General features: G+C 37.1%; 44 protein-coding genes and 1 pseudogene (2 of these 45 cut by a window edge). 30 read left to right on the plus strand and 15 right to left on the minus strand.

The genetic code is table 11. The features are described from left to right. A protein-coding gene (locus tag BUC21_RS02290; RefSeq protein WP_083547562.1) for a SagB/ThcOx family dehydrogenase crosses the window boundary here: on the minus strand, positions 1-140 show its 5' end (the start). It extends 541 nt beyond the left edge of the window; 140 of the gene's 681 nt are visible here — the first part of the coding sequence; it begins with the start codon at positions 138-140; its stop codon lies beyond the left edge, outside the window. 250 nt (positions 141-390) lie between these two features. Between BUC21_RS02290 and BUC21_RS02295 the strand changes: the two genes are divergently transcribed. The 3 genes from BUC21_RS02295 to BUC21_RS02305 all read left to right on the plus strand — a co-directional run bounded on the left by BUC21_RS02295 (position 391) and on the right by BUC21_RS02305 (position 5342). Next, on the plus strand, positions 391-705 hold the full coding sequence (locus BUC21_RS02295) for a hypothetical protein (protein ID WP_073398908.1): 315 nt from the start codon (positions 391-393) through the stop codon (positions 703-705). A gap of 321 nt (positions 706-1026) precedes the next feature. After that, positions 1027-3696, plus strand: a complete 2670-nt coding sequence (locus BUC21_RS02300; protein WP_394332746.1) for a SusC/RagA family TonB-linked outer membrane protein — start codon at positions 1027-1029, stop codon at positions 3694-3696. A gap of 14 nt (positions 3697-3710) precedes the next feature. After that, the gene (locus BUC21_RS02305) at positions 3711-5342 is read left to right on the plus strand and encodes a RagB/SusD family nutrient uptake outer membrane protein (protein ID WP_073399183.1); all 1632 of its coding nucleotides are present in this window, start codon (positions 3711-3713) and stop codon (positions 5340-5342) included. A gap of 864 nt (positions 5343-6206) precedes the next feature. Here BUC21_RS02305 and BUC21_RS02310 read toward each other — a convergent pair. From BUC21_RS02310 to BUC21_RS02320, 3 genes are all read right to left on the minus strand, one after another. Beyond that, complete coding sequence (locus BUC21_RS02310; RefSeq protein WP_083547563.1) at positions 6207-7019, minus strand: leucine-rich repeat domain-containing protein; 813 nt, start codon at positions 7017-7019, stop codon at positions 6207-6209. Between the two features lie 503 nt (positions 7020-7522). Then, entirely contained in the window at positions 7523-8533 is a 1011-nt protein-coding gene (locus tag BUC21_RS02315; RefSeq protein WP_073398911.1) for a GGGtGRT protein, read from the minus strand. A gap of 20 nt (positions 8534-8553) precedes the next feature. Further along, a complete protein-coding gene (locus BUC21_RS02320) occupies positions 8554-9255 on the minus strand; it encodes an iron-sulfur cluster assembly scaffold protein (RefSeq protein WP_073398912.1) in 702 nt (233 codons plus the stop codon). 346 nt (positions 9256-9601) lie between these two features. Between BUC21_RS02320 and BUC21_RS02325 the strand changes: the two genes are divergently transcribed. The 8 genes from BUC21_RS02325 to BUC21_RS02360 all read left to right on the plus strand — a co-directional run bounded on the left by BUC21_RS02325 (position 9602) and on the right by BUC21_RS02360 (position 17583). Then, entirely contained in the window at positions 9602-10108 is a 507-nt protein-coding gene (locus BUC21_RS02325; RefSeq protein ID WP_073398913.1) for a DMP19 family protein, read from the plus strand. 81 nt (positions 10109-10189) lie between these two features. Next, a complete protein-coding gene (locus BUC21_RS02330) occupies positions 10190-10990 on the plus strand; it encodes a hypothetical protein (RefSeq protein WP_073398914.1) in 801 nt (266 codons plus the stop codon). Between the two features lie 17 nt (positions 10991-11007). Beyond that, complete coding sequence (locus BUC21_RS02335; protein WP_073398915.1) at positions 11008-11595, plus strand: YIP1 family protein; 588 nt, start codon at positions 11008-11010, stop codon at positions 11593-11595. 4 nt (positions 11596-11599) lie between these two features. After that, positions 11600-12052, plus strand: coding sequence for an SsrA-binding protein (smpB, locus tag BUC21_RS02340; protein WP_073398916.1), 453 nt, complete (start codon positions 11600-11602; stop codon positions 12050-12052). A 2-nt stretch (positions 12053-12054) separates the two neighbouring features. After that, a complete protein-coding gene (locus tag BUC21_RS02345) occupies positions 12055-13002 on the plus strand; it encodes a nucleoside recognition domain-containing protein (RefSeq protein ID WP_073398917.1) in 948 nt (315 codons plus the stop codon). Positions 13003-13038: 36 nt separating this feature from the next. Then, positions 13039-15780: a methionine synthase gene (gene metH, locus BUC21_RS02350; RefSeq protein WP_073398918.1), complete on the plus strand. Its 2742-nt coding sequence runs from the start codon at positions 13039-13041 to the stop codon at positions 15778-15780. Between the two features lie 20 nt (positions 15781-15800). After that, positions 15801-16262, plus strand: coding sequence for a methylated-DNA--[protein]-cysteine S-methyltransferase (locus tag BUC21_RS02355; protein ID WP_073398919.1), 462 nt, complete (start codon positions 15801-15803; stop codon positions 16260-16262). A gap of 238 nt (positions 16263-16500) precedes the next feature. After that, positions 16501-17583: a phosphotransferase enzyme family protein gene (locus tag BUC21_RS02360; RefSeq protein ID WP_073398920.1), complete on the plus strand. Its 1083-nt coding sequence runs from the start codon at positions 16501-16503 to the stop codon at positions 17581-17583. A gap of 102 nt (positions 17584-17685) precedes the next feature. Here BUC21_RS02360 and BUC21_RS02365 read toward each other — a convergent pair whose 3' ends face one another. Continuing rightward, positions 17686-19032, minus strand: coding sequence for an MltF family protein (locus BUC21_RS02365; protein ID WP_245797053.1), 1347 nt, complete (start codon positions 19030-19032; stop codon positions 17686-17688). 45 nt (positions 19033-19077) lie between these two features. Then, entirely contained in the window at positions 19078-19695 is a 618-nt protein-coding gene (gene udk / locus BUC21_RS02370; RefSeq protein WP_073398922.1) for a uridine kinase, read from the minus strand. A gap of 103 nt (positions 19696-19798) precedes the next feature. Here udk and BUC21_RS02375 point away from each other — a divergent pair, with 103 nt between their 5' ends. From BUC21_RS02375 to BUC21_RS02420, 10 genes are all read left to right on the plus strand, one after another. Next, entirely contained in the window at positions 19799-20098 is a 300-nt protein-coding gene (locus BUC21_RS02375; RefSeq protein ID WP_073398923.1) for a Dabb family protein, read from the plus strand. 21 nt (positions 20099-20119) lie between these two features. Continuing rightward, positions 20120-22147 carry a protein-disulfide reductase DsbD family protein gene (locus BUC21_RS02380; protein WP_073398924.1) on the plus strand — a complete coding sequence of 676 codons (2028 nt, stop codon included), beginning with the start codon at positions 20120-20122 and terminating at the stop codon, positions 22145-22147. An 18-nt stretch (positions 22148-22165) separates the two neighbouring features. Then, positions 22166-22660, plus strand: a complete 495-nt coding sequence (locus BUC21_RS02385; protein ID WP_073398925.1) for a PaaI family thioesterase — start codon at positions 22166-22168, stop codon at positions 22658-22660. Positions 22661-22889: 229 nt separating this feature from the next. Next, positions 22890-23741 (plus strand): ATP phosphoribosyltransferase, encoded by an 852-nt coding sequence (gene hisG, locus BUC21_RS02390; RefSeq protein ID WP_073398926.1) that lies wholly within the window; start codon positions 22890-22892, stop codon positions 23739-23741. Positions 23742-23748: 7 nt separating this feature from the next. Beyond that, positions 23749-25032 carry a histidinol dehydrogenase gene (gene hisD, locus BUC21_RS02395; protein ID WP_073398927.1) on the plus strand — a complete coding sequence of 428 codons (1284 nt, stop codon included), beginning with the start codon at positions 23749-23751 and terminating at the stop codon, positions 25030-25032. 6 nt (positions 25033-25038) lie between these two features. After that, positions 25039-26076: a histidinol-phosphate transaminase gene (hisC, locus tag BUC21_RS02400; RefSeq protein ID WP_073398928.1), complete on the plus strand. Its 1038-nt coding sequence runs from the start codon at positions 25039-25041 to the stop codon at positions 26074-26076. 8 nt (positions 26077-26084) lie between these two features. Continuing rightward, complete coding sequence (hisB, locus tag BUC21_RS02405; protein WP_073398929.1) at positions 26085-27206, plus strand: bifunctional histidinol-phosphatase/imidazoleglycerol-phosphate dehydratase HisB; 1122 nt, start codon at positions 26085-26087, stop codon at positions 27204-27206. 126 nt (positions 27207-27332) lie between these two features. Continuing rightward, positions 27333-27746 carry a Fur family transcriptional regulator gene (locus BUC21_RS02410; RefSeq protein WP_073398930.1) on the plus strand — a complete coding sequence of 138 codons (414 nt, stop codon included), beginning with the start codon at positions 27333-27335 and terminating at the stop codon, positions 27744-27746. A gap of 99 nt (positions 27747-27845) precedes the next feature. Next, entirely contained in the window at positions 27846-28475 is a 630-nt protein-coding gene (locus tag BUC21_RS02415) for a cation efflux transmembrane domain-containing protein (protein ID WP_073398931.1), read from the plus strand. Positions 28476-28680: 205 nt separating this feature from the next. Further along, positions 28681-30516 carry a carbon starvation CstA family protein gene (locus BUC21_RS02420; RefSeq protein ID WP_073398932.1) on the plus strand — a complete coding sequence of 612 codons (1836 nt, stop codon included), beginning with the start codon at positions 28681-28683 and terminating at the stop codon, positions 30514-30516. 139 nt (positions 30517-30655) lie between these two features. Here BUC21_RS02420 and BUC21_RS02425 read toward each other — a convergent pair whose 3' ends face one another. From BUC21_RS02425 to BUC21_RS02440, 5 genes and pseudogenes are all read right to left on the minus strand, one after another. Further along, entirely contained in the window at positions 30656-30928 is a 273-nt protein-coding gene (locus BUC21_RS02425) for a hypothetical protein (RefSeq protein WP_139261205.1), read from the minus strand. A gap of 241 nt (positions 30929-31169) precedes the next feature. Then, positions 31170-31814 carry a GIY-YIG nuclease family protein gene (locus BUC21_RS02430; protein WP_073399186.1) on the minus strand — a complete coding sequence of 215 codons (645 nt, stop codon included), beginning with the start codon at positions 31812-31814 and terminating at the stop codon, positions 31170-31172. 22 nt (positions 31815-31836) lie between these two features. Next, the gene (locus BUC21_RS02435; RefSeq protein WP_073398934.1) at positions 31837-33462 is read right to left on the minus strand and encodes a Fic family protein; all 1626 of its coding nucleotides are present in this window, start codon (positions 33460-33462) and stop codon (positions 31837-31839) included. Positions 33463-33501: 39 nt separating this feature from the next. Then, positions 33502-33588: pseudogene (locus BUC21_RS16265) on the minus strand (transcriptional regulator); the annotation flags it as partial. A gap of 885 nt (positions 33589-34473) precedes the next feature. Continuing rightward, positions 34474-35643 carry an ATP-binding protein gene (locus tag BUC21_RS02440; RefSeq protein WP_073398935.1) on the minus strand — a complete coding sequence of 390 codons (1170 nt, stop codon included), beginning with the start codon at positions 35641-35643 and terminating at the stop codon, positions 34474-34476. A gap of 699 nt (positions 35644-36342) precedes the next feature. Between BUC21_RS02440 and ftcD the strand changes: the two genes are divergently transcribed. The 4 genes from ftcD to hutI are packed head-to-tail and all read left to right on the plus strand — an operon-like array spanning position 36343 to position 42811. Further along, positions 36343-38037 carry a glutamate formimidoyltransferase gene (ftcD, locus tag BUC21_RS02445; RefSeq protein WP_073398936.1) on the plus strand — a complete coding sequence of 565 codons (1695 nt, stop codon included), beginning with the start codon at positions 36343-36345 and terminating at the stop codon, positions 38035-38037. Positions 38038-38052: 15 nt separating this feature from the next. Beyond that, positions 38053-40068 (plus strand): urocanate hydratase, encoded by a 2016-nt coding sequence (locus BUC21_RS02450; RefSeq protein ID WP_073399189.1) that lies wholly within the window; start codon positions 38053-38055, stop codon positions 40066-40068. Positions 40069-40070: 2 nt separating this feature from the next. Beyond that, positions 40071-41570, plus strand: coding sequence for a histidine ammonia-lyase (gene hutH, locus BUC21_RS02455; RefSeq protein ID WP_073398937.1), 1500 nt, complete (start codon positions 40071-40073; stop codon positions 41568-41570). Next, a complete protein-coding gene (gene hutI, locus BUC21_RS02460) occupies positions 41567-42811 on the plus strand; it encodes an imidazolonepropionase (protein WP_073398938.1) in 1245 nt (414 codons plus the stop codon). Before hutH ends, hutI begins: the two co-directional genes overlap by 4 nt. Here the strand turns inward: hutI and BUC21_RS02465 are convergent. After that, positions 42808-43131: a hypothetical protein gene (locus BUC21_RS02465; protein ID WP_073398939.1), complete on the minus strand. Its 324-nt coding sequence runs from the start codon at positions 43129-43131 to the stop codon at positions 42808-42810. The genes hutI and BUC21_RS02465 overlap by 4 nt on opposite strands. 491 nt (positions 43132-43622) lie before the next feature. Between BUC21_RS02465 and BUC21_RS02470 the strand changes: the two genes are divergently transcribed. The 5 genes from BUC21_RS02470 (at position 43623) to BUC21_RS02490 (ending at position 53560) form a co-directional block, all read left to right on the plus strand. Further along, positions 43623-44732, plus strand: a complete 1110-nt coding sequence (locus tag BUC21_RS02470) for a FecR family protein (protein ID WP_175550462.1) — start codon at positions 43623-43625, stop codon at positions 44730-44732. Between the two features lie 118 nt (positions 44733-44850). After that, positions 44851-48159, plus strand: coding sequence for a TonB-dependent receptor (locus BUC21_RS02475; RefSeq protein ID WP_073398941.1), 3309 nt, complete (start codon positions 44851-44853; stop codon positions 48157-48159). 20 nt (positions 48160-48179) lie between these two features. Beyond that, on the plus strand, positions 48180-49745 hold the full coding sequence (locus tag BUC21_RS02480; RefSeq protein WP_073398942.1) for a RagB/SusD family nutrient uptake outer membrane protein: 1566 nt from the start codon (positions 48180-48182) through the stop codon (positions 49743-49745). A gap of 85 nt (positions 49746-49830) precedes the next feature. Next, the gene (locus BUC21_RS02485) at positions 49831-51522 is read left to right on the plus strand and encodes an alpha-amylase family glycosyl hydrolase (protein ID WP_073398943.1); all 1692 of its coding nucleotides are present in this window, start codon (positions 49831-49833) and stop codon (positions 51520-51522) included. Positions 51523-51529: 7 nt separating this feature from the next. Then, the gene (locus BUC21_RS02490) at positions 51530-53560 is read left to right on the plus strand and encodes a kojibiose hydrolase (RefSeq protein WP_073399191.1); all 2031 of its coding nucleotides are present in this window, start codon (positions 51530-51532) and stop codon (positions 53558-53560) included. Positions 53561-53703: 143 nt separating this feature from the next. On the opposite strand, the gene BUC21_RS02495 is transcribed toward BUC21_RS02490, so the two are convergent. The 3 genes from BUC21_RS02495 to BUC21_RS02505 form a co-directional block, all read right to left on the minus strand. Then, a complete protein-coding gene (locus BUC21_RS02495; protein ID WP_073398944.1) occupies positions 53704-54297 on the minus strand; it encodes an RNA polymerase sigma factor in 594 nt (197 codons plus the stop codon). Between the two features lie 219 nt (positions 54298-54516). Continuing rightward, the gene (locus tag BUC21_RS02500) at positions 54517-56442 is read right to left on the minus strand and encodes an NAD(+) synthase (protein WP_073398945.1); all 1926 of its coding nucleotides are present in this window, start codon (positions 56440-56442) and stop codon (positions 54517-54519) included. Between the two features lie 127 nt (positions 56443-56569). Then, positions 56570-57671, minus strand: the 3' portion of a protein-coding gene (locus tag BUC21_RS02505) for a rhamnogalacturonidase (protein WP_073398946.1). The gene runs 326 nt beyond the window's last position; the window shows 1102 of its 1428 coding nt (coding positions 327-1428); its start codon lies off the right edge, out of view; the stop codon is at positions 56570-56572.

Here is a 57671-nt window from a genome sequence, read left to right on the forward strand (position 1 = left end):
TCCTGAAAATCTCTACGTGATCTTCTATTGTATAGAGCTTCCTCGACTGAAATATTCCCCTTGTTATCAGGAGGTGATAAAATATAGGATAATGTTGTGTCGTCAGTTTTTGTCAGGACACGTTCTTTGCTTGATTTCATTTCGCTTTTGGAGCACCCCGCCGGGAATATTATTGTGAAGACAAATAAAATGCACTTAATTCCAGAAATATAATGTTTCATATCACTTTGTATTAAATTAAAAGCACTTTAATACTATTATCAACAATTTAATAAATAACGCTTTTATATGCAAAATAGTTTTAAACAAGTTCTATTCTTTATATAATGATTAGTTGTTTGTTCACTATATTTGCAGTCTGATATTAAATGATTCTATAATTTATATTTTATGAAAAGAGTTTTATTTTTTTGTATGCTATTCGCAGTTGTTAGTTTGGCAGATACATTTGCTCAGAATGCTCAGACCGCTCAGGCTAAATCAAATGTTACAGTAAGAAAAAGAGGATGTTTTACTGATAACAACCAGAATGGTGTTTGTGATAATTGCGAGCAAAAAACTTGTAAGAGAGCTAGCTTTAATGAATCTGATCCTGCAAAGAAAGCTAATAAGTGTGATGGCTCCGGATATTCTTTGAATCAGAAAAAGAAGATGAGTGATTCTAAAAGCAAAGTGAATACTAAAGATCGCGTTGCTAAGAAATAGTATTTCGAAATTATTCGCCAATGATTTTATTTATTTATCAAGGGGCTTAGTTGTTTAACCGATAAAAAAATAAAAGATTTAGTGTTTAACTTATAAACAAGCGCTTGACTTTCTCCAAAAAAAGTCGAGCGCTTGTTTTTTGTTATAAATCAATGTTTTAAATATTGGTATTAGACTGTTAGACTTTATTTATCCTCAACCTAATTTCCACTTTTTTGTTATATGTACATATTGTACTCCTTAAAATCGAGACTTATGACACACTACAAAAAAGTCTATATTCTCAGCTTGTGCTTCCTGATTATTTCTCCTGTTATATTGATGGCGCAGAAGCTTAACATTCCTTTGCCCGATTCTTTGATTACTGTTGGGTATGCTACCGGAAAACTAAGAAATGTTTCTGGCTCTGTGGAAAAAATTACGGAGATACAGATGAATAGGGAACAAATAACCACCCCTTTGGATGCTATACGTGGAAGAGTACCCGGATTAACTATTCAGCGCAGTACTAATAGTCCCGCTGCTTTGGATGCTGTGCGGTTACGCGGTACAACTTCGTTAAGTAGTGGCAATGATCCGTTGATTATTATAGACGGCGTTTTTGGTGACTTAAGTATGCTTGCTTCTATTTACCCCACTGATATAGAAAGCTTCACCATATTAAAGGATGCTTCAGAAACTGCACAGTATGGTTCGCGTGGTGCTTCTGGAGTTATAGAAGTGACAACAAAGAAAGGTATTAGTGGTAAGACTAGGGTGAGTTATAATAGTAGTTTTGGTATTGCTTCTGTTTATAAGAATTTGAAAATGCTTTCTGCTGATGATTTCCGTAAACTATCTGCAGATCGGAATATTTCTATTCTTGATAAAGGATACAATACAAACTTTGAAAAAGAAATAGAGCAGACCGGATTGCAGCAAAACCAGAATGTTGCTTTCTATGGAGGAACTGAGGCTTCCAGCTATAGGGTTTCTGTGGGATTTATGAATCGTCAGGGAGTTATTCAAAATGAAGACTTGAAAATTCTGACTTCTAATATGAATATGGCTCAGGAGGTTTTTGATGGTTTTGTAAAATGCGAATTGGGTATGTTTGGCTCTGTTCAGAAGAATAGGAATTTGTTCGATTATCAAAAGACATTCTATTCAGCAGCGACTTTTAATCCAACTTTTCCCAATCATAAGAATCCTGAGACAGATTCCTGGGATATGATTACGAATGCCAGTCAGATTACTAATCCGTTAGCATGGATGGAGGTGAAAGATAATGAAGCTATTTCACACATCAGTGGTCATGCCCGATTGACATTTCATCTGTCTGATAACTGGAAGCTAGCTGTGTTTGGTGCATATACTAATAATATTGTGGAAAATTCTCAATATCTTCCTACTTCAGTCTGGGCACACGGCCAAGCCTATAAAGGTACACGAAAAAAGGAATCGTTACTGGGCAATATGATGCTGACATACAAAAAGAACTGGAAGAAACATTTTTTTGATGCTTTGGCTTTAGCTGAATTGCAGAAAGAGACGTACACTGGGTTCTATACCACCGTAACCAATTTCAGTACGGACAATTTCGGGTATGATAACTTGCAGGCTGGAGCAATCCGTTTGTGGGAAGGGACCAATTCCTATTATGAAGAGCCTCGTTTGGTTTCGTTTTTAGGGCGTTTTAATTATACATTTGCTGATCGCTATATCTTTACGGTTAATACTCGTACGGATGCCTCTTCTAAATTTGGGGATAATCATAAATGGGGATTCTTTCCTTCTTTATCAGCAGCCTGGGTAGTGAGTGAAGAGAAGTTTATGAAGCGTTTTTCCTGGATCAATAATCTGAAGTTCCGTGCCGGATATGGTTTGGCAGGAAATCAGAGCGGGATAGATTCGTACACAACAATGAATTTGGTAAAGCCTAATGGAGTTATACCTATAGGAGCTTCTTCTGTAGTATCATTGGGAGATATACGAAATACAAATCCGAATCTGAAATGGGAGGTGAAACTTACTTTCAACGCAGGCATTGATGTAGCTTTGTTAGATAATCGTTTGTTGCTATCGGCTAATTATTATACATCGAAGACAAAGGATATGCTCTATCTTTATAATGTAAGTGTACCTCCTTTTACTTACAATACATTACTGGCAAATATTGGTTCTATGCGAAACAGTGGTACCGAAATTGCAATTGGAGTTACGCCTTTAAAAGCTAAAGATATGGAACTAAATATCAATGCTAATATTACTTTCCAGCAAAACAAATTACTGACTTTGAACGGTTATTATAATGGTGAAACTATATCCGGTCCAAAGTATAAGAGTCTGGCAAGTTTGAATGGAGCCGGTTTTCATGGAGGGTATAATCACATAGTGTATCAGGTAGTGGGTCAACCCTTGGGTGTGTTTTATCTGCCCCATACAACAGGACTTATTACAAATAGCAGTGGCGAATCAGTGTACCAGATTGCAGACTTAAATGGAGGAGGAGTTAGTCTGGAAGATGGAGAAGATCGGTTTGTGGCAGGGCAGGCTGTGCCAAAGGCGCTATTAGGATCTAACATTAGTTTCCGTTACAAGCGTTGGGATATCTCAATGCAGATTAACGGAGCTTTTGGACACAAGATTTATAACGGAACTTCATTGACTTATATGAATATGAATATTTTCCCAGATTATAATGTAATGAAAGAAGCTCCGCAACGTAATATCAAAGATCAGACAGCAACTGATTATTGGTTGGAACGGGGCGATTATATAAATTTTGATTATGTAACGGTTGCATGGAATGTGCCTGTTCAGAAATTGAAGAAGTATATTCAGTCGCTTCGTTTGGCATTTACAGTCAATAATCTGGCAACTATTAGCGGATATTCAGGACTATCGCCTATTATTAACAGTTCTACAGTGAATGCTACACTTGGTTTGGACGACAAACGTGGATATCCGTTGGCGCGGACTTATACTATTGGGTTGAATCTTAATTTTTAATGGAGGATATTTCAATGAAACGACAGTATATTTACAGATTCCTATGCGTTATCTTGTTAATGCTACCTGCTTCGTGTAGTGAATTTCTGAAAGAAGATCCGCGTGACAGACTTTCTGAAGAAGAAGCTTATAAAACATTGGCAGATGTTTATCTCAATAGTGTGGCTTCATTGTATACGTATGTAGGCGGATATAGTGACAGTCAAGGGTTGCAAGGTACAGGACGAGGCGTTTATGACCTGAATACATTTACTACAGATGAGGCTATTATGCCCACTCGTGGTGGTGACTGGTATGACGGAGGTTTTTGGCAAGGCTTGTTCTTGCATAAATGGGGAACGGATAATGACGCAATTCAGGCAACGTGGGAGTATCTCTATAAAGTGGTGAATCTTTGTAATAAGTCTTTGGAGAAAATAGATTCTTTTGCTGAAACACATTCGAATGCAGAGCTACCGGTCTACAGAGCTGAAGTACGCGCTATGCGTGCTATGTATTATTATTATCTGATGGATTTGTTTGGAAGAGTTCCATTGGTACTGTCTTCTTCAACTCCTATGAAAGAAGTCGTTCAAAAAGAGCGGAAAGAAATATTCGAATTTGTGGTGAAGGAATTGCAGACGGTTGAGTCTCTATTGGCTGAAGAACGGAGTAATCAGCCAGGAGATTATTATGGACGTCTCACTCGTCCGGTGATTTATTTCTTACTGGCAAAGCTAGCCTTAAATGCTGAAATTTATACGGATAATAACTGGACTGATGGTATACATCCTAACGGAAAATCTATTTATTTTGAGGTGGATGGTAATCGTTTAAATTCCTGGCAAACTACAATAGCTTATTGTAACAAGATTACTGTAGCGGGGTATCAGCTCGAACCACAATACGAACGTAACTTTGCTGTTTTTAATGAATCATCAGAGGAGAATATATTCACTATTCCAATGAACAAAACAATGTACACCAATCAGATGCAATATCTTTTTCGTTCACGTCATTACAATCATGCAAAAGCTTATGGGCTGGGAGGTGAGAATGGCTCGAGTGCTACAATAGAAATACTTAATACATTTGGTTATGGTACAAATGATGTAGACCCTCGCTTTGATAAATGTTATTTTGCTGGAATTGTGTATGATTTAAAAGGGAATGTTGTAGCATTGGATAATGGAATAGTTTTAGAGTACTTTCCCTGGAAAGTGCTATTGGATGTTTCAAATACTCCTTATGAAAAGACAGCGGGAGCACGTATGAAGAAGTATGAAGTTGATGTTACAGCTACGAAAGACGGTAAGTTAATGGAAAATGATATTGTGCTGTTTCGCTATGCCGATGTATTACTAATGAAGAGCGAAGCTAAAGTTCGTAACGGTGAAAATGGTGATGCAGAATTGAATGAAGTTCGTTACCGCGTTGGCGCATCTGCCAGGGAAGCAACATTAGAAAATCTGTTAGCCGAAAGACAACTTGAACTAGCTTGGGAAGGATGGAGGCGACAAGACCTGATACGTTTTGGACAGTTTACCCGTGCATATAGTAGTCGTCCGCAACTCCCAAACGAACAAAATGGATATACTACTGTATTTCCTATACCTGAGAAAATAATAGGGATGAATCCGCTACTGATTCAGAATGCCGGGTATTGAAAGAAAATGCTCAATTCTAAAAATGCTTTCAAAAAAGTGTCTGGTCATTTCTGCTAAACAGACTTGAGACTTTACCCAAAACCTCAAGTCTGTTTTTTTATATTCAAAGAATTAGTGATAGGAGTGATAGCAATTATCACTATTTTGAACACTCTATAGGGGGGCAGGGGCATCCTATAGAGTGCCACTACCCCCTCTAATAAAGTTCAAAATATGTATTTTCCCTATCACTCCTATCACTAATTCTTTGAATAGGGGGTCATCTTTTTCTGTAATATTGAAAAAATAGTTTCATCCCTCACTTCCTCACTTTTTTATCCAATAGACTAAAAAACAACTAATTACGCGGTGATGGATTGATTTCTACCCTCACCAAACCATCACCAAAAGGCATGAACCCTCACCTTTTTGAGTACAATCTGCAAATTTCAGACTTAATACGTCTTGAGCAATAATATAGGTTGAGTTTGATCATTTTTTGAATAAAAATAGCTCGAAATAATATACTGTATTTAAATATTTTACAGAAAAAAGTGATGGAGTGATGGTTGATTTTCGTTTTTCTGTAAGATAGTGTAAAAGTGCAATGCAAAAAACATCCCGCCTGTCTTTTTAAAAACGTAACCGGATGTTGAACAAAGTCCCGCCAGCTTTTTCAAAAACCTGGCGGGATGTTTTCAATTATTCGCCAATGGATGTCCTTTCCTGGATTGAGTTTACAGTTTCTGTGGTTATTACTAGAACTGATTTACAATATTTTTCTTATTCCTAAGCCGGCTTGGCATTAAATATTTTATTTCAAAATTCGGTTTACATTATTTCAATGGGTAATGTAGACCGGAAGTATTGTTGAGTTATAAGAACCTATTCTTCTATGATGTTTGTGAACTCTTTCCAACCTTCTGCGTTTTTGTATGCTTTGGAAGAGCCTTTAGGAACATATAATTTTAACCTGTTTTTATACTTATCAAAGACTGAAGAATTTATTATTGGTGGATTCTGCGCTTTGCAATGTACTTCTGATAACCTTTCACAATCTTTCAAAGCTCGTTCACCAATAGAAATGACTCTATTGGGTATCGTTATTGAAGTTAAACTGGAGCAATGCCAAAATGCACTTTCTCCAATAGATGTAACGCTTTCAGGTATTGTTACGGTAGTTAATTCTGGGCAATATGAAAATGCATCTCTACAAATAGTAGACACGTTATTGCCTATATTTACTGATTTTAATCCAGTGCAAAGATTGAAAGTTCCCACACCTATTGCTATTGTATTTCGTGGAAGAATTATTGAATTCAATTGTTCTAAATCATAGAACATATAATCTGAAACACAATTATTTTCTGTCCCATCGTACTTTTGCCAAATGTAAGGAATTCCACCAGCTACAATGTTAACATCCTCCAAGTTAAGTTTAATAAGTTTCCCATTTGTCATGTCGCAGTATTCTCCTCCTCCAGTCATTTCACGAATGTATTTAATATCAGTACCATTTATATTACCTGATAATATCAGTTCTTCAATTAAGTATTTATCTTTAGATGGTATTAATGTAGACAATGTTCCTGCTTTCTCAATATGAATTGTTCTAGAAACAATCTGGGCTTGTGAACTGAAACTCAAAAACTGCCACATTAGTAATTGTAAAAGTATTATAATGTAAAATCGTTTCATATAATTATTTATTTCATTTTAAACTAAGCCTCAGTTTATTCTTCTATGATTCTAGCAAATTCATTCCATTCTTCTGTGTACTTATAATTAGATAAGCATCGATAGTGTTATATATAGGTTTTTGCGACTTAATATAAATAACAAAGGATAGCTACAAATATGATTCCCTGTAATGCATCATAAAATGTATTTTGTCATTTATCTATGTCCTTCTTTTATAATTGACACAAATATAGAAAATAAGGTTTGTTTAAAAGAATAAATCCCAACAAATCTCAAAATGTTTCTTTATTTATGGAAGATGAAGATAGCTTTATGCTATTAGGTAACCTAGTAATTTATAAACATAATTTTACAGCTGTAAATAGATAAGGAAAGCGGCAGTCTTAATTGTCTAAACTAATGCAAATGAAAATAGGCAATCATTTGATGAATAGCATAGATATAATAAATCCCCATAAATCAATGATTTACGGGGATTTTAATATAGTTGATAGCTTAAATTACTTAGCCAAAGCAGTAGCGATATCTACAGCTACAGCAACTGTACAACCTACCATTGGGTTGTTACCAATTCCTAAGAATCCCATCATTTCTACGTGAGCAGGAACTGATGAAGAACCAGCGAACTGAGCGTCAGAGTGCATACGACCCATAGTATCTGTCATACCATAAGAAGCAGGACCTGCAGCCATGTTGTCTGGGTGAAGTGTACGACCTGTACCACCACCAGAAGCTACTGAGAAATAGGGTTTACCAGCTAATACACGTTCTTTCTTGTATGTACCTGCAACTGGGTGTTGGAAACGAGTTGGGTTAGTAGAGTTACCAGTGATTGATACATCTACGCCTTCTTTCCACATAATAGCTACACCTTCGCGAACATCATCAGCACCGTAGCATTTTACTTTAGCACGAGGACCGTCAGAGTAAGCGATTTCGCGAACTACATTCAATTCACCTGTATAGTAGTCAAACTGAGTTTGAACATATGTAAATCCATTGATACGTGAAATGATCTGAGCGGCGTCTTTTCCAAGACCGTTCAAGATACAACGTAATGGTTCTTTACGTACTTTGTCTGCTTTAGCAGCAATTTTGATTGCACCTTCAGCAGCTGCGAATGATTCGTGTCCAGCAAGGAATGCGAAACATTTAGTTTCTTCACGAAGCAACATAGCAGCAAGGTTACCGTGACCGATACCAACCAAACGGTCGTCAGCTACAGAACCTGGGATACAGAAAGCTTGCAAACCGATACCGATAGCTTCGGCAGCTTCAGCAGCATTTTTACAACCTTTTTTGATAGCGATAGCAGCACCTACAACGTAAGCCCATTTTGCATTTTCAAAACAGATAGGTTGAGTTTCTTCACAAGTCATATAAGGATCAATCCCCGCAGCATCGCAAATTGCGTTAGCTTCTTCAATGTCTTTGATGCCGTTAGCGTTCAAAGCTTCAATGATGCCTTTGATACGACGGTCTTGACTTTCAAATTTTACTTCTCTAATCATAGTTTCTTTTCCTCCTTATATTATTCGTGACGTGGATCAATGTGTTTAACAGCTCCCTGTTCAGCAGTAAAGCGTCCGTATGTTCCGGTTACTTTCTTCAAAGCATCGTTAGCATCAGTTCCCTTTTTGATTTCGTCCATGAATTTACCCATGTGAACGAATTCGTATCCGCAAATCTCATCGTTCTTATCAAGAGCGATAGTCTTGATGTAACCTTCTGCCATTTCAAGGTAACGAGGACCTTTAGCTAAAGTTCCGTAAAGAGTACCTACCTGACTGCGAAGACCTTTACCTAAATCTTCAAGACCTGCACCAATAATCAAACCACCTTCAGAGAAAGCTGATTGTGTACGTCCATAAACAATTTGAAGGAAAAGTTCACGCATTGCTGTGTTGATAGCATCACATACAAGGTCTGTGTTCAAAGCTTCAAGGATAGTTTTTCCTGGAAGAATTTCTGCTGCCATAGCTGCTGAGTGAGTCATACCAGAACAACCAATAGTTTCAACTAAAGCTTCCTGAATAACACCTTGCTTAACGTTAAGGGTTAACTTACAAGCACCTTGTTGTGGAGCACACCAACCAACACCATGTGTTAAACCTGAGATGTCTACAATTTCTTTTGATTTTACCCATTTGCCTTCTTCTGGTATGGGAGCTGGTCCGTGATTTGGACCTTTTTGTACAACACACATGTGTTCTACTTCGTGTGAATAAGTCATATTAGCTCTTTTTTACGTATTAAATAAAAAACTCGTAACCTCGATTTTTTCAAATCGACCGCAAAGTTAGTTTTTTTATTCTTTTTAGCAAGGTCTGAATAATTACTTTTTTGTGAATTTAGAATAAATAGATTAGATTCTTTAAGCTTTTGTAATGTGGAGGTTACATTTATATCAATGGAGAGTATAATGATAAAATCAGACTATATTTTATAGCACAATTTTTATGAATTCTGAGGTGATAATTCTGTGAACCAGATGTCGATGAAAAATATATTTTAATCTATTTTCTTGGATTATTTTCTTAATAATATGTATCTTTGACAACTGTTATAAACTTAAATATATGCCTACAACAATTGAAATTTCAGATTCTGCTCTAAAAGAAGCTGCATCACTTGGAATGGATGAATTTATCAAAGTGTTTACCGATAAGTATTTAGATATTCTTGGAGGAAATCTAAATGCTGAAAAAATGGGGCTGCTCAATGGGGCTCAGCACTCGGTATTAGCTTATCATTTTTTTAGAGAAGAAGTGATGGAAGGGGGATTTGTGCAACTTATTCAAAATGGATATGGAGGATATATATTTGATAATCCGTTTGCCAAATCTATGAGATTGTTTGGCGCTGAAGATTTTTCTAAGTTGATTTATAAAGCTAAGAAAATATACGATGCTCATAAAGAAGATCTTGAAAAGGAGAGAAGTGAAGACGATTTTATGGCTATGTATGAACAATATGAAGAGTTTGATGATCTTGAAGAGGAATTCCTTGAAAATGAGGAAGAAATAACTTCTATTATAGCAGGGTATATTGATGAGCATTTAGAAGAATTTGCGAATATAAAATAATACGATGCAGTATTTGGGTAAAAGTCTGCGTTTTCTTATAAATCTTAATATATTTTATATTCAAATTAAAAAACACGAGAAATGAAAAAATTAAAATTATTTGTTTTAAGCTTTACATTATTGATGATACCTTTCTTGTCATCATGTATTGACAGTGGTAGTGATGATACATCTTCTAAACCTTATTATGTCTTTGCCCGGGTAGTAAATTCTATGGGGACATATCTGATAGCTGATAGCGGAGAAACACTTATTCCTACTTCGGCATCTCTTTCATCATTAGCTTCAAAAGGACTTAAAATTGATGCAATAGATAAGGCGTATATTGCGTATACTCTGGTTGATCCGAGTCAAGTGACAGCACAAGCGTCAAAAGATCCAAGTGATAGGACATATAATATTGAATTGACTTATATTGCATCTATTGACCGTAAAGTGGCATTTGTAACAAAAGGATCTGCTAATGATTCTATTTCCACTGATCCTATATTGCAACTCGATTTAATGACACAAACTAGTCAGTTATATATAAATAAAGGGTATTTAATAATTGCTCCAAGTTACTATTTCTATAGTAAAACTCATTATTTCACCATGTTTAATTATACAGATCAATCATTCCAGGCAGTAAGCGATCCTACTAAACCGGATGTGTTGAATCTGTATCTAAGTCATAATGATAATTCAGATAATAAACTCAATGGATACCTTTCATCTAATGTAGCTGGTAGTTATCCATTTTTGTATTTTATGTCATTTAATATAAACAGTATTCTGAATAGTTTGCCAACAACCAAAAGTAAGATTACTATAAATGTGAATATCGTTAAGGACGAGGGTACCACATTTAATAAAGTGTATTCTACGGAATATGATATATAATAATTTATAATATAGAATTGAATTACAATAATTTGTTTAAAAAAGTTATGTTATTGATTTCCTCCCCTGCCAAGGCATGGGAGGAAATTAGTTTAGAAGAGGATAAACGAAAGGGCTTGGCTACCTTTGTTTATCCTATGATTGGTTTATGTGGTATGGCTGTTTTTGCTAGTGTGTTTTTGTATAACATAGGAAGTGAAGACCTTACCAAAAATCAACTTTTTCAATTAGCCATGACTAAGTGTTGTGGAGTTTTTGTTGCCTTGTTTATTGGGTATTTTCTTGCAGCTAAGACTGTTAGCAAAATGGCACGTAGCATGTTTGGTGTAGATTGTGATTTAGCAAAAGCAGAACAAATTGTGGGATACGCAATGGTTGTTCCCTTTGTCTTGAAGATTATAGTAGAGATTGTTCCTGCTTTTTTAATTCTAAAATTGATTTTTCAGTTTTATATTATTTATATAATTTGGGAAGGTGCAAGGGTGCTGCTAAAGATGAATGAGAACAAAAGTACATGGTTTTCTATTTTTTCTTCTTTAGTGATAATTTTTTGCCCTATTATTATAGAACTAATTTTTAATAAACTAACTGTTGTACTAAACTGATTATATGAAACAAGCTCCCGTAAATATAAAAAATAAGCGTGCCACTTTCGATTATGAGATAACAGATACGTTTACTGCCGGTATAGTACTTACTGGTACCGAAATTAAATCTATCCGTCTGGGTAAAGCCAGTCTGGTAGATACTTTTTGTTTTTTTGCCCGCGAGGAACTTTGGGTAAAGAATATGCATATTGCTGAATATTTTTATGGTTCCTATAATAATCATGTCGCCCGACGTGATCGTAAATTATTACTAAATAGCAAAGAATTAAGGAAACTGGAGAGAGCAACAAAAGAAACTGGGTTTACGATTGTTCCTCTTCGGATGTTTATAAATGAAAAAGGATTGGCTAAAGTTGTGATAGCTTTGGCAAAAGGAAAGAAACAATATGATAAGCGTCAGTCACTAAGAGAAAAAGATGATAAGCGCGATATGGACAGAATGTTTAAAAAGTAAGAATGAGAGACTTCCCTAAACGTTTGCTGAAATGCGTTAAAGATGCACTGCCAAAAGCTGGTAAAATAAGTCTGTGGTTATTGAAGATAATACTCCCAGTATCGCTTTTTGTCCGCTTTTTGCAATATTCCGGAGCTTTAAGCTATTTTGCTGAGTTCCTTAACCCATTATTCAATCTGATAGGGCTGCCGGGTGAAACTGCTATTGTTTTCCTGACTAGCATTTTCTTGCCGTTGTATGCTTCAATAGCTGTAATGACATCTCTGACTATTACATTGAGAGAGGCTACAATTCTTACGCTGATGTGTCTTCTCTCACATAATTTGCTAGTGGAAAGTGCTGTTCAGAAGAAAACCGGTTCTTCTTTTTGGTGGATGACAACTCTTCGTATTCTGATGTCTATTGTGGTGGCTTTTGTTTTGAATAAGATAATGCCTGCTTCGACTGTCCATTTTGAGGTTGTTACTCAACCAGAAGTATTTTCTTCTGTAGGTGAAGTATTCAGTGCATGGTTTAATACATCTGTTACGTTGATTATCACAATATTGCTTATTGTCTCTGTATTAATGATATTGCAAAAGTTATTAGAGGAGTATAAGTTATTTGATACCATATCACGTCCATTACGCCCGTTTATGAAATTCTTCGGAATGCCGGAGAAGGCTTCTTTTTTATGGATTGTGGGGAATGTTGTAGGTCTGGCTTATGGTGGCGCAATAATGATAGATCAAATAGATAATGGTATGCTTTCCAGAAATGACGTAAATGTGCTTAATCATCACTTAGCCATATCTCACTCTTTGTTGGAGGATACACTCTTATTTGTAGCATTAGGCATCGGTTTTTGGTGGATAGTACTAACCCGTATGGGATTTGCTTTTGTGGTAGTGTGGTGTTTCCGATTGAAAAATTATGTGTTTATAAACAAGTTGCATTCTAATGCTGTTTAAATAAAACCTGAACAGCTTAAAAATAAATTATATATAATGAAACCAACCATTCAACAGTTAGTTTCCGAGCGCATCCTTATATTGGATGGAGCTATGGGTACAATGATTCAGCAGTATAATTTGAGAGAAGAGGATTTTCGTAATGAACGCTTTGCGAATATCCCTGGTCAGATGAAGGGGAATAATGATTTGTTATGCCTTACTCGTCCGGATGTTATCCGTGATATACATCGTAAGTACCTGGAAGCTGGTGCTGATATCATTGAAACAAATACATTCAGTTCTACAACTGTTTCTATGGCCGATTATCATGTGCAGGATTATGTGCGTGAGATAAACCTTGCTGCTGTAAAAATTGCCCGTGAAGTAGCAGATGAATATACCCGGATGAATCCTGATAAGCCCAGATTTGTAGCAGGATCTGTTGGTCCTACTAATAAGACTTGCTCGATGTCTCCTGATGTAAATAATCCGGCTTTTCGTGCTTTGTCGTATGATGAACTGGCTACTGCATATCAGGAACAGATGGAGGCGCTGATAGATGGAGGTGTAGATGCGATTCTTATCGAGACTATCTTTGATACACTGAATGCTAAAGCTGCAATTTTTGCAGCTGAAACTGCGATGGAAGTTAAAGGAGTACAACTACCAATAATGCTTTCTGTTACAGTAGCAGATATTAGTGGACGAACTCTTTCCGGACAGACTTTGGATGCTTTCCTGGCTTCTGTTCAACATGCACCTATTTTCTCTGTAGGTTTGAACTGCTCTTTCGGAGCTAAACAACTAAAACCTTTTCTTGAAGGCTTAGCATCTCGTGCTCCTTATTATATAAGTGCATATCCTAATGCCGGTCTTCCTAATAGCTTGGGTAAATATGATCAGACTCCGGCCGAAATGGCTGCTCAGGTTAAAGAGTATATTGATGAAAAATTGATCAATATTATTGGTGGATGTTGCGGAACAACCAATGAATATATTGCTGAATATGTTGCTTTAGTTCAAGGTCAAACTCCTCATAAACCGCAATCAAATCCAGATTGTATGTGGCTTTCAGGATTGGAATTGCTGGAAGTGAAACCAGAAATTAATTTTGTGAATGTAGGTGAAAGATGTAATGTGGCTGGTTCACGTAAATTCCTTCGACTCATTCAAGAAAAAAAATATGATGAAGCTCTTACTATTGCTCGCGGGCAAGTGGAAGATGGTGCTTTAATTATTGACGTAAACATGGATGAAGGGTTACTGGAGGCAAAAGAGGAAATGACTACATTCCTTAACCTGATAGCTTCTGAACCTGAGATATCTCGTGTACCTGTAATGATAGATTCTTCAAAATGGGAAGTTATTATTGCCGGACTTAAATGTTTGCAAGGAAAATCTATTGTGAATTCTATTTCACTGAAAGAAGGCGAAGAAGTCTTTCTTGAACATGCACGAACTGTAAAGAAATATGGTGCGGCTGTTGTAGTAATGGCTTTTGATGAGAAAGGACAGGCTGATACATGTGCCCGTAAAATTGAAGTTTGCGAACGCGCATATAGACTGTTGGTGGACAAAGTTAAGTTTAATCCTCATGATATAATTTTCGACCCCAATGTTTTGGCAATTGCTACCGGTATGGAAGAACATAACAATTATGCTGTAGATTTTATTAATGCTACAGCATGGATAAAGAAGAATCTTCCAGGTGCACATATTAGTGGAGGGGTAAGTAATCTTTCTTTCTCTTTCAGAGGAAATAACTATATACGTGAAGCTATGCATGCCGTTTTTCTTTATCATGCTATTCAGCAAGGTATGGATATGGGTATTGTTAACCCTGCAACAGCAGTTATGTATACTGATATAGAACCAGATTTACTTGTGAAGATTGAAGATGTGGTTCTTAACCGACGTCCGGATGCAGCAGAAATTCTAATTGAAACGGCTGAAAGTTTAAAAGCTTCAAAGGAAGATACTCAAACAGCTGTTAAGCGTGATGCATGGCGAGATGAGAATGTAACCGAAAGATTAAAATATGCTTTGGTAAAAGGAATAGGCGAATATCTGGAAGAAGATCTCGCTGAGATTATTCCACTCTACAATAAGGCTGTTGATATTATTGAGGGACCTTTAATGGAAGGTATGAATATAGTAGGTGATCTTTTTGGTGCCGGTAAAATGTTCTTGCCTCAGGTAGTGAAAACTGCACGTACAATGAAAAAGGCAGTTGCTATACTTCAACCATTAATTGAAGCTGAAAAAACAGAAGGATCTTCTTCTGCTGGCAAGATGCTTATTGCTACAGTAAAAGGTGATGTTCACGATATTGGAAAGAATATTGTATCTGTAGTAATGGCATGTAATAACTTTGAAGTTATTGATCTGGGTGTAATGGTTCCTACTGAAACGATAGTACAGCGTGCAATAGAAGAAAAACCTGATTTTATAGGATTGAGTGGATTGATTACTCCTTCATTGGAAGAAATGGTTCATGTGGCTTCTGAACTACAGAAAGCTGGCTTGGATATTCCTTTGATGATTGGTGGAGCAACGACATCTAAATTGCATACGGCATTAAAAATAGCTCCTGTTTACAGTGGTATTGTGGCTCATATGAAAGATGCTGCTCAAAATGCAACAGTGGCTTCACGTTTGCTTAATCCTGAAGCAAAAGAAAAATTTGCAGCAGAACTCAATAAAGAATATGAATCTCTTCGTCTGAAAAATGCAGATAAGAAGGTTGATACTGTTTCTATTGAGGAAGCACAAACTAATAAACTGAATTTGTTTTAATTTAGAAACAAAGTATAGTTATGAGCATTTTTTATTATTCGTCTCCAGTAGGTATTCTTGAGATTAAATCTACAGAAAGCCACATTACTCAGTTATTATTTAAAGAATCTGCAAAGACTTCTTCAGAGAATATACCAGCAGTGATGAAAGAGTGTATTCGTCAGCTTGATGAATATTTTTCAGGGAACCGGAAAGATTTTACTTTGCCTTTAGCTCCTGAAGGTACAACTTTTCAGTGCTCTGTATGGAAAGCTTTGCAAACCATTCCTTATGGACAAACTATCAGTTATAAAGAGCTTGCGGAACGAGTAGAACATCCTAAGGCTTGTCGGGCTGTTGGAACTGCAAATGGACGAAATCCAATTGTAATAATTATTCCATGTCATAGAGTGATTGCAGCCAATGGTACTTTGGGAGGGTATGCTGGAGGATTAGATATAAAAACTATATTGCTTAAACTCGAAGGTATTGACCGGTTTTAGATAATTATTTATATATTTGGTCGTAAAGATTGCCTTTATTATATAAAATATTGATTTTCAAGTAAATCATATCTTTTTAATATTATTTAGAGGGATATAATTCTATTTTATTTTTATAAATAGAATTATATCCCTCTTTTATTTATTAAATATAATTAGAAATATAGCATAAGATACTTATATTAATAAAATAATATATATATTTGCGCTAAGTTTATATAATATATTTAATAATACAATGAACAACCTGTTTGAGATAGCTACTCATTTTAAAATTGATGGAGATATGCATCAAATACTTCCACTAGGAAACGGCCTGATAAATGATTCATATAAAATAGAAACAACCGAAAAAAAGCATCCAGATTATGTTCTTCAAAGAATTAATCATGCAATATTTCAGGATGTTGAAATGTTGCAGAGGAATATATTTATAGTAACATCATATATCCGAAAAAAACTGGAACAGGCAAATGAAACAGATTTGGATCGTAAGGTTATTACACTTGTTCCTGCCAAAGATGATAAGCTTTATTACTTTGATGGTAATAGCTATTGGAGGGTAATGATTTTTATTGCCAATGCTATAACTCGTGAAACAGTTGATGCTGCAAATTCGTATACAGCTGGTATTGCTTTCGGTAATTTTCAGTCAATGCTTGCTGATATTCCAGATAAACTTGGTGAAACTATTCCAGATTTTCATAATATGGAATTTCGTTTGAGGCAACTTCATGAGGCTATTGAAAAGAATGCAGCTGGTCGTTTGTTGAAAGTTCAATGTTTGATTGACGAAATAGAAAAACGTGCCAATGAGATGTGTAAAGCTGAACGTTGGTATAGAGAAGGTAAACTACCTAAAAGGGTTTGCCATTGCGATACCAAAGTAAACAACATGATGTTTGATCAGGATGGAAATGTACTTTGTGTTATTGATTTGGATACGGTTATGCCAAGCTTTATATTTTCTGATTATGGCGATTTTCTTCGTTCTGCTGCAAACACTGGTGACGAAGACGATAAGAATCTTGAGAATGTGAACTTTAATATGGAAATTTTTAAAGCATTTACAAAAGGATATTTAGAATCTGCTCGTTCATTCCTTCTTCCTGTTGAAATAGAGAATCTTCCATATGCGGCAGCTTTATTTCCTTATATGCAATTAGTTCGTTTTCTTGCAGATTATATTAATGGTGATACTTATTATAAAATTCAATATCCGGAACATAATTTAGTACGCTCAAATGCACAGTTTAAATTACTTCAAAGCATTGAAAGTCAATTCCCGGAAATGCAGCAATTTATATCTGACTGCTTATAAACATGAAACTTAACTCTCTTACATAAACAATTCTAACAGATCTAACAAATTTAAACAAACGAAAAGGGATAATCTGAGATAGATTATCCTTTTTTTATGAGATCAATGTTTTATTTTTTTCTTATATACCTGATAGCGGGAGTTTATGTCACGAACAAAATTAAATGTTTCTCTTCCACGAAAATAGCCATTCTTACATACAGGATCTGTGAAATACTCTTCGTTACTTTTTAAAAGAATAAAGTGCTCCACATTGTTATACCACACCAACTTGTTTTTTCCATATTTGTCAGCCAGAGCCATAGCGTCATAAATATGTCCTAATCCTGCATTATAAGCAGCTAGAATAAAATTTCGCCGTTCTTTTTTATCGGCTATCATGCTAAAGCTTTTGTTAATAGAAGCAATATATTTAACCGCAGCCTTTACGCTTAATTCTGGATTTTCTTCTTCTCCAGATGATAATCCCATGGCTCTCGCAGTGACAGGCATCAGTTGCATTAATCCTTTTGCTCCCGCCCATGACACAGCTTTTGGGTCAAAATTCGATTCATTATAAGCAAGTGAAGCAAGGAGTCGCCAATCCCAGTCTATTTCTTTCGAGTATTTCTTGAAAAAATTGTCATAAAGAGAAATTTTACCGTGTTTTAAGGATAAAATAGGAGAGTGGACTGTTGTTTTCAGTAATTCGAAATATCGTTTTGTACTGGCTGTATAATCTGGAGAGGTAATATTGTTTTTATACCATTCGTTTGCAGCTTTAGCAAGTTGCGTACATTCTTGTCTTACAGCCCATGATGCCCGTTGGTCAAAACTAACAGATAGTTTAATATTGATATTGGGATAGTAAGTTGCATTTAATTTGGCAAGGTCATCATCACATACCGTATATTGAATCTTACCTTCAGCAACCTGGGTTATCAAGTCTTCTACAGAAACGCTGTCGCTTTCTACCTTATGAATCTTGATTCCACCACCTAATTCTTTGTCTAGGTTAACTAAACGGTCGTAGTATTTTCCTGGTTTTACATAAACATCTTTTCCAATCAGTTGAGTAACATCTGTAAGAAGCTCCGATTTAGATTTATTTTGTTGAACAACTACCTGGTGAGTGATAACTTCTAGTCCGCAATAAGTCAGACTGTCTTTCATTTTTTTTGTTACTGGTAAATTGTAGGCAATCATATCTCCTTCGCCCTTTTTCAATTTATGTACCAGTTCGGGAATATTTTTAGCTACCTCAACTCGTAACTTTAATCCAAGCGAGCGCGCAAATTGTTCACTTAGTTCGTATTGATATCCCATCTCCTGTCCTCGGTAAATAAAGTAAGATGTAGAACTGTAAAGAGTTAGAACTACCAGTTCACCACTATCTTTTATTTGAGGAAGATCGTAAACGCTCTTCTCTTTCTGGCCTGTTTGTGTATTCTTACAGGCAAGTAACGACATGGTTATCAGGAAGAAAAGTAGTATTTTACGCATATGTTTTATTCTCTATTTTTCCAGATCGAGATTTTTTTCGATAAACATGGTCAATATATCAATAGCAACCTGATTGTTTCCACCTTGAGGAATAATTAAGTCGGCATATCTTTTTGTTGGTTCAATAAATTGCTGATGCATAGGTTTTAATACACGAGTATATCTTTCCATTACCATTTCAGCTGTACGTCCACGTTCTACAATATCGCGGTTTATTACACGTATCAGTCGCTCATCGGGATCAGCATCAACAAACACTTTCAGGTCCATTAAATCTCGTAACTTCTTGTCGCTTAAGGCTAAAATACCTTCTACAATAATAACATCCCGAGGTTCAATGTGAATTGTTTCCGGCTGACGGGTGCAAGTCAGGTAAGAGTAAGTTGGCTGTTCTATACTTTCTCCTTTTTTTAGTAACTGGATATGCTTTGATAGCAAATCCCATTCAAAAGAATCCGGATGATCGAAGTTGATAAATTGTCTTTTTTCAACAGGGACATTGCTACTGTCTTTGTAGTAAGAGTCCTGAGGTAGTAAGACTACTTCATCTTTTGGAAGACTATCAAAAATTTTACGAACAACGGTTGTTTTGCCGGAACCTGTTCCACCAGCTATACCTATTATTAACATGGTTTAATATTGATTTTTAAAACAAATAACTTACTTTTGCTAAGAATTCATTATAATTGAATTTATATACAAAAATAGAATAAATTAATTAATAAAACAAAGTATGGTACGACACATTGTATTATTCCAATTAAAAAAGATGGAATCAGAGAGTGCAAAACTTGAAGTAATGAATGCATTTAAAAACGCTATAGAAGCTTTACCTAAAGATATTGATGTAATCCGTAAAATTGAAGTAAAATTTAATATGAATCCAGCTGAAACTTACGATATTGCTTTGAATAGTGAATTTGATTCATTGGAGGATGTAAGTTACTATGCAAAACATCCTTTACACGTTGCAGCTGGAAAGATATTGGCTGACGTTAAAGAAAGCCGTGCATGTGTTGACTATGAGTTTTAGTCGTGAACAAAGGTTATTAGAATGAAGAAAATACAATTAATATTTTTCTTGCTATTATTATTGGCAAGCAATATTTCTGCTCAGATTCAAGATCCGGTTAGCTTTAAAACAGAGCTAAAAACGATCAATGATACTGAAGCTGAAATCCGATTTACGGCATCTATTGATAAAGGGTGGCATGTTTACTCAGTAAATCTTCCTTCTGGAGGACCTATATCGGCAACGTTTAATGTAGAAAAAATAGAAGGAGCAAAGCTGATAGGAAAACTTACTCCTCTTAGCAAAGAAATAGAGAAGTTTGATAAAGTTTTTGAGATGAAATTGCGCTATTTTGAACATAGTGCTACTTTCTCACAAAAAATAAAAATAACGGGCAGTAGTTATAAAATTAAGGGCTATCTGGAGTATGGTGCATGCGATGATGAAAGTTGCTTGCCACCTACCGAAGTTCCTTTTAATTTTCAGGGTAAGGGTAGTACAAAAGCTGTGGCTGAAGCTGCAAAGGATGAAGAAACATCTTCAAAGACTTTAAAAGAAGAACCTGTTACAGCCTTGGCTGTTGATACTTTGGCTATTGCAAAGACAGATTCTGTTGCATCTACTGACACTGTTGCTAAATCTGATTACTGGAAACCGGTAATTAGTGAACTGCAAAGTTTCGGAGGATCTACAGATCACAAGAACCTCTCCTGGATTTATATTTTTGTGACCGGATTTTTGGGTGGTTTGCTTGCTCTGTTTACGCCGTGTGTGTGGCCAATTATTCCTATGACAGTAAGTTTTTTCCTAAAACGAGCTAAAGACAAGAAAAAAGGAATAAGGGATGCTATATTGTATGGAGTTTCCATCGTGGTAATCTATCTGACTTTGGGGATTGCTGTTACGTTGATTTTTGGAGCAAGTGCATTGAATGCTTTGTCTACAAATGCTATATTTAATATATTGTTCTTCTTGATGCTTGTTGTCTTTGCTGCTTCGTTCTTTGGAGCGTTCGAGATTACACTTCCATCTTCATGGAGTACAAAAGTGGATAGTAAAGCCGAGAGTACAAGTGGACTGCTTAGTATCTTTTTAATGGCATTTACATTGACACTTGTTTCTTTCTCCTGTACAGGACCTATTATAGGATTTTTATTGGTACAAGTCTCTACATCCGGTAGTATTGTTGCCCCTGCAATTGGAATGCTTGGTTTTGCTATAGCATTGGCATTGCCTTTCACTCTTTTTGCATTGTTCCCATCATGGTTGAAGTCAATGCCTCGTTCGGGTGGCTGGATGAATCAGGTTAAAGTTGTTCTTGGATTCCTTGAACTAGCTTTTGCTCTGAAATTCTTCTCTGTAGCCGATCTGGCCTATGGTTGGAGATTGCTTGATCGCGAAACGTTCCTTGCTTTGTGGATTGTAATTTTTGCATTACTGGGATTATATTTATTAGGTAAAATTCGTTTTCCACATGATGATGAAGATACAAAAACATCTGTACCTGCGTTCTTCATGGCTTTGGTTTCTTTGGCTTTTGCTGTATATATGATTCCCGGATTGTGGGGTGCGCCATTAAAAGCTGTCAGCGCATTTGCACCTCCAATGAAAACTCAGGATTTTAATCTGTATACAAAAGAAGTACATGCCAAGTTTGATGATTTTGATGCTGGTATGGAATATGCAAGACAACAAGGTAAACCTGTTATGATTGACTTTACCGGATATGGATGTGTAAACTGTCGTAAGATGGAACTTGCTGTATGGATTGATTCGAAAGTTAGTAGCATTATTGAAAATGACTATGTATTGATCTCTTTGTATGTAGATGATAAAAAACCTCTTCCTTCGCCAATTACTGTAACAGAGAATGGAACAGAAAGAACATTGAGGACTATTGGAGACAAGTGGAGTTATCTGCAAAGAATTAAGTTTGGTTCCAATGCGCAACCTTTCTACGTATTACTGGATAATGAAGGTAAACCGCTCAATAAATCGTATGCTTACGATGAAGATATTGAAAAGTATGTAGAATTCCTGCAAAAAGGTCTCGACAATTACAAAAAATAAAAATGTATTCTATTTAAGATGAAAAAGATAATCAACCCCTGGAATAAAAAGGAAGGATATAATTGTTTTGGTTGTTGTAAGAGCAACGAAAGTGGTGTGAAGATGGATTTCTATGAAGATGGCGATGAAGTTGTCAGCTTTTGGAAACCACAGCCTCAGTTTCAGGGATGGACAAATACTCTTCATGGTGGTATTCAGGCGGTTTTAATGGACGAAATCTGTGCATGGGCAGTGCTTCGTAAACTTCAGACTACCGGCGTTACTACTAATATGCAAACACGGTACATGAAGTCGGTCAATACAAACGACTCTTGTTTAACTTTACGGGCAAGTATTCAGGAAGTTAAGCGTAATATTGTTATTGTAGAGGGACGGCTGTATAATGAAGCAGGCGAACTTTGCACAAAGTCAGTTTGCACCTACTTTACTTTTTCTAAGGAAAAACTGCGTGGAGAAATGCAATTCCTAGGCTGTGAAGTAGAGGAAGAGGATGTAAATCCATTAAATTGTTAGTCTTAAACATCTTTTTGTGATAATTATTTGGAAATCTAAATAGATAGCTTTACATTTGTCGCATAAAACAAAAAACAATATGATCAATACAGTTATACGTCATCATCATCATTTTCCTAACGAATAGTCGGTGGGCGTATAGATTATGTATATATGAAATTAGAAAGGCTTACCGTTTTGGTGAGCCTTTTTTTATTCCTAAATAAATCATTTTAAACAAAATAAACTTATGCTAAGAATTGCCGTACAATCCAAAGGGCGTTTGTTCGAAGAAACAATGGCTCTTTTCGAAGAATCAGACATTAAATTAAGTTCTCACAAGAGATCACTTCTTGTTCAGTCTACTAATTTCCCTGTTGAGGTATTGTACCTTCGTGATGATGATATTCCTCAGGCTGTTGCTACCGGAGTAGCCGACTTAGGTATTGTTGGCGAGAATGAATTCGTAGAGAAGGATGAAGATGCGGAAATCGTTAAGAGATTAGGCTTTAGCAAATGTCGTCTTTCCTTAGCTATGCCTAAAGATATTGAATATCCAGGATTGTCATGGTTTGAAGGTAAGAAGATAGCTACTTCTTATCCGGTAATATTGAAGAACTTCATGAAAGCCAACGGCATTAAAACAGAAATCCATGTAATTAATGGATCTGTGGAAATTGCTCCGGGAATTGGATTGGCAGATGCTATTTTTGATATAGTAAGCTCTGGTTCTACTTTAATCAGTAATCGTCTGAAGGAAGTAGAAGTGGTGATGAAATCGGAAGCTTTACTGATTGGTAATAAGGAAATGTCGGCAGAAAAGAAAGAAGTTCTCGATGAACTTTTGTTCCGCATGGATGCTGTTAAAACTGCAGAAGATAAGAAATATGTGTTGATGAACGCACCAAAAGATAAGTTGAAAGATATTATTGAAGTTCTTCCGGGAATGAAGAGTCCTACTGTTATGCCGCTTGCTCAGGAAGACTGGTGTTCTGTTCACACTGTTCTCGAAGAAAAACGCTTCTGGGAAATTATTGGTAAACTGAAGGCTCTTGGAGCTGAAGGTATTCTTGTATTACCTATTGAAAAGATGATTATTTAATAAGTCTATGAAAATAATTAAATATCCGGGAAAAGAGGACTGGAAAGAAATTCTGAAACGCCCCGCACTCAATACTGAAAGTCTGAACGATACAGTTAAAGGAATTCTTAATCGTGTAAAGACTGAAGGTGATAAAGCAGTGCTCGAATGTGAAGCTACCTTCGATAAAGTACAGCTTGCTAGTCTGGCTGTGAGTGCTGATGAAATAGAAGAAGCCGAAAGTCTGATCAGTGACGATCTGAAAGCAGCTATCATACTTGCAAAAGAAAATATAGAAACCTTTCACTCGGCACAACGTTTTACCGGAAAGAAAGTAGAAACACGTCCGGGTGTAGTTTGCTGGCAGAAAGCGGTGGGAATTGAGAAAGTGGGATTGTATGTTCCGGGCGGAACAGCTCCTTTGTTCTCAACAGTTCTTATGCTTGCAACTCCAGCACGCATTGCCGGATGCAAGGAAATTGTACTTTGTACCCCTCCAAACCGTGAAGGTAAAGTGCATCCAGCTATTTTGTTTGCCGCTAATCTGGCTGGAGTAAATAAAATATTTAAGGCCGGTGGAGTACAGGCAATAGGAGCTATGGCTTATGGTACGGAATCTGTGCCAAAGGTTTATAAAATATTCGGTCCAGGTAATCAATACGTAACAGCAGCCAAACAGCTAGTTTCTTTGCGTGATGTAGCTATTGATATGCCAGCTGGTCCTTCAGAAGTAGAAGTGCTGGCTGATCAATCGGCCAATCCAGCTTTTGTGGCAGCGGATTTATTATCTCAGGCAGAGCACGGAATTGATAGTCAGGCTGTACTTATTACTACTTCCGAAGAACTTATAGAGAAAGTTTGTGCCGAAGTAGAATCTCAACTAGCGCAATTGCCAAGAAAAGAAATTGCTGCAAAATCATTGGATAACAGCAAACTGATTTTGGTTAACGATATGGACGAAGCCATATCAATGACCAATGAATATGCACCTGAGCACCTGATTATTGAAACAGCTAACTATATGGAAGTTGCCGAACAGATTACAAATGCCGGTTCTGTATTCCTTGGATCACTAACTCCTGAAAGTGCAGGCGATTATGCTTCGGGTACTAACCACACCCTTCCAACCAACGGATATGCAAAAGCATACAGTGGAGTAAGTCTTGATAGCTTTATCCGAAAAATTACTTTCCAGGAAATTACCAGTCAGGGTATTCAAACTATTGGTCCGGCTATTGAAACAATGGCAGCCAATGAGCAACTCGATGCTCACAAGAATGCGGTGACAGTAAGGCTTAACAGTTTAAAATAAAAAACAATGAAAGCATTAAAAGAATTAACCCGTCCGAATATATGGGATTTGAAACCCTATTCTTCGGCTCGCGATGAATATAAAGGAGCAGAAGCAACAGTCTTTCTTGATGCAAATGAAAATCCATATAACAATCCGTTTAACCGTTATCCGGATCCATTGCAAAGAGATTTAAAAGAATTGCTAGCTCCGATAAAAGGAGTAAAATCTGAAAATATATTTCTTGGAAATGGTAGTGATGAGGCAATAGATCTTGTTTACAGAGCTTTTTGTGAACCGGAAAAAGATAATGTGGTTGCCATCGATCCTACATACGGAATGTATAAGGTTTGTGCGGATGTGAACAATGTAGATTACCGCAATGTATTATTGGATGAAAACTATCAGTTCTCGGCAGATATGTTGCTTGCAGCTACAGATGAAAGAACTAAACTTATATTTCTCTGCTCACCGAACAACCCAACAGGTAATGACTTGTTGCAATGCGAAATAGAAAAGGTTATCAAAGAATTTGAAGGCTTGGTTATTCTTGACGAGGCCTATAATGATTTCTCTGACAGACCATCATATCTTTCACAATTGGATAAATATCCTAACCTGATTATTCTTCAAACATTCTCTAAAGCATATGGTTGTGCAGCAATTCGTTTAGGAATGGCTTTTGCTTCGAAAGAGATTATTGATATTCTGAACAAGATAAAATACCCTTATAATGTGAATCTGCTTACTCAGCAACAGGCTATGAGTATGTTGAAAGATTATTCTCAGGTAGAGGCTTGGGTAAAAACATTGATTGAAGAGCGGGCTTACCTTGAAAATGAATTTGCAGCATTGGCTTGTACGGAAAAGATATATCCTTCGGATGCAAATTTCTTCCTGGCTAAAGTCTCAGATGCCAAGGCTATTTATAATTATCTTGTTGCAAAAGGTATTATCGTTCGTAACCGTACTTCAATAACGCTTTGCAAAGATTGTTTGCGTGTAACTGTGGGAACCCGAGAGGAAAACAATCAATTACTGGAAGCATTGAAGCAATATAAATAAGAGTTGGCATGAAGAAAGTATTATTTATAGATAGAGACGGTACATTGGTTATTGAACCACCTATTGATTTTCAACTTGATTCTCTCGAGAAATTGGAGTTTTATCCGAAGGTATTTAAGAATCTTGGCTTTATACGCAGCAAGCTTGATTTTGAGTTTGTAATGGTAACTAACCAGGATGGATTGGGAACTGATTCTTTTCCTGAAGAGACATTCTGGCCGGCTCATAATAAGATGCTTAAAGCCTTTGAGAATGAAGGAATCACTTTCGATGATATTCTGATAGATCCAAGTATGCCCGAAGAAAACAGTCCCAACCGCAAACCCGGAATTGGAATGATGGGTAAGTACCTGAAAGAAGGTGCTTATGATATTGCAGGAAGTTTTGTGATTGGCGATCGTATTACCGATGTCCTGTTGGCAAAGAATCTGGGATGCAAGGCTATTTTTATGCAGGATTCAACGGATGAGTTGAAACGTAAAGGACTGGAAGATGTATGCGCATTGGCAACAGCCGACTGGGATCGTGTAACCGAGTTCCTTTTTGCCGGCGAACGTACTGCACAGGTACAACGCACCACCAAAGAGACAGATATCTTTGTAAAGCTGAACCTCGACGGAACAGGCGCGTGCGATATTTCTACCGGCTTAGGATTCTTTGATCACATGCTTGAGCAGATAGGAAAGCATTCTGGAATGGATTTAACTATCAAAGTTAAAGGCGATCTTGAAGTGGATGAACATCATACCATTGAAGATACAGCCATTGCTTTGGGCAATTGCATTTATCAGGCATTGGGAAACAAACGTGGTATTGAAAGATACGGTTACTGTCTTCCTATGGACGATTGTCTGTGTCAGGTGGCACTCGACTTTGGAGGTCGCCCGTGGCTGGTATGGGATGCAGAATTTAATCGCGAAAAGATAGGAGAGATGCCTACCGAGATGTTCCTGCATTTCTTTAAATCATTGAGTGATGCCGCTAAAATGAATCTGAACATCAAAGCTGAAGGGCAGAACGAGCATCATAAAATTGAAGGAATCTTTAAAGCTTTGGCTCGCGCGCTGAAAATGGCAGTGAAGAGGGATATTTATAATTATGTTCTGCCATCAACAAAGGGGATGCTATAAAGGTTTTTGAAGTAGCACACGATAGAGCTACTAAATAATATTTAAAATCCAAATATCTAATACTTTTTAGATATTTGGATTTGTTATAATAAGTATATTTGTTCCAAATAACTAAGAACTTTGATTATGAATAATGAAGCAGAAAAAATATTAGCAGATAAGAATATTAAGCCTACTGCTATGCGTATTTTGGTTCTTAAAGAGTTACTATTACAATCGGATGCAGTTAGTTTATACGATCTTGAGCAAAAGTTTGATAAAGTAGAAAGAACAACGCTGTTTCGTACGCTAAATACTTTTGTTGAAAATAGCTTAATACACAAAATAGATGATGGCACAGGTGCTGTAAAGTATGCTTTATGTGAAAAAGATTGTACCTGCGAACTGAAAGATTTGCATCTTCATTTCTTATGCACAAAATGTGGGCGGACTTTTTGCCTGAAAGATATACCTATCCCTTCTTTTCAGCTTCCCGATAATTTTGTCTTTGAAACGGCTAATTTTGTAATTAAAGGAGTTTGTCCGCATTGCCATAAATAATGCAACACTGTTGCACATCTATATAACTTATCTTTGTTGAGTGCAAATGATTAATTTGTATACATAACAAAATAAGTATAAATTCTAAATAGAAGTAAGATGACAAACTCTGAACAAAATCTCTATCAAAAAGCTTGGTTACTAAGCTTATTTACAATATTCTATAACGTGATTGAAGGACTGGTTTCCCTGTTTTTTGGATACGAAGACGAAACATTAGCATTATTTGGTTTTGGTGTGGATAGTTTTATAGAAGTAATGTCAGGCATTGGTATAGCTGTTATGATATTGCGCATTAAACAAAATCCGGAAAGCAATAAGAGCTCTTTTGAAAAAACAGCCTTGAAAATTACAGGATTCGCTTTTTATATCTTATCAGTCGGCCTATTGGCTGGTATTGTTTTGAACCTGATAAATGGACATAAACCAGAGACTACACTATGGGGAGTAATAGTGTCTTCCTTATCTATATTGATAATGATATGGCTAATGTATGCCAAAATGAAGATCGGTAAAAAACTAGGTTCAGACCCAATTATTGCTGATAGTAATTGTACAAAGGTGTGTGTATATATGTCGGTTGTTTTGCTTTTATCCAGTTTAATCTATGAATTAACTGGCTTTGCCTATGCCGATGTTATTGGTACTGCAGGTTTAATATATTTCTCTTTATCCGAGGGGAAAGAAGCTTTTGAAAAAGCAGAAGGAAAGGAATGTTGCTGCCATTGAAGCTACGAAGGGTAAATAAAGATAATAAAATAAGGCTATCAGGATATCTGGTAGCCTTATTTGTTATCTGATTCTGAGTATAATCCATAATTTTCTTTGCATTCTGAAAAAGAAGATTTATTTTTGGTGCTCCAAGTAAAAGTGTTATACCTTACAGATTATTAATATTATAATCAATTATAAATTTAACCGATATCTAATTATTATGAATTCTATTGTAATTGTAATTATTGCCGCATTATTCCTTGTTATAGGCTATGGTGTCTACGGCAGATTCATGGCGTATAAAGTTTTAATGCTGAATAAAAACAATGTTGTTCCTTCGGAAACTCTCAATGATGGGCACGACTATGTGCCAACAAACAAAGTAGTATTAATGGGGCACCATTTTGCGGCAATAGCCGGAGCAGGTCCTTTAATTGGTCCGGTCCTCGCAGCCCAATATGGATTTCTTCCCGGTGTTCTATGGATATTGATCGGCTCTTTATTTGCCGGAGCTGTTCACGATATGGTAATTCTTACAGCTTCAGTGCGTTATAAGGGAAAGTCAATTGCTGAAATTGCGAGAGACTTAGTTGGCGACAGATTAGGTTTTATAACCTCTATAGCTGTAATAGCTATTTTAATTGTATCAATGGCCGGTTTAGGTATTCCCGTTGTAAATGCTCTGAAAAACTCACCATGGGGAACATTCACGGTTGGCTTTACAATTCCTGTAGCACTTTTTATTGGTATCTATTTGAAATATATCCGTCCCGATAAAATATGGGAAGGAACAATAATAGGAGTACTTTTAGTTCTGCTGGGAGTAGTTCTTGGTCCGGTGATTCAAAATTCAGCTTTAGGTGCTTATCTGGATTTTGATCAAAAGCAGATGTCTTTAATTCTGGCAATTTATGGATTCTTTGCCGCTGCTTTACCCGTTTGGTTATTACTCTTACCCAGAGACTATTTAAGTACTTACATGAAACTTGGTGTTATCGGTGCATTGGCTATTGGTATCATTATTATTCAGCCGGATATTAAAATGCCGGCTATTACACAATTTGTAAATGGAGGTGGTCCGATTGTTCCCGGTAAAGTATTTCCTTTTCTTTTTATAACTATTGCTTGTGGTGCTTTGTCTGGTTTCCATTCACTGATAAGTTCCGGAACAACGCCTAAACTGATTAAAAATGAAAAAGATATATTACCAATCGGTTTTGGTGCAATGCTATTAGAAGCGTTTGTTGCAATCATGGCTTTACTGGCTGCAACTGTTTTGCCAACTTCCGATTATTTTGCAATTAATTCCCTGCCCGAAGTATTTTCTAAACTACATATGGTTCCTGTTGATTTGCCTGAGCTTTCGTCTTTAGTAGGAGAGGATTTGGCAGGCAGACCCGGAGGTTCGGTATCTTTGGCTGTGGGTATGACTTATGTATTTGAAAGTATTCCCTGGTTAAGATCAATGATGGGTTACTGGTATCATTTCTGTATAATGTTCGAGGCATTGTTTATCCTAACTACTATTGATTCCGGTACAAGGATCGGCCGATATCTGCTTCAGGATTTATTCCGTCAGAACTCAAGAGATATATCAAAGGGACGCGCCTGGTTTAATGCCATTTTCTTTTCCGGACTCATTACTTTCTTCTGGGGGTATCTATTATACACCGGAGATATTTCAACAATCTGGCCTCTTTTTGGAACGGCCAATCAGATGTTAGCAATCATTGCATTTGCCATTGGAACAACATACTTACTTCGTTCTCAGCAAAATAAATATGTTTGGGTAACTGCCATTCCTTTGTGCTTTGTTACGGTCACTACGTTATCGTCGGCACTGATGAATATTTTCGATAATTATCTGCCAAAAGGTTTGTATGCACTTTCTGCTATATCCGGTATATTAGTTATTCTGGTTTGTCTGGTACTTATAGAGAGCTTTGTCAACTGGAGAAGAATAACCCGCATGAGTAACGAAGAGTTAACCTCTGTAGAAATTGGACTTATTGGGGAACCGGTTGTTTCTGATGATAGAAAATATGGCAGAAATTAAAATTCTGCTTGATAAGCTTCCTATGAGATTATAAAATGAGAAAGCCACTGTTCATAATATAGTGTAAATGAACAGTGGCTTTTTTATTGGTATATTTTTAATAGATGATTTCTCAGAAAGTCTTTTATTATACCTGAAGTTAAACAGAGAACTGCTTTATCTGATTTAATAAATCCGGCAATGTATATGCATTATCTACATGTTTCTGATCGAAAACCATGTAGTAACGATACTTATCACCGGCTTTGTTAGCCCATGTTTGACCAAGTAATATTTTCTTTTCAGAATCACTACCATCAAGATGATCTCCCTTAGTCTCGATAAGAAGAATATGTCCAGTATTCAATACAACTATAAAATCTGGATAATGATTTATAAAACCGTTAATATAAAATCCTTTGCCTCGTTCCAAATTTCTATGCCAAAACTTAACATTGTCAAGATTGGCAATTAGGGCAATGACTCTTTGCTCAAAGCCATCCACATTATCTTCTTCGGTATAAATATTTTTAGGAACTCCAATCAGTTTATCTTTAAGTATAATCTTATCTGCTGGTTTATGGTTTTCTTTACTGTTTATCTTTCCAATATCCAGAAAATTTCACTTTTATTTGTGATAAAATCGAATTTCTATATTTCAGTTATAGATCAATTTATTCAATATCATTATCCGATTCTTTTTTTAATTTTTCTTGCCATTCTTCATAGAGGTCTTGCAGGTTTCGTTCGCTGAAAGACCAATGGGGTGTAGGTTGAACAACTGATTTGCTTCCCAATAGTTTTGTTGTTATTGCAGTAAGAGAACATTCTTGTCCTTCAAAATCTACTTTACGCCCTGTCTTAACAATGCAAGTTTTGGATGTATCATGAATATATGTTAATAGATCTCCCTCATTAAGTCCCATTTCAAAGAAGTTAATAGATGGACGTCGTATTATTTTTTTTCGCTCATCTTCAGGAATATCATTTTCCATCTCTTTCACTACTTCTGCGGTTATGTTTCCTTTATTGAAGAGCTTTAATATACCTATTGCTTGTGATGGCTTGATGCTGAAAAATTCACGGTTGGAGTTGATTCGTTGTGGTTCAAAAGCTTCGTGGAGGGCTTGTTCCAATTCTTTAAAGCAATCTACTTTGCATGCATAGACACAATCAAATGGTAGAGGAACTCCAGTTGTGTATAGCTCTTTTAGTCGATTATCCATATCATCACGACTAGTCATGCCGATTTTTACTATTCCAGGCATACAATCGTTGGTTAATAGGTAAACGATTCCTTTGTTATTATCTTTGGTCATAATAGTCTTGTTCTGATTTATTTTACATTTCAAGAAGTTTTTGTCCTCGCTCTGTTAACCGATAAGTCTGTTTTGGACTATTTGGTATGTCTTTGATTGTAGGTTCTACAAGTTCTGACTCGATAAGAGGATTGAGGATTTGCTGGCGGAATCTACTTCTGTTTTTCTCATCAACCAAATTCATTAACTTTAGAATTGTTTGAGCTTTTTCAAGCATTGATATAAGTACCTTCCCAGACTTTTCTATATGTTGTTGTTCTAACTTGGGACAAGCTTGGGACAGCTTGGGACAAACTTGGGACAAACTTGGGACAGACTTGGGACGACTTATTCCGTTTTGATCTTCTACATCCTGTTTTATTTGTTGTTTTGAAGAAGCATCTGGAGTGTTTTTAGCAACTTCCTCAATATTCAGCGTCAGCAAAACGGTATCAGGCTGAACAGTTTCTTCAATTTGAGGGCAGCCCCATTGACTGTCTTGCCATCCTTTAACAATATAGTCTGCACCACTACCTGCTTTTTCGCCAAAGCCTAAGAGCATGAATATCTTTTGAAGTATTGGGTTACGGCAAAGACTATGACTACCCGTATAAAAATCTTCTACAGATATAAGCATTCGGCCAGGATTGCGCATAATGATTTTATCGCGCTCACGAATTATGACTAAATTTCCCTGCTCAGAATAACTGCAATGCACCAATGTATTAACCAAAGCTTCACGGATAGCAATATGAGCTGATGTTTCTTCTATACGAGTGATGCCATCGAGCATAAAGGGAACAGGTAGTGTTTGAGATAATTTAGCATACACTTTGTAGAAGAACTGGTAGAGATTGGCTTCCCAGGTTCCGTCGGGATAGATACGATCTGACCATCGTAAACGTGGGTCATCGCTCAGTTTCTCCTGATAGTCTACAAAGTACCAAGGGGTGCAGGATTGATCGGTAATACTTTCTGTCTTGCCAAACATTAGTATGCCGGCACGAGTAAATCCTTCGTCACCTGTTTCTCGATCTACTCTATAGGCACCTATTTTATTCAGAAAGGTCATATCGTCCAATTCATTCCAAGGATGGTTTTCTTTGCGAAGTACAAATCGCTGACGATAGCCCTTCAACGAGGCCCTGTCAATATCCTCTAGGCTATAATGAGGTAATATCTGGTTATCAAAAGGCATGCTTATATGATGAGCGTCGGCGAACATCTCTCGAACTTCGTTATCTGTACAATGATAGTCGCCTTCGTGATTGCGTTTGAAAGTGTTTCCGAACGGATTTCGAGTAAGATATACGGGGCGAATGTCATATGATGCTCGTGGTATGCGGAAAGCTAGAAATTTGTTTCCATCCGTATCACCTTCAATCACGTCACGCTCAGTAAGCATAGTGGCACTGACTTTTTCTTTATTGTGAGCACAATCCCAAAAACGCTTTTTATAAGTCGTTATCTGTTCCGAGGTCAGTCCGTCGGGAATAAACTTGCCATTCTTTTCCTTAATACCCAATACTATGATACCACCATTAGTATTAGCAAACGAAGAGAATGACTCCCAGAAACTTTCTGGTAATCCACCTTTAGCAGACTTAAATTCAACCTCTGCATTTTCAGCACCATCCATTAACCTCTTTATATCTTCTTTCAAATCCATAATGACTCGCTTCTTTCTATGAAATATGTACAAACATTATTATCTTCTCTTGGAAGAATGCAATAAGTATCTCACATCCACATCCAAGGTTTCTGCTATCTTCTTGAGTGTTTCCAAAGATGGCTGAGATGTGTTTTTTGCCTATTACGCAAAGTTATTAATAATATTCCAAAACAAATCATCTTTCTGATAAAATGTAAGGATTGATTGTATGTTCCAGATTATATCCGTTTATTTTAGATTTATGATTTCTGATATGATACTACAAATTTTTTGAGGGAATCAGATACTAAATTCAAATATTTAATGTAATGCCTATTTAGGAATAAGAAAAATATTGTAAAATCAGTTCTAGTAATAACCACAGAAACAGTAAACTCAATCCAGGAAAGGTTAAATCCAAACCCCAATAAATAAAAACCATTGGTGAATAATCTAAAAACTCCCGCCAGCTTTTTTAAAAAGCCGGCGGGAGTTTGCTCAATGTCCGGTTACGTTTTTTAAAAAGCCGGCGGGAGTTTTGTTACTCTTCTAGCTTCAAAAAAAACTTTTTATTTTCATCCCTCACCACTTTTCTGTTAAGTAGTTTCTGTACAGTTGTTTATACGCAAAAATAGAGAAAGATCCCTCACTCATCCCTCACCCTTGATTTTGTATTTGTTTGTATATCAAGTGTATAGATTGTTATGGATGAACGTGTTTTTGTTATCAACCCTCACCTTTTGCTCTATCCCTCACTCTTAAATTGAATTTTAGTTCTTTTCAGGCTGATTTTTTTAACCTTGGACTAAAATGGATAAAAAAACGCGAGTTTTAAGCGAAAAGGTGAGGGATGCCCTTAAAAGTGAGGGATGATGACTTTTTCGGTTTTATCCCTCACTGATTAATAGCCTGTATATTAGACGATTATATTTGCTGGGGTGAGGGATAAGTGAGGGTTGTTATTTGCTAATAGACTGAATATTAACTATTTAAATCTAAAAGGTGATGGATGAGAATAAAATATTAATTCTAGTAGTTAAACCCAAAAGCCCATAAAGGAATAGTTCCCATGTATCCAAATTCAATATCATCTTTTACTACATAAGCATTTTGAATATCAGAAATTTGTTTTTTGGTTTTATTTTTTCCTCCCACTTCAAAGGTGTAATCAGCAATGCTGAAATCGGACTTGTCAGAAGCCAGAATGTTATTCCTAACTTTCATCTGGTTGAAGAATATAGTCTCACGAATATTGCCTATATTGGGATTACCTTCTCCTATTGCGTAAATTAAATTAGTGTTACCCAAATAGATTTTCTCAATTTTTCCCAGCAAACGAATACCTTTGGTTGCATTTCTTAATTGGGCAATAATGCCAGCCTTCTCCAGATAGAACAAAAAATCAGTAACTTGATTACGATGCACATCAAGCATTTCGCCAATCTTAGTTAAATTGGGTTTGAAGGGAGCACTTTGTGAAATAATAAATAGTAGCTGTTTCAGTTTGCGTGCTGTTGATATATTCATATTGGCGAATGTTGGTATATCTGTTTCCAATGTCAGACCAATAACGTTTCGTAATCTTTCAAAATAATCAGGTTCCTTATAAAAAGGATAGTATCCCCTTTCAAGATAATCCTTGAAAAGAGGAAGAGGATGTTCAATGCCAGGTATTTGAACCTTATTTGCAACTATATCTTCTAAACTATATGCCGAAAGTTGTAACCCAAGAGAAATATTCAGGTATTCCCGAAATGACATTCCCTCCAAATGATATGTAAGAGCTCGGCGGCTAAGATCATCACTCCCACGATAAATATCCAAAATAGATGAACCTGTAAATATTACCTGCATATCGGGGAAGTAATCATACATCATTTTCAGTTCTTTTGACCAGCTACTGTACTTATGTACCTCATCAATATATAGATGCTTTCCACCATTTTTGTAAAAGGTGGAGGCAAAGTCGAATAACTTGTTCTCTGAAAAATAGATGTCATCGGCATTTATATAAATGGTATCCTGAAGATCATTATACAACTTTATATGTTGAAGTAATAATGTTGTTTTTCCAACGCCACGTGCTCCAACAATTGCGGTCAAACGGTTATTCCAGATTACCTGATCATGCAAATAACGCACAAAGGTGGTGTCTGTACGTTCTATGAGTCTTCTGAATTGTTCATATAGCCTTTCCATAACATCCTTTTTCTGCAAATATATATAAAATGCTGAATTAAACTAGCACTTTTATGTGAAAAGTGCTGAATTAAACTAGCATTTTTTAGTTATTAATTTGATAGTTTAAAACAAAAACCCTTCTCACTGCCGATAGACATTGGAGAAGGGATGATGTAAAATGTAACATTTTAGGATCTTAAATAGATGGACGTGAATTAGAAATTATTCGTCACTTCTATTTTTGCGTTTCAGGGCTTTATCAGCTCTTTTTTCTTTCAAGCTTTTTACGGCTTCTTTTTTCTTGGATTTTTCTTTTCCTTCTTTTTCTTTCGACATAATATTTATTTTAAAAATGTGTAGAAATTCTCTATAGTTGAAAATTAATAGAAATGAGAATCGGTAGATGTGTGGTTTTTTTTGTTTCTGTAATTATTGGTACTCCAGGTTGTAATTTACAAGGGTTATTACCAATGATTCTGCAGTCTAAAAGCTCTTTGCGAACCGATATGTAGTAATGTGATAGATAATAATTATATGTTCAAATGTACGACATAAATATTGGCTTCCCAAATTAATTAATATATTTCTTAATTCCTTGATCGTATTATTTCCTGATAAATATGCAAATAGTTTTGTTTTAATCAAACTAAAACACTATTTTAGAGGCATTGATCTTACAGATCAAAAAAAGATATAAACCTTATTCTTTGTACATAGATGGAAAAACGAATAGTAGAATGCGTGCCCAATTTCAGTGAGGGGCGCGATATGAATGTAATCAAACAGATAACTGATGTAATAGAGGGTGTAGAGGGCATCAAACTTCTTGATGTTGACCCGGGTAAAGCTACCAACCGTACCGTTGTTACTTTTGTGGGAGAAATTGATGCTGTGGTGGAAGCTGCTTTTCGGTGTGTGCTGAAAGCTGCAGATGTGATAGATATGAGAAAACATCATGGTGAGCATCCGCGTATGGGAGCTACTGATGTACTGCCACTTATCCCTGTCTCTGGCATTACTATGGAAGAGACTGCTGAATATGCCCGACAGCTTGCAAAAAGAATTGCACTCGAGGGTGGTATACCTACCTATTGTTATGAATACGCTGCGATTCATCCTGAACGTAAAAAACTTGCTGCTTGCCGTGAAGGCGAATACGAAGGCTTGAAACCACGTTTTGGTAATCCTGATAAAATGCCCGATTTTGGAGGTGAGGTATGGACTAAGCGTGCTGCTCAGACAGGATGTACTGCAGTGGGAGCCAGAGATTTCTTGATTGCTGTGAATTTCAATCTCAATACAACTTCTACTCGTCGTGCCAATGCCATTGCTTTCGATGTTCGCGAACGTGGACGTGTGAAGCGTGAAGGAGATTCTCCTGCAGGGAAAATTATGAAAGATGAACATGGAGAAGATATTTTTATTCCGGGTACGCTGAAAAGTACGGCTGCTATTGGCTGGTTTATTGAAGAATATGGAATAGCTCAGGTATCAATGAATATAACCAATATATCTGTAACTCCTTTACATGTTGCTTTTGAAGAGGTTGTGGCAAAAGCTGCAGCTCGTGGAGTACGGGTAACCGGCACCGAGATTGTTGGTCTGGTGCCAAAGTCCACACTTATTGATGCGGGTAAATATTTTCTGCGCAAGCAACAACGTTCTGTTGGTATATCAGAAAAGGAGATTATGAAGATTGCCATAAAGTCTATGGGACTTGATGATCTGAAACCTTTTGACGCTAAGGATAAGGTGATAGAATACATGATGGAAGATGATTCCGAAGATAAGCTGGTAGATATGTCCGTTTCTGATTTTGCTTACGAAACAGCCAGTGAATCGGCTGCCCCCGGTGGTGGCTCTATCTCTGCTTACATGGGAGCTTTGGGTGCTGCTTTAGGTGCAATGGTTGCCAATCTCTCTTCGCACAAAGCAGGATGGGATGCTCGTTGGGAAGAGTTTTCCAATTATGCTGAACGCGGTCAGTCTTTGCTTAACGAACTTCTTTTTCTGGTAGACGAAGATACCCGTTCCTTTAATAAAGTGATGGATGCTTTTGGCTTGCCAAAGAATACAGAAGAAGAGAAGTCCGCTCGGAGTAAAGCTATTCAGGAAGCAACTTTTTATGCTACTCAGATACCTTTCAGAGTAATGAAAGCTTCTTTGGCTGTGTTTGATATTGTGGAACAGATGGCTAAAGAGGGTAACCCCAATTCTGTATCGGATGCCGGAGTAGGTGCGTTGGCTGCTCGCTCTGCAGTGCTTGGTGCCTGGCTGAATGTACGTATTAATGCTGCCGGAATTAAAAACAGAGATTTGGTTGAGCCTATATTATTAGAGTCTGCTGCCATGGCTAAACTGGCGCAGGAGAGGGAAGAAGTTATTCTTGAGATTGTTAATAGTAAAATATAACCAGCTATGGAAGAAATCAGTAAAGAGGAATTTCGCCGATTAATCCTGGCTGGTATCCCTGATATGCTACCCGAAGCCAAACCTTACGAACCTGCTGTTAATCATGCTCCCAAACGAAAGGATATTTTAACTGACTGTGAAAAGGAGCTTGCCTTGAAGAATGCACTTCGCTATTTTCCAGCTAAATTTCATTCGATACTGGCTCCTGAATTTGCCGACGAACTGGCAAAGTATGGTCGTATATACATGTATCGTTTTCGTCCCGATTATAAAATATTTGCCCGCCACATAGAAGATTATCCATATAAGTCGAAACAAGCTGCAGCTATTATGCTGATGTTGAGTAATAACCTGGATGATGCAGTAGCTCAGCATCCGCGTGAACTTATAACTTATGGCGGCAATGGTGCGGTTTTTCAAAACTGGGCACAATATCTTCTTACCATGAAGTATTTGGCTACTATGACAGATGAGCAGACTTTGGTGATGTATTCCGGTCATCCGATGGGATTGTTCCCTTCTCACAAGGATGCCCCGCGAGTGGTGGTAACCAATGGTATGGTGATACCTAATTACTCATCAAAAGACCATTGGGAGAAGTTTAATGCTTTGGGTGTATCTCAATATGGACAGATGACTGCTGGATCGTATATGTACATTGGTCCGCAAGGTATCGTGCACGGTACAACCATCACTGTGCTGAATGCCAAACGAATGCAACGCGCCAAACATCCATCCAGAAAAGGTGTATTGTTTGTTTCCTCGGGTTTAGGGGGAATGTCGGGTGCACAACCGAAGGCCGGAAATATTGCCGGAGTTGTTTCTGTTATTGCTGAAATTAATCCTAAAGCGGTGGCTGTTCGTTATTCACAAGGTTGGGTAGACGAAGTGTTTACTGATTTAGATATATTAATGCCCCGTATCCGCAAGGCGGTTGATACAAACGAAGTGGTATCTATTGCTTATCAGGGAAATGTGGTCGATTTATGGGAACGGTTGGCTACGGAAGAGATGTATGTAGATCTTGGTTCCGACCAGACTTCCTTGCATAATCCCTGGGCAGGTGGTTATTATCCGGTAGATATTGATTTTGTTGAGGCTAACCGCATGATGGCCGAAGAACCTGATAAGTTTCAGGCAAAGGTTCGCTGTACTTTGCGGCGACATGCTGCAGCTATCAATAAACTTACTGCTGCCGGTATGTACTTCTTTGATTATGGAAATGCCTTTCTACTGGAAGCATCCCGTGCGGGAGCTGATGTGATGAAGGCTGATGGTACTTTCCGTTATCCTTCTTATGTACAGGATATTATGGGTCCGCTTTTCTTTGATTATGGTTTCGGACCTTTCCGTTGGGTGTGTACCTCGGGTGATCCGAACGACCTTGTTGTAACTGATAGGATTGCTGCCGAAGTGCTTGAGAAGATTCTTCAGACTGCCCCTGCTGATATCAGGTCTCAACTGGAAGATAACCTGCATTGGATAAAAGAGGCAGGAAAAAATAATCTGGTAGTTGGTTCCCAGGCACGTATTCTTTATCTTGATTCCATGGGGCGTATTGAAGTGGCCAGAGCATTCAATGAAGCAATAAGGCTTGGTGAGATCTCTGCCCCGGTAGTACTGGGACGTGACCATCACGATGTATCGGGTACTGATTCGCCTTTTCGTGAAACTTCCAATATTTACGATGGCTCTTCATTTACTGCAGATATGGCAGTGCAGAATGTAATCGGCGATTCTTTCCGCGGTGCAACCTGGGTTTCAATTCACAACGGTGGAGGAGTAGGCTGGGGAGAGGTTATCAATGGTGGCTTCGGTATGATGATTGATGGCTCGGCTGATGCAGATCGTCGTTTGAAATCCATGCTCTTGTGGGACGTAAATAATGGACTGGCTCGTCGTAGCTGGGCTCGTAATCAGGGAGCAATGGATGCAGTCCGCAGAGAAATGGAGCGTACTCCGCAACTGGTGGTTACTTTACCTAATATAGCTGATGAGAATCTTATCAAAGCAGCACTAAAACATAAATAACTATGGCAAAAATACATAAAATAAGCACAGCGCACCTGTCAATTGACAGATTGCAACAAATCATAGAGAATGGATATAAACTGGAATTGTCAGACGAATCGAAAGCTTTGATTCTAAAATGTCGCAGGTATCTGGATGATAAAATAAAGACTCAAGACGAACCAATCTATGGTGTATCTACAGGCTTTGGGTGTTTTTGTGATATTAGTGTGAGTAATGAACAACTTTCCATTCTTCAGCGTAATCTGGTGATGTCTCATGCCTGCGGTGTTGGCGATCGTGTACCAAATGAAATTGTGAAGCTGATGCTAATCCTTAAAATTCAATCGCTTTCTTATGGCTATTCAGGTGTACAGCTGGAAACGGTGCAACGGTTAGTTGACTTTTATAATAACGGTGTCTATCCGGTTGTTTATCAGCAGGGGTCGTTAGGAGCATCGGGCGATTTGGTGCCACTGGCTCATTTATGTTTGCCTATTCTGAATTTGGGAGAGGTAAATTATAAAGGCAAAGATGTGGCTGCTCAAGTGGTAAACCAGAAGTTTGGATGGAAACCTATCACGCTGCAATCTAAAGAGGGACTGGCTTTGCTGAATGGAACACAATTTATGGGAGCTTATGGCTGTTGGTGTATTATGAATGCAAAGAGATTATCGGCTGTATCAGATGTTACGGCTGCTCTTTCAATTGATGCTTTCGATGGACGTATTGAGCCTTTCCATCCTGCGGTTCATGCCATTCGTCCGCACAAAGGACAGATTGAAACGGCTCGTCGTATTCGAGAACTGCTTGACGGCAGCGAGATTATTTCACGCAAGAAGGTACATGTTCAGGATCCTTATTCCTTCCGGTGCGTGCCACAAGTTCACGGGGCATCCAAGGATACCATTGCTTTTGTGGAAAGCGTGTTTACAACTGAGATAAACTCTGCTACCGATAATCCAACCATTGTTCCGGATGAAGATTTGATTATCTCGGCAGGTAACTTCCACGGTGAACCATTGGCTGTAGCTCTCGATTATCTGGCTATTGGTGTGGCTGAACTTGGCAGTATCTCTTCTCAACGAATCTATCGGCTTATTGCCGGCAAACGTGATCTTCCGGTCTCTCTGGCTGGTAATCCTGGATTGAATAGTGGGTTTATGATTCCTCAGTATGCTGCCGCTTCTATTGTAAGTCAAAGTAAGCAGTTATGTACTCCCGCATCGGTAGATTCCATTGAGTCGTCCAATGGTCAGGAAGATCATGTGAGTATGGGAGCTAATGCGGCTACAAAATGTTATAAAGTGATGGAGAATACAGAACGGGTACTGGCTATTGAAATGTACAATGCAGTGCAGGCTTTGGATTTCCGTCGCCCATTAAGAACGTCTCCTTTTCTGGAAAATATTTGTTCTGAATACCGTAAGGTAGTACCATTTGTTGAGAACGATTGCGTGATGTATACCCATATTCAGGTTAGTGTGGATTTTCTAAAGCAAGAAAAGCTATTTAAAGCATGAAGCTATTAATAATAAACATACGCGAACTCTATCAGGTTGAAGACACTCCATGTTCAATGGTTTGTGGTAAAGATATGGCTTTTCTGCCTAGTATCAAAGATGCTTATTTGTTGATGGAAGATGAACGCATTTCTGCTTTTGGAGAAATGTTGTCACTCTCATCAAGTCTCATAGCTGATAAGGTTATAGATGCAACTGGGAAGTTTGTGTTACCTGCATTCTGCGATTCTCATACACATATAGTTTATGCCGGCAGCAGGGAACAGGAGTTTATTGACAAGATAAACGGATTATCTTACGAGGAAATTGCCAGGCGTGGAGGTGGTATACTTAATTCTGCCAAACAGCTTCACGAGGCAACTGAAGATCAGCTTTATGCTGAGGCTCTTGTCCGGGTTAATGAGATGATCCGAATAGGAACCGGTGCTGCCGAGATAAAGAGCGGATATGGACTAAATACAGAAGATGAGCTTAAGATGTTGCGTGTAATCAAACGACTTCGTGAAACTACACCTCTTACTATTCGTGCTACTTTTCTGGGAGCTCATGCCGTACCTACAGCTTATAAAGGCAGTCAATCTGCCTACGTAGATTTAATAGTGAACGAAATGATTCCTGCCGTGGCAAGTGAGGGATTGGCAGATTTTGTAGACTCTTTCTGCGATAAAGGTTTCTTTACTTGTGAAGAAACCGAACGAATTATGGAAGCCGGTGCCAGATATGGTATGCGTTCAAAGATACATGCCAATGAATTGGCTCTTTCTGGTGGCATACAGATAGGAGTGAAGCATAATGCATTGTCGGTCGATCATCTGGAGTTTACCGGTGATGCTGAGATTGAAGTCCTGAAAGATAGCAGCACTATGCCAACTTTACTACCCGGTGCGGCCTTCTTCCTGGGAATGAACTATGCACCTGCCCGAAAGATGATAGATAGTGGATTACCTATTGCTCTTGCTTCCGATTATAATCCGGGTTCATCGCCATCGGGTAACATGAAGTTTATTCTTTCATTGGCAACAATCAAAATGAAGCTAACTCCTGAAGAGGCAATCAATGCCGCCACAATTAATAGTGCTTATGCAATGGGGCTTAACGATACGCATGGTTCTATCTGTATTGGGAAACGGGCAAATGTACTTATCACAAAAGAAATACCATCAATCTACTATTTACCGTATGCCTATACCTCTGATTTGATAGATTCTGTAATTCTTGGTGGAAAAGTAGTTTGTTTCTAAGATGATTTCATATTCAGAAATTCTCTCATGTTAAATATATCCATAGCCACGCATACAAATATAAAGATTCCCATACATATAAGTGAAGCACTGGTAGCCCAGAAAATTCTTCTGGTGAAAATACGCCATTCGGGATTCATGAAATCATCGCACGAAACAATGATGGCTTCGTCACTAATAGCCCAGGCAATAAGAAAAGCAACAAATCCTATCAATATAACACTTCCAAGAGTACTTCCTGTAAGCACCCAACAAGCCGCACCTGCTCCAATCCAAATGGCGATGTTCAGTATAAATAAGAGTTTTGTTATGAATTTCATATCTTGAACTTATTTACTTACATAAATGTTCCCGATTCGTTAACAAAGCGATTCATGGAGAAATAATATTCTGTTTTTATAAAATCTGATAATTAGAATAATAGCGTAAATAGCACTCTAAATATTATTAATATTTTTTTTATTTTAAGAGATTACAAAATTATACTTTATTTTTGAAACATCAATAAGCTTTATTGATAAATATTCTTGCAAATAAAATCGATTATTGAATATTAAACATTTATTTACTTTACTCAATAAATATTTAACAATGAATTGCTTGTATTTGTTTATTGGGAATACTCCTGAAACTTAAAAACAAAAAGCATTATTGAAAAAATGTTAGTGTGTATTTTGATCTGTTTTTAACATTATTTGCCTGCTAATGTCTGCTCTAAATGTTTTTTTTTGCATTTTTTTCTATTAAAATTGAGTACAAGCGAAAATATGGGGTGTATTACTAGTAAACAACCATGCTAAAGGTGGATAAAATGCATAAAAAAGAAGAAAATAATAGGAGTACAAAAAAAAGAGGTTTTGAACAAACTTCTTCGAATGATATCATTCAGCTTATTAAAAAGAATGATAGTGTACTGTCGGCTGAGGAGAAAGATCATATTTGGAGAAATATTTCAGGAAAGACTATAGGTAAAAAGCAGCGCTTCATTGTTCGTACTCTAAGTATTGCTGCCTCTATTCTGATTTTAGTTGTTGGTGGTTGGGGAATATACCGCCTTACAGTTGGGAAAGCAGATATTTACAAGGAAATTACAGCAAATATTAATATCGATACATTACATACATCTTGTCTTTATATAGGCAAACAGGTGATTGAACTGGATAGGCAAGCCGAAGTTTATTGCAATAGTGAGAAAGGACAACTAAAAATAGTAAACAGAGATGGAAATTCGTTTAATATATCAGTTCCTGATTCTAAGGAAAATCCGTTCTTGCAGATAGCTGTTCCACAAGGAAATAAAGCTAGAATAATATTAGCGGATAAGACTACTATAACTGTGAGAGAACACACCAAAATGGTATTTCCAATTGCTTATAATGAAAAAACGAGAGAAGTTTATTTGGAAGGAGAAGCTTTTCTAGATGTTACGAAGAATCCTCAAAAACAGTTTAATGTGAAAACTCAGGATATTGATGTCAGTGTGTTGGGTACATCGTTCAATGTTTCCGCTTTTCCTGAAAGAAATATTCAATCGGTTGTATTGGTTCGTGGACGAGTGAAAGTTTCAGCATCCTCAGGTGAAACCGTTACTATGCTACCTAATCAGAAATATACATTTGATAAATCAGAACAGAAAAATACGCTGAATAATATTGATCCGTACAATGATATTTGCTGGAAAGAAGATTTATTAGTTCTGGATAAAGAACCTCTATCTGTTGTTCTTGAGAAAGTGTGTAAGCATTATGATACGAACCTATTCTATAATGCACAGGATATGAGTAAGATAAAAGTGTCTGGAAAATTAGATATAAGCGTTCCATTGGATGATCTTCTTAAAATGCTGGAAAAAATTGCACCTAACCAAATTACGATAGACACACTGAAGAAAACAATAAAAATGAATGTTAACCCTAAATAAAACTAATATGAGAAAAAAGTAAAAACACAAAAAAAAGCTGAGAGATATTCGCAGTATCTCTCAGCCCGGACTTTGATTGTAATAATGGAATTATTGAACTAACCAAAATCTTTTAAGAATGAAACATCTTAATTATTTATGCAATTATAAGCATATTATTTTTAATAATCTACTTTTAATAAGCTTAATTGCCTGTTCCCTTGTAGTAAATACTGCCGAAGTTCAGGCAAGAGAGTCTGTTAATGTCACGCTTGGTGACAACATAACTATTTCAATAAAGAACAAGACTATTAAAGAAGCTTTTCTTGAAATTGAGAAGAAAAGTAAGTTCGTTTTTATTTATAACAGCGAAACGGTTAATCTGAATCAGAAAGTTTCTGTTGAAGCTAAAGATGAACCTATCCGTACTGTACTTGATCGTTTATTGAAAGGTACTACTGTTGATTATGAAATTTCCGATCATCAGATTGTTGTTTTCAATAAGAATAATAAAAATAGCCAAAAACAAAGCGGGGCTTTTACTGTAAATGGTAAAATAACCGATGAAACTGGAGAGCCATTGATTGGTGTAAGTATTCTTGTTAAGGGTACATCACAGGGTACTATTACTGATATTGATGGTAAATACTCTTTGAGCGTACCGGGACAGAATACTAGATTGGTTTTTAGTTATATAGGGTTTACAAAAATGGAACTTCAGGCTCAGAAGATGCTTAATGTAAAGATGATAAGTGAGGCTGAAAATCTGAATGAAGTAGTAGTGGTGGGTTACGGTACGGTGAAGAAGAATGATCTTACCGGATCGGTGTCTACACTAAAATCAAAAGATTTCAATGTGGGATTGGTAACTGCACCTTCTCAATTGATTCAGGGTAGAGTTGCTGGTGTTAATATTACCAACAATGGTGGTGAGCCTGGAGGTGGTGCTACAGTTCGTGTTCGTGGATCGAACTCAATCCGTTCGGGACAAGATCCTCTTTATGTAGTGGATGGTGTTCCTTTGAATGTATCTGATGATCAACAACCAAGCGGAGCTAGTATTTCCGGTGTTGGTGATACTAGTAAGAAAAACCCTTTGAACTTCCTGAATCCGGATGATATTGAATCTATTGATGTACTGAAAGATGCTTCGGCTACTGCTATCTATGGTGCTCGCGGTGCCAATGGTGTTATTATTGTAACAACTAAAAAAGGAAAAGAAGGTGCTGCTAAAGTTTCTTATTCGGGATACGTAAGTGTATCTAGCTTGCCTGAACAATATCCGGTTCTTTCTGCAGCCCAATTTCGTTCATTTGCAGCGGAAAAGGGGTTGACTTCAATTGAAGATGGCGGAGCAAGCACTAACTGGCAGGATGAGATTTTCCGTACTGCTGTTTCTTCTAACCATAATCTCTCCATAAGTGGTGGAGGTAAAAGTGGTAACTACCGCGCTTCATTAGGTTATCAGGATCAGGAAGGTATTATTAAAAGAACGGGAATGGAAAAGTACACCGGGCGTTTTTCTGCTAGTCAGAAAACATTTAATGACCGTTTGTTGATTGAAGCGAGTTTGATGGCTAGTAGAAACCTGGACCAACGTGCACCTATTGGTGAAACTGGTGGCTACGAAGGCGACCTTTTACTCTCTGCATTAAAGTTAAACCCCACTTATCCTGTATACAATACTGATGGCTCTTATTATCAGAAGAGTAAAGATGTGCGTAACCCGGTGGCTATGCTTAATCTTACTAATGATAAAACGCAGACAGATCGTATTCTGGCTAATGTAACCGGAACTTTGACTATTTTGAAAGATCTTAAATACAAAATGAATGTGGCTTTAGATCAGACAAAGGCTACACGTAAAGTAACTCAGGATAAGTCGTTGATTTATCTGACTGATAACGGTACTGCCGATATAAATAATGTTGAAGCTGGAAACTTCCTGATAGAAAATTATCTGACCTATAATTTTAATCTGGCAAAGAAGCACTCTTTCAATTTATTAGGAGGACATTCTTATCAAAAATTCCGCAACTATTATTATGGTATGTCTGAAACCGGATTTACTGTCGATAATATTGATTATCTGTATGACCTGTCTTATGGTAAGAACAAACAGGTAACCAGTACTTCTGGAATTACTGTTAATGAACTTCAGTCGTTCTTTGGACGTGTGAATTATGGATTACTTGACAAGTATTTGCTAACAGTAAACTTCCGTGCCGATGGTTCTACTAAGTTTGGAGAAAATAATAAATATGGTTATTTCCCATCTGCTGCACTTGCATGGAGAATGAGTGAAGAGAATTTTATTAAGAAACTGAATGTTTTCGAGAATCTGAAACTAAGATTAAGCTGGGGTATTACTGGTAATCAGGAAATTCCGAATAAGATATCTCAAATGCTTTTGGGTAGTACCAGTGGCGCTATCCTGAATGGTGGATCAACAGTTGTTCCAGGTATCACATTGACTCGTACACCTAATCCAAATCTTAAATGGGAGAAGACTGAACAAGTTGACCTTGGAGCTGATTTCTCTGTATTGAAAGGTCGCTTGAGTGGAACTATCGATGTGTTTTCTAAAACAACTAAAGATGTACTACTTGAAGTTTATTCTGTTTCACCAGCTCCAACAACAAAGGTATGGTCGAATGTACCGAATATGAAAATCGAAAATAAAGGTCTTGAAATAGGATTAAATGGAGTTCTTCTTGCTAATAAAGATTTTAACTGGACCTTGGGTGGTAACTTCTCAACCATTAAAAACAAAGTGAAAGATCTTCCTATGTCTTATATCACTACAGGTAGTCCAAGTGGACCTGGTATCACCGGATTTTCTTCTCAGATTATCAAAAGCGGTTATCCTATCGGAACTTTCTGGGGATATAATTTCCTTGGATTTGATGAAAACGGAAAAAGTTTATATGAATTGGATGAAAATGGTAATAAAGTAGAAAAATGCATTGGAAATGCACAACCTGATTTTACTTTCAATTTCAATACCAGTTTCTCATGGAAGCGTTTTGACCTGAGTCTATTCTTTAATGGCGTTGTTGGTAATGATATTTATAATAACTTGGCTAATGTGATTGATCAGTTAAGTCTCTTTTCTAAAGGTTTCAATACAACAGTTCATGCAACCACTTTGCCAGAATCTTTAGATAATGTATTAGACTACTCCAGCCGATACATAGAGGATGGTTCTTATCTGCGGTTGGCAAGTGCTAATTTGGGATATACATTCAATATGAAAAATAGTAAATGGATTTCTAATTTAAGAGTATATGCTACAGCCAATAATCTGTTTGTACTTACTGGTTATTCAGGATATGATCCTGAAGTAAATGCTGCTCATGCTTCTAATGGTGTTCCTTCTTTAGGTATTGGATGGACTACTTATCCAATGGCGAGAAGCTTTACTCTAGGTGTTACAATGGATTTCTAACCTTTATCAATTGAATAATTATGAAACGAATTAGTATAATATTCGCCTCGGCTTTGATGTTGATGGCAACCTCTTGTACAGACTTGAAAGAGGAAATTTTGAATGAACAGGATGGTTCTACAATTGTATCTGACAGCGAAAATGCACAGATGCTTATAGCACCGGCTTACGCATACCTGCGAGATTTACAAAGTCGCTCAGGAGTGTGGTTGGTTATGGAAAGTTTAACCGATGAAATGGTTTTTCCTACTCGTGGTACCGACTGGAATAATGCTGATTATCGTACCCTTTTTACACATGATTATGACAGTAAAAATGGTTATATTAAAAATACATGGAATAGTTTTATGCTGGGAATTACCAAGTGTAATATAGCCATGCAGTATTTATCAAAACTGGAACAGACAGATGAGATTAAAGGATATATGGCTGAGGCTAAATTTGTAAGAGCTCTTTGCATGTATCATTTGATGGATTGTTTTGGTCATTTCCCATTCAGAGAATATGAGGAGCTTGATTACTCAAAATCTCCACAGATATTAGATCGCCCGAAAGCGTTGGAAAGATTGATTGCTGAATTGAATGATGTTATTCCGGTTTTAAAACAGAAAGGAGATGTGCCTTACGGACGAGTAACTAAAGCAGCTGCCCAGATGTTGCTTGCAAAGGTTTACCTCAATTATCAGGTATATACCGGTACTGCACCAACGTTCAGTGATGGTACTGCAAAATGGGATGAAGTGATTTCTTTGTGTGATGATATTATTGGCTCGGGTAAGTATACTTTGGCTGATGATTTCTGGAAACTTTATCTTGCAAAGAACGAGACTTATTCAGATCAGACAGAATCAATATTACCAATTCCTTATAATAGTTCTGTGGGACTTGGCGGTATTCCATGGCTGAATATCACTTTGCATTATAATCAGACATTTGGTAGCTTTAAGAATATGTGGAATGGTTGTTGTACTACTCCCGACTTCCTGAGTATTTGGGATGTAACTGATCCTCGTTATCAGGACTCAAGATTGAAGAGTCAGGTTGGATTTAATTTGGGTATTCTTGTGGGACAGCAATATGGACCTGATGGTACTGCTTTGAAAACCCGTACTGGTTTGCCTTTGATTTTTACACCAGAATTTAGTGTTCAGAATTCATCAGAGGCTCAGGGAGCACGAGTTATTAAATATGCCCCCGACCCAACTTCAACCTATGCCAGCAGTAGTGAAAATGATTTTCAATATTATCGTCTTGCAGATGTTTATCTGATGAGAGCAGAAGCTAAATTCCGTAAGGGTGATGCTACGGCTGTAAATGATATCAACGCTGTTAGGAGTAAACGAAACGTAAAGACTTACTCAGCTTCGGAACTTTCTCTTGCTAAGATTATGAATGAAAGAGCTTATGAGTTTTACTGGGATGGTCCTTCACGTCGTAATGATCTTGTCCGTTTTGGCAAATATTGCAATAGTCGCTATCAGAAACTTGAAACACCTACTTATAAAATTCTGTTGCCAATTCCATTGTCGGCTCTTGAAGCTAATCCGGAACTGACTCAGAATCCAGGGTATAGCGAAGCTCTCTAATAACCTAACCATTCATATAAAAAGGCCTCATTCGGTAAAAAAGGATGAGGTCTTTTTTACTTAACTATTTATAAATTGTGTACTAATGATAAGAATAACAAAATCGATAATAAGTATCTTTCTTTTATTGAGCTGTTTCACTACTGTCGTCAGAGCTGCAGATTTTAAACCTCTTCCTCAATGGATGAAAACCGCTGTGTTTTATCAGATTTATCCGCAAAGTTTCAAGGATACCAATGGAGATGGAATAGGTGATATTCAAGGAATTATTGAAAAGCTTGATTATGTGAAGTGGCTAGGTTGTAATGTTATCTGGCTTAATCCATGCTTTGAATCGGCTTTTCAGGATGCAGGATATGATGTGATTAATTTTTATAAGGTTGCCCATCGATATGGCACGAATGATGATTTAAAGCGCTTGTTTGATGAAGCTCATAAACGTAAAATGAAGGTTTGCCTTGATTTAGTGGCTGGACATACTTCTATTGAATCATCCTGGTTTAAGGCTTCTCAGAAGAATGAAAAGAATGCTTATTCTGATCGTTATATATGGACAAATGATTCGACTATTAAACCTGAAAAATTTGTATCTGGCAAGTTTGAAAGAAACGGAACTTATATGAAGAACTTCTTTGATTGCCAGCCAGCTTTGAATTACGGATACGGACAACCAGATCCTAAATGTCCCTGGGAAGAGCCTGTTACGGCAGAAGGACCTCAAAGTACCCGAAAGGAACTGATGAATATTATGGATTACTGGATGGAAATGGGCTGTGATGGATTCAGAGTTGATATGGCCGGTTCATTGGTTAAAAAGGATCCTGATTTAAAAGAAACAACAAATCTTTGGGCTGAGATAAGAACTCATTTCCAGGATAAATTTCCCGAAGGAATACTTCTTGCAGAGTGGGGTAAACCGCAACAGGCCATAAAGGTTGGATTTATGATGGATTTTATAATTCATTTGAGAAACAGCGGATACGATACGATGTTTTTTAATAAAACAGGGACCTACAGGCGAGATACTTGCTATTTTGATATTAAAGGAAATGGTTCTCCCGATTTCTTTATTAAGAATCTTACTACTCAACTTTGTGCTGCAGGTAATGATGGATATATTTGTATACCTACTGCAAATCATGATTTTCAACGTCCTTGTTGCGGCGAAAGGAATACTGTTCCTCAATTAAAAACAGTGATGACTTTTCTGATGAATCTGCCGGGTATTCCTCTGGTTTATTATGGCGATGAGATTGGAATGCGTTTTATTGATGGATTACCCAATAAGGAAGGAAGTCAGCTGACGAAAGGAAATCGTGCTGGTTCTCGTACTCCTATGCAATGGGATAGTTCAGATAATGCAGGATTTTCATCGGGAAATAATAGTTCGCTTTATCTACCTATAGACCCTTCTGCAAGTAGACCTACTGTTGAACAGGAAAAAAAGGATCCTTCATCGCTTCTATTATTTACCAAAGAACTAATTGCATTGCGTGGTAAATATGCAGCACTAGGGAATCGTGGTGAAATAAAATTTTTGCAGTCTAAAGATAATCAATATCCGTTAATTTATGAACGCAGATTAGGCAAAGAAGCTTTTATAATTGTAATTAATCCGTCAGGAAAGGACGTATCTGTATCTTTGGATTATGACAGAGTTGTACAGAAAGTTTTTCCAGTTTTGAATAGTTCAAAACACAAAATAATTGATTATAAAAACAAACAACTGAAAATCTCAGCAGAACCTCTTTCTTATGGAATTTTTCAGATATATTAAACTGTATATGAATAGAATTAGTTTTTTAATAATTGCTGTATTGTTATGTGTCTCACAACTGCATGCTCAAAATCCATGGATAGTTGAAGCTGATAATATACAGCCGGATAATTATTATGGAGTTACTGTGGCCAATGGCATGCTTGGATTAGTATCTTCTCCACAGCCTTTAAAGGTTTCAAGTGTTATACTAGCAGGTAGTTATGATATCTATGGGCGTGGAAGAGTCAGTAACTTTCTGAATGGATTCAACATGCTTAATATGCAATTGTCTATAAATGGAAATAGTGTAAATAGCAATAATATAACTCAGTTTAAACAAGTACTGGACATGAAGCAGGGTATTCAGACTTCTTCTTTTATGTTCAAAGATGAAGCAAAAGTTGAATATTCATATCTGGCTATAAGACAACTTCCTTTTTCGGCTATGCTGGATGTTACGATTACTCCATTGAAAGATATTACTATTACTGCTGCTAATATACTTGAAACACCAGAGGCTTTTCGGGATTCGAAGAATTTCTATAATCAGATTAATCGCAAACATGTAAGTATAGCCTTGCTTACATCTTCAGCCTATAGTCCTACAGGGAAGTTGAATATATGTGCTTCATCGTCCTTTATTTTTCCGGAAAAAAGGGGAGAAGAACCACAAATAATTCATTCTACACCTAATTGTAACAATCATTCCATGAAGTTTACCAAAGAGCTTAAGGCTGGTGTAAAATATCATTTTTCACTAGTGGGTTCAACTATTACTTCGGCTTATCATCCGGATCCATTGAATGAAGTTGAACGACTTACAATCTTTGCTCGCCTGGAAGGTAATGACCGATTGTTGAATAAGCATCGGGAAGCGTGGAATAAACTTTGGGAAAGTGATATTGTAATTGAGGGAGATCCGGTAGCTCAACAGGATATTCACAATATGATGTATCATCTCTATTCTTTTGTTAGAGAGGGATCGGCTCTTTCTATTTCTCCGATGGGATTGTCGGGTTTAGGATATAACGGACATATTTTCTGGGATGCAGATACATGGATGTTTCCTGCTTTGTTATTACTTCATCCGGAAATGGCCCGTTCTTTTGTTGATTATCGTTTTTATAGACTGGAGGCTGCTAAGAAGAATGCATTCGAGCACGGATTCCGTGGAGCTATGTATCCTTGGGAAAGTTCAGATTCCGGCTTTGAAGAGACTCCGGTCTGGGCTCTTTCCGGAACATTTGAACATCATATTTCCGGATGTGTGGCTTTGGCTGCATGGAATTACTATTTGGTAACAAAGGATAAAGAATGGCTAAAAGAAAAGGGATTCCCAATTATCAGAGCTACAGCAGATTTTTGGCTGGATCGTGTAGAGAAGAACGAGCAGGGCAAATATGAAATCCGTAATGTTGTAGCAGCAGATGAATGGGCCGAAAATGTGGATAATGATGCATTTACCAATGGAGTGGCGCAGATAAATCTTGAAGTAGCTGCTAATGCAGCTGGTATTCTCCAGGAAAAAGTCAAGAGTCAGTGGCTGGAAGTCGCAAAAAATCTTGTTATTCATAAGTTTGACAACGGAGTAACAAAAGAACATAAGACTTACAATGGAGAAGGTATAAAACAGGCAGACGTGAACTTACTTGCTTATCCGTTGGGAATTATTCAGTCACCTCCACAAATTAAAAAGGATTTAGAATACTATGAAGTGCGTGTACCGGAAAAGGATACTCCGGCTATGACGCAGGCTATTTTCTCTCTTCTTTATGCAAGATTGGGTAATAAAGAGAAGGCTTATCACTTCTTTAAGGATGCTTATGTTCCAAATCTGAATCCTCCTTTCCGTGTAATAGCTGAAACAAAAGGAGGAACTAATCCTTATTTCATTACTGGAGCAGGAGGAATTCTGCAAACAGTTATGATGGGATTTGGCGGTTTAGAGATTACTCCTGCAGGTATTGTTCAGAAGAAAGGTTCATTGCCTGGCCATTGGAAGTCATTAACAATGAAAGGTATTGGATTGGAGAAAAAGACTTTTGTTGTGAAATAATATAATGCCTGATTAGATAGCAATTTTATTCGCCAATGGATTTTATTTATTCCTCAATGGACAGAGAACTATTGCTCAATAAATAAAATCCATTCACCAATGAATATGATGGTAAAAACGTTTAGGTAAGATTGGCGCTTGAATCAGCTATTTAAATAGCTATGTAGTAGTATAAAGATTGCAGTTAGAAGTTCTTTTCTTAATTTCTGGATAGAGCGATGAATTAGATTACGTGCTGACTGATAATTCATATTTAACATAGCAGCGATGTCTTCAATAGATATTTCCCGGATATACCTAAGGTAAATAGCTTCCCGTTGTCGTGAGGTCAAGGTCTTCATGGCGCGGGAAAGCTCTTTTTTCTGATCTTCCGAAAAGATCTCTTCAGGATCATCATCATCTTCTGTTGAAGCTATTTCTATTTCGAAAAGTAAATCATCGTTATCGGCATCTAAAGAAATAAGTGTTCGAGATTCTAATTTTGAAATTAGCCTGTTTCTCAAAGCCTTGAAGAGATAGAACTTAACATGCTCCGTTTCACTAAGATTCTCTTTGTTATTGTATAGCTTTATAAATAGTTCCTGAATAGCATCTTTTACAATTTCCCTGTCATTTACTATTTTATAGCCGTATGAAAATAGAACATCCGCATACATATAGTACAGAGTAGAAAATGCTTTCTCGTTTCCAGATAAAAAAGATTTCCAGATATCACTTTCTGAATTGTATATATGCATTTGATTTGTTATTCTTAGGTCAATTATTCGCAATATTAACTATTATAAATGATAAATACAAGAATATTTTTTTATACCTGAAAAATAGAAGATAGAACGATTGCAAAAAATAGGAAAATATAAAAAGTTCGGGAATTGTGAATATAAAACTCACAATTCCCGAACTAATATTTAATCCAGCTGAGAGACTGGGATAATTATTACAAAGGTAATGTCAGATTACAATTCTTCGATTTCTTTAAGCCATAAAGCCGAACTTGCATCACTTGGCATACGCCAGTCACCACGAGGACTGATAGATATACTTCCTACTTTAGGACCATCAGGCAAGCACGAACGTTTGAACTGCTGGTTAAAGAAGCGGCGGAAGAAAGTGTGTAGCCATTTCTTGATGGTTTCTTTATCATACGATCCTGCAAAAGCAATGTTTGCCAGATAGTATATTTTAGCTGGACGGAAGCCAAAACGCATCGTGTAATAAAGGAAGAAGTCGTGAAGCTCGTATGGACCTACTAAATCTTCTGTTTTTTGCAGGATATTTCCATCCTCGTCTGCAGGTATAAGTTCCGGGCTAATAGGAGTGGCTACAATATCTGTCAGGATTATAGCAGCATCTTCTTCAACTTCATTTTGGCTTACCCAGTCAACCAAATGTTTAACCAGCGTTTTGGGTATACTAACATTAACGCCATACATGGACATGTGATCTCCGTTATAGGTAGCCCATCCCAAAGCAAGCTCTGAAAGGTCGCCGGTACCAATAACCATACCGCCTGTTTGGTTTGCTACATCCATAAGGATTTGTGTACGTTCTCTGGCTTGAGAATTTTCATAAGTAACATCGTGCACGTTTATATCATGGTCAATGTCTTTGAAATGTTGAATACACGCAGCCTTTATATCTATTTCGCGAATACTAACTCCTAATTCTTTCATCAGGTTGATAGCATTGTTATAAGTACGGTCGGTTGTTCCGAATCCAGGCATGGTAATTCCCAAGATACCTTTACGTGAAAGTCCCAGTTTATCAAAAGTCTTTACGCATACAAGTAAGGCTAGTGTGGAATCCAATCCTCCGGAAATACCTAAAACTGCTGTTTTTGAATGTGTGTGAACAATGCGTTTAGCCAGACCGGAAACCTGTATCTCAAAGATCTCTTCGCATCTTTCATTAAGAGTTCTGCCAGTAGGTACAAAAGGAAGAGGATCTATTTTACGACTAAGACTTAAAGGTCGGCTGTTTGTTAGTTCGGTAGTAACATGAATAGCTTCTGCATCCTTATAATCACCACTATTTGCAGAGAAGGTTGTGTTAATACGTCTTTCTGTGCGTAAACGTTCCACATCTATTTCTGAAATAACCATTTGTTCTTCCAGGCTGAATCGCTTGGATTCTGCAAGTAGAGTACCGTTTTCATATATTAATCCGTTTCCGGCAAATACTACATCAGTCGTTGATTCTCCGAATCCGCAGGAAGAGAATATATATGCGGCAATGCAGCGCGCAGACTGCTGACTGATAAGTGATCGAACATAATTATGTTTGGCAATACCTTCATTATCGGCAGAAAGATTAATAAGAATCTCTGCACCCTTTAATGCCAGTTTAGAACTGGGAGGAATTACAGACCACAGGTCTTCACATATCTCTACACCGAAACAACAATCTGGAGTATCGAATAGTAAGTTTGAACTAACAGGTACCAACTGACCACAGAGGCGCACTGTTTTGTCAATTACATCTCTGGCCGAAGTGAACCAACGTTGTTCGTAAAATTCTTTATAGTTGGGTAAGTAAGTTTTTGGAACCACACCAAGAATCTTTCCTCCTTGAAATACAACTGCAGCATTTATAAGGATTGTATTGGTTATTACCGGCATTCCTACTATACAAATAATATCAAGTTGGCGGGTATTATTCATTACTTGTACCAATCCCATTTCTGCTTTTTCTAACAGAAGTTGCTGTGCAAACAGGTCGGCACACGTATATCCGGTGATACATAGTTCCGGGAAAGCAATAATCTGAACGCCTTTTTCATCGGCCTCATTTATCATTTTCTCAATTTGTTCAGCATTATACTGGCAATCGGCTACTTTTACCGGTGGCACTGCTGCGGCCACTTTAACAAATCCGTAGTTCATTTTTTCCTTTATTAATCTGAATTGATAGTACAAAAGTAGTGAATAAAAAGATAATCCGGTTAAATAAACAACTTAATTTATTTAACCGGATTATTCAATCCTATTTTAAGGAAAAGTGGACTTGTGATTAGTATTTTACCCCATCAACAGTAATTCTATTGTATTCTATCATCTCTGCATCATCGGTAACAAACAATGGTCTTCCGTCTGGTTTATCGTAGTGGAAATCAATATTGTTGAATGTTACATTCTTTGCATGACGGATGTAGAATCCCTTGGCTGGTATTGTTCCAAACATTAACGGATCCGGATAAACTTTTATCTGTTCGGGAGGAACAATCTTTCCATCTTCTGCAGTAAATCCACCCTTATGGTAGATATGTATGTCACTCAGCGTAACATCTTCTATAATACTTCCTGGAATTCCACTTATGATGGATGAATACTGAGAATCTGCATTGTATACATTAATATTGCTGATACGTACTCTTTTCATACTTCCTTTAGGTGTTCCTTCCGGACTTCTCATTCGTCCTCCAAGACGAAGAAATATTGGAGAATTAACAATATCCCGCATAGTGATATTACTAACAACAATATCTTCCAGATGACCTCCATCAACTGTTTCTATAGCCAAACCTCTGCAACGGTCGAATACGCAGTTGGCTATTGCGATGTTCTTAAATCCGCCACTTGACTCTGTGCCGAGCTTTATTCTTCCACAAACATAAGCATGATCGGGGGCTTGTGGCTCATATCTTTCGTAGGTAGCGTTCATAGCTGTTCCCTGATCAAAGCCGGAAACCAGACAACCGGTAATGGTTACGTTTTCTGTATCTCTGAAGTATCCTAAAGCATAAGAAGCTTTCAATACAATTGCATCATCCCATGGAGAGTTTACAGTGCAATCTGTAATACGTACGTTTTTGCAACAATCAATATCGAATCCATCTCGGTTGGTATCTACTTTCAGGTTTAGTACACTAAGATTATCTACGCCGGTAGCAAGCAGGGCAAAGTGTCCGCAATGCAACATAGAAATATCTTTGATAATTACATTCCTGCAGTTTTTCAGACTGATGGCTTTATTTCCGGCACCAGGCAGGCGGCTTTCTTCACGAGACAATCCTTTACCGTAAATAAGTCCCGAACCGCAAATGGTAATATCTTCCAATCCGATGCCCCACATAAGAGAATTTTTCCAATGACTGTGGCCGAAATCCTGATAT

Origin of the sequence: Bacteroides luti, assembly GCF_900128905.1 — a bacterium.
Classification (GTDB): Bacteria; Bacteroidota; Bacteroidia; order Bacteroidales; family Bacteroidaceae; genus Bacteroides; species Bacteroides luti.

Excerpts from the sequence above, each read along its gene's own strand:
- BUC21_RS02295 (WP_073398908.1), top strand. The coding sequence starts at position 391 with ATGAAAAGAGTTTTATTTTTTTGTATGCTATTCGCAGTTGTTAGTTTG.
- BUC21_RS02300 (WP_394332746.1), top strand. The coding sequence starts at position 1,027 with ATGGCGCAGAAGCTTAACATTCCTTTGCCCGATTCTTTGATTACTGTT.
- BUC21_RS02305 (WP_073399183.1), top strand. The coding sequence starts at position 3,711 with ATGAAACGACAGTATATTTACAGATTCCTATGCGTTATCTTGTTAATG.
- BUC21_RS02310 (WP_083547563.1), bottom strand. The coding sequence starts at position 7,019 with ATGAAACGATTTTACATTATAATACTTTTACAATTACTAATGTGGCAG.
- BUC21_RS02315 (WP_073398911.1), bottom strand. The coding sequence starts at position 8,533 with ATGATTAGAGAAGTAAAATTTGAAAGTCAAGACCGTCGTATCAAAGGC.
- BUC21_RS02320 (WP_073398912.1), bottom strand. The coding sequence starts at position 9,255 with ATGACTTATTCACACGAAGTAGAACACATGTGTGTTGTACAAAAAGGT.
- BUC21_RS02325 (WP_073398913.1), top strand. The coding sequence starts at position 9,602 with ATGCCTACAACAATTGAAATTTCAGATTCTGCTCTAAAAGAAGCTGCA.
- BUC21_RS02330 (WP_073398914.1), top strand. The coding sequence starts at position 10,190 with ATGAAAAAATTAAAATTATTTGTTTTAAGCTTTACATTATTGATGATA.
- smpB (WP_073398916.1), top strand. The coding sequence starts at position 11,600 with ATGAAACAAGCTCCCGTAAATATAAAAAATAAGCGTGCCACTTTCGAT.
- BUC21_RS02345 (WP_073398917.1), top strand. The coding sequence starts at position 12,055 with ATGAGAGACTTCCCTAAACGTTTGCTGAAATGCGTTAAAGATGCACTG.
- metH (WP_073398918.1), top strand. The coding sequence starts at position 13,039 with ATGAAACCAACCATTCAACAGTTAGTTTCCGAGCGCATCCTTATATTG.
- BUC21_RS02355 (WP_073398919.1), top strand. The coding sequence starts at position 15,801 with ATGAGCATTTTTTATTATTCGTCTCCAGTAGGTATTCTTGAGATTAAA.
- BUC21_RS02360 (WP_073398920.1), top strand. The coding sequence starts at position 16,501 with ATGAACAACCTGTTTGAGATAGCTACTCATTTTAAAATTGATGGAGAT.
- BUC21_RS02365 (WP_245797053.1), bottom strand. The coding sequence starts at position 19,032 with ATGTCGTTACTTGCCTGTAAGAATACACAAACAGGCCAGAAAGAGAAG.
- udk (WP_073398922.1), bottom strand. The coding sequence starts at position 19,695 with ATGTTAATAATAGGTATAGCTGGTGGAACAGGTTCCGGCAAAACAACC.
- BUC21_RS02375 (WP_073398923.1), top strand. The coding sequence starts at position 19,799 with ATGGTACGACACATTGTATTATTCCAATTAAAAAAGATGGAATCAGAG.
- BUC21_RS02380 (WP_073398924.1), top strand. The coding sequence starts at position 20,120 with ATGAAGAAAATACAATTAATATTTTTCTTGCTATTATTATTGGCAAGC.
- BUC21_RS02385 (WP_073398925.1), top strand. The coding sequence starts at position 22,166 with ATGAAAAAGATAATCAACCCCTGGAATAAAAAGGAAGGATATAATTGT.
- hisG (WP_073398926.1), top strand. The coding sequence starts at position 22,890 with ATGCTAAGAATTGCCGTACAATCCAAAGGGCGTTTGTTCGAAGAAACA.
- hisD (WP_073398927.1), top strand. The coding sequence starts at position 23,749 with ATGAAAATAATTAAATATCCGGGAAAAGAGGACTGGAAAGAAATTCTG.
- hisC (WP_073398928.1), top strand. The coding sequence starts at position 25,039 with ATGAAAGCATTAAAAGAATTAACCCGTCCGAATATATGGGATTTGAAA.
- hisB (WP_073398929.1), top strand. The coding sequence starts at position 26,085 with ATGAAGAAAGTATTATTTATAGATAGAGACGGTACATTGGTTATTGAA.
- BUC21_RS02410 (WP_073398930.1), top strand. The coding sequence starts at position 27,333 with ATGAATAATGAAGCAGAAAAAATATTAGCAGATAAGAATATTAAGCCT.
- BUC21_RS02415 (WP_073398931.1), top strand. The coding sequence starts at position 27,846 with ATGACAAACTCTGAACAAAATCTCTATCAAAAAGCTTGGTTACTAAGC.
- BUC21_RS02420 (WP_073398932.1), top strand. The coding sequence starts at position 28,681 with ATGAATTCTATTGTAATTGTAATTATTGCCGCATTATTCCTTGTTATA.
- BUC21_RS02430 (WP_073399186.1), bottom strand. The coding sequence starts at position 31,814 with ATGACCAAAGATAATAACAAAGGAATCGTTTACCTATTAACCAACGAT.
- BUC21_RS02435 (WP_073398934.1), bottom strand. The coding sequence starts at position 33,462 with ATGGATTTGAAAGAAGATATAAAGAGGTTAATGGATGGTGCTGAAAAT.
- BUC21_RS02440 (WP_073398935.1), bottom strand. The coding sequence starts at position 35,643 with ATGGAAAGGCTATATGAACAATTCAGAAGACTCATAGAACGTACAGAC.
- ftcD (WP_073398936.1), top strand. The coding sequence starts at position 36,343 with ATGGAAAAACGAATAGTAGAATGCGTGCCCAATTTCAGTGAGGGGCGC.
- hutH (WP_073398937.1), top strand. The coding sequence starts at position 40,071 with ATGGCAAAAATACATAAAATAAGCACAGCGCACCTGTCAATTGACAGA.
- hutI (WP_073398938.1), top strand. The coding sequence starts at position 41,567 with ATGAAGCTATTAATAATAAACATACGCGAACTCTATCAGGTTGAAGAC.
- BUC21_RS02465 (WP_073398939.1), bottom strand. The coding sequence starts at position 43,131 with ATGAAATTCATAACAAAACTCTTATTTATACTGAACATCGCCATTTGG.
- BUC21_RS02470 (WP_175550462.1), top strand. The coding sequence starts at position 43,623 with ATGCATAAAAAAGAAGAAAATAATAGGAGTACAAAAAAAAGAGGTTTT.
- BUC21_RS02475 (WP_073398941.1), top strand. The coding sequence starts at position 44,851 with ATGAAACATCTTAATTATTTATGCAATTATAAGCATATTATTTTTAAT.
- BUC21_RS02480 (WP_073398942.1), top strand. The coding sequence starts at position 48,180 with ATGAAACGAATTAGTATAATATTCGCCTCGGCTTTGATGTTGATGGCA.
- BUC21_RS02485 (WP_073398943.1), top strand. The coding sequence starts at position 49,831 with ATGATAAGAATAACAAAATCGATAATAAGTATCTTTCTTTTATTGAGC.
- BUC21_RS02490 (WP_073399191.1), top strand. The coding sequence starts at position 51,530 with ATGAATAGAATTAGTTTTTTAATAATTGCTGTATTGTTATGTGTCTCA.
- BUC21_RS02495 (WP_073398944.1), bottom strand. The coding sequence starts at position 54,297 with ATGCATATATACAATTCAGAAAGTGATATCTGGAAATCTTTTTTATCT.
- BUC21_RS02500 (WP_073398945.1), bottom strand. The coding sequence starts at position 56,442 with ATGAACTACGGATTTGTTAAAGTGGCCGCAGCAGTGCCACCGGTAAAA.